Origin of the sequence: Burkholderia sp. Bp9140 (assembly GCF_003853425.1) — a bacterium.
Lineage (GTDB): Bacteria > Pseudomonadota > Gammaproteobacteria > Burkholderiales > Burkholderiaceae > Burkholderia.
On sequence record NZ_QTPQ01000028.1, the window covers coordinates 56,059 to 112,443 of the forward strand.

54 protein-coding genes (1 of these 54 only partly in view) are annotated in these 56,385 nt (G+C 68.1%); 30 read left to right on the top strand and 24 right to left on the bottom strand.

Features of this window, described 5'->3' with window-relative positions; all coding sequences use genetic code 11:
- Positions 1-521: the start of an NAD(P)/FAD-dependent oxidoreductase gene (locus tag DIE21_RS22975; RefSeq protein ID WP_124499874.1), read on the bottom strand. The gene continues 589 nt to the left of window position 1, outside the view; 521 of the gene's 1,110 nt are visible here — the first part of the coding sequence; its start codon is at positions 519-521; its stop codon lies off the left edge, out of view.
- 133 nt (positions 522-654) lie between these two features.
- The gene (locus DIE21_RS22980; RefSeq protein ID WP_124499875.1) at positions 655-1,635 is read right to left on the bottom strand and encodes an AAA family ATPase; all 981 of its coding nucleotides are present in this window, start codon (positions 1,633-1,635) and stop codon (positions 655-657) included.
- 405 nt (positions 1,636-2,040) lie between these two features.
- Between DIE21_RS22980 and DIE21_RS22985 the strand changes: the two genes are divergently transcribed.
- The 7 genes from DIE21_RS22985 (at position 2,041) to DIE21_RS23015 (ending at position 9,301) form a co-directional block, all read left to right on the top strand.
- Positions 2,041-2,529: a hypothetical protein gene (locus DIE21_RS22985; RefSeq protein ID WP_124499876.1), complete on the top strand. Its 489-nt coding sequence runs from the start codon at positions 2,041-2,043 to the stop codon at positions 2,527-2,529.
- A 5-nt stretch (positions 2,530-2,534) separates the two neighbouring features.
- Positions 2,535-3,350: an endonuclease/exonuclease/phosphatase family protein gene (locus tag DIE21_RS22990; RefSeq protein ID WP_124499877.1), complete on the top strand. Its 816-nt coding sequence runs from the start codon at positions 2,535-2,537 to the stop codon at positions 3,348-3,350.
- Between the two features lie 341 nt (positions 3,351-3,691).
- Complete coding sequence (locus tag DIE21_RS22995; RefSeq protein WP_124499878.1) at positions 3,692-4,462, top strand: ferredoxin--NADP reductase; 771 nt, start codon at positions 3,692-3,694, stop codon at positions 4,460-4,462.
- 415 nt (positions 4,463-4,877) lie between these two features.
- A complete protein-coding gene (gene rqpS / locus DIE21_RS23000) occupies positions 4,878-5,693 on the top strand; it encodes a quorum system sensor histidine kinase RqpS (protein ID WP_124499879.1) in 816 nt (271 codons plus the stop codon).
- A 7-nt stretch (positions 5,694-5,700) separates the two neighbouring features.
- Positions 5,701-6,357, top strand: a complete 657-nt coding sequence (gene rqpR / locus DIE21_RS23005; RefSeq protein WP_124499880.1) for a response regulator transcription factor RqpR — start codon at positions 5,701-5,703, stop codon at positions 6,355-6,357.
- A 214-nt stretch (positions 6,358-6,571) separates the two neighbouring features.
- A complete protein-coding gene (locus tag DIE21_RS23010; protein ID WP_124499881.1) occupies positions 6,572-7,978 on the top strand; it encodes an amino acid permease in 1,407 nt (468 codons plus the stop codon).
- Between the two features lie 297 nt (positions 7,979-8,275).
- Positions 8,276-9,301 (top strand): XdhC family protein, encoded by a 1,026-nt coding sequence (locus DIE21_RS23015; RefSeq protein WP_124499882.1) that lies wholly within the window; start codon positions 8,276-8,278, stop codon positions 9,299-9,301.
- 84 nt (positions 9,302-9,385) lie between these two features.
- On the opposite strand, the gene DIE21_RS23020 is transcribed toward DIE21_RS23015, so the two are convergent.
- The 6 genes from DIE21_RS23020 to fliE all read right to left on the bottom strand — a co-directional run bounded on the left by DIE21_RS23020 (position 9,386) and on the right by fliE (position 13,442).
- Positions 9,386-10,129, bottom strand: coding sequence for a PepSY-associated TM helix domain-containing protein (locus DIE21_RS23020; RefSeq protein WP_185640674.1), 744 nt, complete (start codon positions 10,127-10,129; stop codon positions 9,386-9,388).
- A 266-nt stretch (positions 10,130-10,395) separates the two neighbouring features.
- On the bottom strand, positions 10,396-10,716 hold the full coding sequence (locus DIE21_RS23025; RefSeq protein WP_124499883.1) for an EscU/YscU/HrcU family type III secretion system export apparatus switch protein: 321 nt from the start codon (positions 10,714-10,716) through the stop codon (positions 10,396-10,398).
- Positions 10,713-12,080, bottom strand: a complete 1,368-nt coding sequence (locus DIE21_RS23030) for a flagellar hook-length control protein FliK (RefSeq protein WP_124499884.1) — start codon at positions 12,078-12,080, stop codon at positions 10,713-10,715. Before DIE21_RS23030 ends, DIE21_RS23025 begins: the two co-directional genes overlap by 4 nt.
- A 75-nt stretch (positions 12,081-12,155) precedes the next feature.
- A complete protein-coding gene (locus tag DIE21_RS23035; protein ID WP_124499885.1) occupies positions 12,156-12,488 on the bottom strand; it encodes a flagellar protein FliT in 333 nt (110 codons plus the stop codon).
- The gene (gene fliS / locus DIE21_RS23040) at positions 12,485-12,919 is read right to left on the bottom strand and encodes a flagellar export chaperone FliS (RefSeq protein ID WP_124499886.1); all 435 of its coding nucleotides are present in this window, start codon (positions 12,917-12,919) and stop codon (positions 12,485-12,487) included. Before fliS ends, DIE21_RS23035 begins: the two co-directional genes overlap by 4 nt.
- Positions 12,920-13,097: 178 nt before the next feature.
- Entirely contained in the window at positions 13,098-13,442 is a 345-nt protein-coding gene (gene fliE, locus DIE21_RS23045; RefSeq protein ID WP_124499887.1) for a flagellar hook-basal body complex protein FliE, read from the bottom strand.
- 249 nt (positions 13,443-13,691) lie between these two features.
- Between fliE and fliF the strand changes: the two genes are divergently transcribed.
- From fliF to DIE21_RS23075, 6 genes are read left to right on the top strand one after another with little or no spacing between them, the layout of a single operon-like run.
- Positions 13,692-15,455, top strand: a complete 1,764-nt coding sequence (gene fliF, locus DIE21_RS23050) for a flagellar basal-body MS-ring/collar protein FliF (RefSeq protein ID WP_124499888.1) — start codon at positions 13,692-13,694, stop codon at positions 15,453-15,455.
- Entirely contained in the window at positions 15,445-16,440 is a 996-nt protein-coding gene (gene fliG, locus DIE21_RS23055; protein WP_124499889.1) for a flagellar motor switch protein FliG, read from the top strand. The genes fliF and fliG overlap by 11 nt, the downstream gene beginning before the upstream one ends.
- Positions 16,433-17,116: a flagellar assembly protein FliH gene (gene fliH, locus DIE21_RS23060; RefSeq protein ID WP_124499890.1), complete on the top strand. Its 684-nt coding sequence runs from the start codon at positions 16,433-16,435 to the stop codon at positions 17,114-17,116. Before fliG ends, fliH begins: the two co-directional genes overlap by 8 nt.
- Positions 17,110-18,663, top strand: a complete 1,554-nt coding sequence (fliI, locus tag DIE21_RS23065; protein WP_124499891.1) for a flagellar protein export ATPase FliI — start codon at positions 17,110-17,112, stop codon at positions 18,661-18,663. The genes fliH and fliI overlap by 7 nt, the downstream gene beginning before the upstream one ends.
- 5 nt (positions 18,664-18,668) lie before the next feature.
- The gene (gene fliJ, locus DIE21_RS23070; protein WP_124499892.1) at positions 18,669-19,127 is read left to right on the top strand and encodes a flagellar export protein FliJ; all 459 of its coding nucleotides are present in this window, start codon (positions 18,669-18,671) and stop codon (positions 19,125-19,127) included.
- 31 nt (positions 19,128-19,158) lie between these two features.
- Entirely contained in the window at positions 19,159-20,514 is a 1,356-nt protein-coding gene (locus DIE21_RS23075) for a flagellar hook-length control protein FliK (protein ID WP_124499893.1), read from the top strand.
- A 12-nt stretch (positions 20,515-20,526) separates the two neighbouring features.
- On the opposite strand, the gene DIE21_RS23080 is transcribed toward DIE21_RS23075, so the two are convergent.
- Entirely contained in the window at positions 20,527-22,167 is a 1,641-nt protein-coding gene (locus tag DIE21_RS23080) for a GMC family oxidoreductase (RefSeq protein WP_124499894.1), read from the bottom strand.
- Between the two features lie 721 nt (positions 22,168-22,888).
- Between DIE21_RS23080 and DIE21_RS23090 the strand changes: the two genes are divergently transcribed.
- Entirely contained in the window at positions 22,889-24,331 is a 1,443-nt protein-coding gene (locus tag DIE21_RS23090; RefSeq protein WP_124499895.1) for a coniferyl aldehyde dehydrogenase, read from the top strand.
- 73 nt (positions 24,332-24,404) lie between these two features.
- On the opposite strand, the gene DIE21_RS23095 is transcribed toward DIE21_RS23090, so the two are convergent.
- Positions 24,405-25,427, bottom strand: coding sequence for a serine/threonine protein kinase (locus tag DIE21_RS23095; RefSeq protein WP_409364646.1), 1,023 nt, complete (start codon positions 25,425-25,427; stop codon positions 24,405-24,407).
- 58 nt (positions 25,428-25,485) lie between these two features.
- On the bottom strand, positions 25,486-25,698 hold the full coding sequence (locus DIE21_RS23100) for a hypothetical protein (protein ID WP_011886311.1): 213 nt from the start codon (positions 25,696-25,698) through the stop codon (positions 25,486-25,488).
- Between the two features lie 777 nt (positions 25,699-26,475).
- On the opposite strand from DIE21_RS23100, the gene DIE21_RS23115 reads away from it, so the two are divergent.
- Positions 26,476-27,357 (top strand): DMT family transporter, encoded by an 882-nt coding sequence (locus DIE21_RS23115; RefSeq protein ID WP_124499898.1) that lies wholly within the window; start codon positions 26,476-26,478, stop codon positions 27,355-27,357.
- Positions 27,358-27,655: 298 nt separating this feature from the next.
- Positions 27,656-27,841, top strand: a complete 186-nt coding sequence (locus tag DIE21_RS23120) for a hypothetical protein (protein WP_014895742.1) — start codon at positions 27,656-27,658, stop codon at positions 27,839-27,841.
- 105 nt (positions 27,842-27,946) lie between these two features.
- On the opposite strand, the gene mgrA is transcribed toward DIE21_RS23120, so the two are convergent.
- Entirely contained in the window at positions 27,947-28,990 is a 1,044-nt protein-coding gene (mgrA, locus tag DIE21_RS23125) for an L-glyceraldehyde 3-phosphate reductase (RefSeq protein WP_124499899.1), read from the bottom strand.
- 184 nt (positions 28,991-29,174) lie between these two features.
- Here mgrA and DIE21_RS23130 point away from each other — a divergent pair, with 184 nt between their 5' ends.
- On the top strand, positions 29,175-29,381 hold the full coding sequence (locus DIE21_RS23130; RefSeq protein ID WP_059534988.1) for a DUF3185 family protein: 207 nt from the start codon (positions 29,175-29,177) through the stop codon (positions 29,379-29,381).
- A gap of 154 nt (positions 29,382-29,535) precedes the next feature.
- Here the strand turns inward: DIE21_RS23130 and DIE21_RS23135 are convergent, their stop codons facing one another.
- Positions 29,536-30,309 (bottom strand): phytanoyl-CoA dioxygenase family protein, encoded by a 774-nt coding sequence (locus DIE21_RS23135; RefSeq protein WP_124499900.1) that lies wholly within the window; start codon positions 30,307-30,309, stop codon positions 29,536-29,538.
- Positions 30,310-30,662: 353 nt separating this feature from the next.
- On the opposite strand from DIE21_RS23135, the gene DIE21_RS23140 reads away from it, so the two are divergent.
- Positions 30,663-31,004, top strand: coding sequence for a hypothetical protein (locus DIE21_RS23140; RefSeq protein WP_124499901.1), 342 nt, complete (start codon positions 30,663-30,665; stop codon positions 31,002-31,004).
- Between the two features lie 118 nt (positions 31,005-31,122).
- Here DIE21_RS23140 and metK read toward each other — a convergent pair whose 3' ends face one another.
- On the bottom strand, positions 31,123-32,310 hold the full coding sequence (gene metK, locus DIE21_RS23145; RefSeq protein WP_124499902.1) for a methionine adenosyltransferase: 1,188 nt from the start codon (positions 32,308-32,310) through the stop codon (positions 31,123-31,125).
- 265 nt (positions 32,311-32,575) lie between these two features.
- Between metK and lpxL the strand changes: the two genes are divergently transcribed.
- A complete protein-coding gene (gene lpxL / locus DIE21_RS23150; RefSeq protein ID WP_124499903.1) occupies positions 32,576-33,460 on the top strand; it encodes a lauroyl acyltransferase LpxL in 885 nt (294 codons plus the stop codon).
- Between the two features lie 21 nt (positions 33,461-33,481).
- On the opposite strand, the gene DIE21_RS23155 is transcribed toward lpxL, so the two are convergent.
- Both DIE21_RS23155 and DIE21_RS23160 read right to left on the bottom strand, forming a co-directional pair.
- Positions 33,482-33,787 (bottom strand): HigA family addiction module antitoxin, encoded by a 306-nt coding sequence (locus DIE21_RS23155; RefSeq protein WP_124499904.1) that lies wholly within the window; start codon positions 33,785-33,787, stop codon positions 33,482-33,484.
- 14 nt (positions 33,788-33,801) lie between these two features.
- Positions 33,802-34,080, bottom strand: coding sequence for a type II toxin-antitoxin system RelE/ParE family toxin (locus DIE21_RS23160; RefSeq protein WP_124499905.1), 279 nt, complete (start codon positions 34,078-34,080; stop codon positions 33,802-33,804).
- Between the two features lie 418 nt (positions 34,081-34,498).
- Between DIE21_RS23160 and dapF the strand changes: the two genes are divergently transcribed.
- The 8 genes from dapF to hslU all read left to right on the top strand — a co-directional run bounded on the left by dapF (position 34,499) and on the right by hslU (position 42,663).
- Positions 34,499-35,368: a diaminopimelate epimerase gene (gene dapF / locus DIE21_RS23165; protein WP_124499906.1), complete on the top strand. Its 870-nt coding sequence runs from the start codon at positions 34,499-34,501 to the stop codon at positions 35,366-35,368.
- A 37-nt stretch (positions 35,369-35,405) separates the two neighbouring features.
- Positions 35,406-36,131, top strand: a complete 726-nt coding sequence (locus DIE21_RS23170) for a DUF484 family protein (protein WP_124499907.1) — start codon at positions 35,406-35,408, stop codon at positions 36,129-36,131.
- A 14-nt stretch (positions 36,132-36,145) separates the two neighbouring features.
- A complete protein-coding gene (gene xerC / locus DIE21_RS23175) occupies positions 36,146-37,066 on the top strand; it encodes a tyrosine recombinase XerC (protein ID WP_124499908.1) in 921 nt (306 codons plus the stop codon).
- A 76-nt stretch (positions 37,067-37,142) separates the two neighbouring features.
- Positions 37,143-38,357 carry a class I SAM-dependent rRNA methyltransferase gene (locus DIE21_RS23180; RefSeq protein ID WP_124499909.1) on the top strand — a complete coding sequence of 405 codons (1,215 nt, stop codon included), beginning with the start codon at positions 37,143-37,145 and terminating at the stop codon, positions 38,355-38,357.
- A 199-nt stretch (positions 38,358-38,556) separates the two neighbouring features.
- Positions 38,557-39,630, top strand: a complete 1,074-nt coding sequence (locus tag DIE21_RS23185; protein ID WP_124499910.1) for a GTP-binding protein — start codon at positions 38,557-38,559, stop codon at positions 39,628-39,630.
- Between the two features lie 491 nt (positions 39,631-40,121).
- Positions 40,122-40,538 (top strand): RNA polymerase-binding protein DksA, encoded by a 417-nt coding sequence (dksA, locus tag DIE21_RS23195; protein ID WP_006477498.1) that lies wholly within the window; start codon positions 40,122-40,124, stop codon positions 40,536-40,538.
- Between the two features lie 234 nt (positions 40,539-40,772).
- Positions 40,773-41,309 carry an ATP-dependent protease subunit HslV gene (hslV, locus tag DIE21_RS23200; protein WP_124499911.1) on the top strand — a complete coding sequence of 179 codons (537 nt, stop codon included), beginning with the start codon at positions 40,773-40,775 and terminating at the stop codon, positions 41,307-41,309.
- A gap of 10 nt (positions 41,310-41,319) precedes the next feature.
- Positions 41,320-42,663, top strand: a complete 1,344-nt coding sequence (gene hslU / locus DIE21_RS23205; RefSeq protein ID WP_124499912.1) for an ATP-dependent protease ATPase subunit HslU — start codon at positions 41,320-41,322, stop codon at positions 42,661-42,663.
- An 81-nt stretch (positions 42,664-42,744) separates the two neighbouring features.
- Here hslU and DIE21_RS23210 read toward each other — a convergent pair whose 3' ends face one another.
- The 3 genes from DIE21_RS23210 to DIE21_RS23220 form a co-directional block, all read right to left on the bottom strand.
- Positions 42,745-43,287 carry a response regulator transcription factor gene (locus tag DIE21_RS23210; RefSeq protein ID WP_011658200.1) on the bottom strand — a complete coding sequence of 181 codons (543 nt, stop codon included), beginning with the start codon at positions 43,285-43,287 and terminating at the stop codon, positions 42,745-42,747.
- Between the two features lie 13 nt (positions 43,288-43,300).
- Complete coding sequence (locus DIE21_RS23215; protein WP_124499913.1) at positions 43,301-44,707, bottom strand: ATP-binding protein; 1,407 nt, start codon at positions 44,705-44,707, stop codon at positions 43,301-43,303.
- Between the two features lie 100 nt (positions 44,708-44,807).
- A complete protein-coding gene (locus tag DIE21_RS23220; RefSeq protein ID WP_124499914.1) occupies positions 44,808-45,032 on the bottom strand; it encodes a cysteine-rich CWC family protein in 225 nt (74 codons plus the stop codon).
- Positions 45,033-45,328: 296 nt separating this feature from the next.
- Here DIE21_RS23220 and argB point away from each other — a divergent pair, with 296 nt between their 5' ends.
- The 3 genes from argB to slmA are packed head-to-tail and all read left to right on the top strand — an operon-like array spanning position 45,329 to position 47,648.
- Positions 45,329-46,228, top strand: a complete 900-nt coding sequence (argB, locus tag DIE21_RS23230) for an acetylglutamate kinase (protein WP_124499915.1) — start codon at positions 45,329-45,331, stop codon at positions 46,226-46,228.
- Positions 46,225-47,016, top strand: coding sequence for a pyrimidine 5'-nucleotidase (locus tag DIE21_RS23235; protein ID WP_124499916.1), 792 nt, complete (start codon positions 46,225-46,227; stop codon positions 47,014-47,016). The genes argB and DIE21_RS23235 overlap by 4 nt, the downstream gene beginning before the upstream one ends.
- Positions 46,983-47,648, top strand: a complete 666-nt coding sequence (slmA, locus tag DIE21_RS23240) for a nucleoid occlusion factor SlmA (protein ID WP_124499917.1) — start codon at positions 46,983-46,985, stop codon at positions 47,646-47,648. The genes DIE21_RS23235 and slmA overlap by 34 nt, the downstream gene beginning before the upstream one ends.
- A 67-nt stretch (positions 47,649-47,715) precedes the next feature.
- Here the strand turns inward: slmA and DIE21_RS23245 are convergent, their stop codons facing one another.
- The 5 genes from DIE21_RS23245 to DIE21_RS23265 form a co-directional block, all read right to left on the bottom strand.
- Positions 47,716-48,564, bottom strand: a complete 849-nt coding sequence (locus DIE21_RS23245) for a hypothetical protein (protein ID WP_124499918.1) — start codon at positions 48,562-48,564, stop codon at positions 47,716-47,718.
- A gap of 44 nt (positions 48,565-48,608) precedes the next feature.
- The gene (locus DIE21_RS23250; protein WP_260426750.1) at positions 48,609-49,823 is read right to left on the bottom strand and encodes a TolC family protein; all 1,215 of its coding nucleotides are present in this window, start codon (positions 49,821-49,823) and stop codon (positions 48,609-48,611) included.
- 269 nt (positions 49,824-50,092) lie between these two features.
- Entirely contained in the window at positions 50,093-51,343 is a 1,251-nt protein-coding gene (locus DIE21_RS23255) for an HlyD family type I secretion periplasmic adaptor subunit (protein WP_124499920.1), read from the bottom strand.
- Entirely contained in the window at positions 51,340-53,673 is a 2,334-nt protein-coding gene (locus DIE21_RS23260) for a type I secretion system permease/ATPase (protein ID WP_124499921.1), read from the bottom strand. The genes DIE21_RS23255 and DIE21_RS23260 overlap by 4 nt, the downstream gene beginning before the upstream one ends.
- A gap of 405 nt (positions 53,674-54,078) precedes the next feature.
- Positions 54,079-56,304, bottom strand: a complete 2,226-nt coding sequence (locus DIE21_RS23265; RefSeq protein WP_124499922.1) for an Ig-like domain-containing protein — start codon at positions 56,302-56,304, stop codon at positions 54,079-54,081.
- Positions 56,305-56,385 lie beyond the last annotated feature (81 nt).

The following is a 56,385-nucleotide window of genomic DNA, read 5'->3' on the forward strand; positions in this document are numbered from 1 at the left end:
GACTCGACCGGGGATTTCAGCGCGCACATCGCACCGTCGCGCTGCGCGTCGCCGAGCAGCGCGAGCATCAGCTGGTGGCTGTCGACGATGCCGGTGCTCGGCGAGAACAGCGCCTCCGTGCATTCGAGCGCGGGCTCGAGCGTCTGCGCCTCGGTGCGCGTGAGCGGCATCAGGTCCAGCACGCCGTTTTCGGCCGCGCGCGCGGCGATCGCCTTCAACTGCTTCGCCTGCGCGGCGCTCGTCGCGACGAGCAGCTTGCCCACGCGCCGATGCGGCACGTGACGGGTTTCGCAGAATTCGTACAACAGGTCGCGCCCGCGCACGCACGACATCGCCTTCAGCGAACCGCGCGGGTAGTAGAGCCCTGCGTGAATCACCTCGCTGTTGCGCGAACTCGCGCCCGTGCCGATCGCGTCGGCCGCCTCGAGCACGATCGTTTCGCGCCCGCGCGCGGCCAGTTCACGCGCCACCGCAAGACCGACGACACCCGCGCCGATCACCACACAATCCGTCTGCTCCATGGCGTTTCGCGTCGCTCACGCGTCGAGGGGATAGATAGGAATTGTACGTCCCGGTTCTCCCGCTTGCCGAACGTACGTGCATCCGCACGAGCGTGCGCATCGCGAGGCCCGGCGGGACGCGCGCGCCGCCGGCTCAGAAGCCGATCGGCCGGCGCTTTGCCGCCCCCTCGTCGGCGCGGATGTCGGAGGGTGCGATCACGTCGCGGCCGTCGAGCCGCGCGGCGCCGAACGCATGCAGCAGCGCGCGGCGCATCGTGCGCGGCGGCGTCGCGGCCAGCACGTCGAGCGCGTCGTCGTCGAGCGTGTCGGGAAAGCGCCGCCCCCACGCGTGCGACGTGCGGATCTCGCCGTAGATCGTCTGCGCGATCCGCCGCGCGCCGGCCGCATCCGGCGGCGCGATCTCGTACACGTTCATCCGGTTCAGCAGCGGCTCCGGAATCGCCTGCGCGTCGTTCGCGGTCGCGATCCAGATCACGTTGCCCGCATCGATCGGCACTTCGGCGAATTCGTCGACGAACGCGCGCGCGGTATCGTGCTCGAGCAATGCGTACAGCGCGCCGAGCGGATCGTATTGCGCGTCGCTGCCGGCCTTGTCGATCTCGTCGACCGCGATCACCGGGTTCGCGTAGCTGCCGTTGACGAGCGCCTCGAACACCTTGCCGGGCTTCGCGTTCTTCCATTGGGACGACGCGCCCGACAGGATCCAGCCGGCCGTCAGCGAACTCATCGGCACGTAGTGGTACGCGGTGCCGAGCAGTTGCGCGAGCGCCTTCGCGAAATGCGTCTTGCCGATGCCGGGCGGCCCGAGCAGCAGGATCGGCATCAGTTCGAGCCGATCGTCGGTCTCGAGGCACAGCGCGACCTGCTTGCGCACGTCGCCGAGCGGCTCGGTGAAATTGGGCAGCGCGTCGCCGAGTTCGTCGAACGACGGCATCCGGTTCGGCTTCACGCAAAAGCGCAGATTGCCGGTCTTGAGCATCCGCTCGTAGGTGGCGCGCAGTGCGTCGCTCGCGCTCTCGTTCAGGTCGTTCAGCGCGGTCTCGACCTGCTCGAGGTCGTACACCGTGCTGAAGGACGCCACCGCCAGTTCCTGTTTCACCATCGCCGTCGTCATACCAACCTCGCTACCGCTGCCGTCACACGACCATCAGACCCTTACGATTTCAGTGTAGCGATCCCGCATCGGCGTGCAAGCAAGCAGCCGCGCGAGTCTGCTGCTAACACCCGGCGCGCGCTGCACGCGTGCGCGACGCGGCGTATCATCGATGGTTCACCCGCGCCACGCCGGCGTCGCCGGCCGCGTCCGCGCGATCGAGAACCACCTCGTCACCGAGCGCGCGAGCGTCGCGGAGTTCGCGCGCTTTTTCGCTTGAAAACGCGTGACGCGCACCTACCTTTCGTTCAGGACCGGACCGTGCTGCGAACCCGCGGCGACGCGTCCTGTCACACGACCGTCCAAATCGATCGGGCGTAAGATGTGCGTCCGTTCCCCGCTACCCCGCGTTTCCGGAGAAGTTTCATGCTGAAACACGGCCTGGCCGTCCTGCTCGCGAGCGTCGCGCTCGCGGCCCATGCGCAGAGCCCCGCACCGGCCGCCGTCGCGTGGGAGATCCAGGTGGTGCGCGACGGTCAGACGATCGACACGTTCCAGCAACGCACCACCGTGGGCCAAACCCGCACCGACACCCATCGCTATCCGTCCGCCGTGCCCGTCGGCTGCGGCAATGCCGCGCGCGTCGTGCCGACCGAGCGTTCGCGCTCGGTGACGGTCGCGCCGCTCACCGTCGACGACGCCGCGCACACGGTGTCGCTCGCGCTCGACGTGCAGGAAACCCTCGACGACGAAAACGCGACGCGCGGCGATCCATGCCTGCCCGCGTCGCCGCGACAGATCGTCGCGAGCCATCCGGGGCTGTCGGTCGGTGGCGAAGCCTGGACCGACTGGACGATCGTCGAGCAGCGCCCGCGTCTCGTCTACCGCGTGCGTGCGCACGTCGCAAAGGACTGAGCGCCATGTCCGCCGACGCCCTGTCCCTGCCGTTCGCCGAACCGCACGCCGCGCCCGACGAAATCACCGCGGTCAGCTGGAACCTGCACAAGGGCCGCTCGCCGCTCGGCTTCACCGCGTGGAACGCGATGCGCAACTGGATGCAGTCGACGCACGCCGACGTGTATTTTCTGCAGGAAGCGATGGCGCGCCGCATGCCGCGCCCGATGCTCGCCCCCGGCTTCGGCGCGCCGATGGACGACGCGGTCGACGACGTGTGGCACTGCCAGGCCACCGAGATCGCGCAGGCGCTCGACTGGCAGATCGCGCTCGGGCCGAACGTGTTCAAGCCGTCGTGGCGGCACGGCAACGCGATCCTGTCGCCGCATCCGCTCGATCTCGGCGGCCGCTGGGACATCTCCGCGCACCGCTTCGAGCGGCGCGGGCTGCTCGTCGCGCGCGCGACGCTCGCCGGCGCGCGGCCCGTCACGCTGCTGTGCGCGCACCTCGCGCTCACGCGCGCGGCGCGGCTGCGCCAGATGCACTGGATTGCGCACTGGATCGTGCGCAACGCGGGCGACGGCCCGCTCGTGCTCGCCGGCGACTTCAACGACTGGCGCAACGATTCCGTCGCGCTGTTCGACGAGATCGGGTTGTCCGAGGTCGCGACGCTGCTCGGCCAGTCGGGCCGCACGTTCCCCGCGTTCTCCCCGGCGCTCGCGCTCGACAAGATGTTCGTGCGCGGGCTGACGCCGCTCGAATGGCAGGCGCCGTCCGGCGAAACCGCGTGGCTGTCCGATCACCTGCCGTATATCGCGCGGCTGCGCCTCGATCCGCCGTGACGCGAGCGCGGTCACGCCGCAGGCGCGCGGCCGGCGGCGCCTGCGGCGACCGCTCGATGCGCTTCGCGGCGCCGCGCGCGCCGGTCCCGGCGCGATGCGCGCGGCCCATCGTTGAAAGCTTGTTGAAATGATTCGTTGCGCCAAATCCGCGCAGCCGCGCGGGTCAAGCCCGCATCGGCCCCAAGCAGGGTAAAATAACGAGTTCCTCAAACGTCTGTCATCGAGAAGGCGCGTGTCCGACGCGCCGGCCGGCCGATCCGCGATCGGGCCGACGCACTCGGTTTTTTGCCCGTTTTTGGGCCCGTTACACGCGTTCGCCACGCGCGTCCGTTTTCAAAGCCATGAGCAAATACGACACCGCCACCGTCCAATCCGTCCATCACTGGACCGACACGCTTTTCAGCTTCACCTGCACCCGTGAGCCGAGCCTGCGCTTCAACAACGGCGAATTCACGATGGTCGGCCTCGAGGTCGAGGGCAAGCCGCTCGCGCGCGCCTACTCGATCGTCAGCCCGAACTACGAAGAGCACCTCGAATTCTTCAGCATCAAGGTCCAGAACGGCCCGCTGACGTCGCGCCTGCAGCACCTGAAGGTGGGCGACCCCGTGCTGATCGGCAAGAAGCCGACCGGCACGCTCGTCGCCGACAACCTGCTGCCCGGCAAGACGCTGTGGATGCTGTCGACCGGCACGGGCCTCGCGCCGTTCATGTCGATCATCCGCGATCCGGACATCTACGAACGCTTCGACAAGGTCATCCTGACGCACACGTGCCGCCTGAAGGGCGAACTGGCGTACATGGACTACATCAAGCACGACCTGCCGGGCCACGAGTACCTCGGCGACATCATCAAGGAAAAGCTCGTCTACTACCCGACGGTCACGCGCGAAGCGTTCGACAACGAGGGCCGGATCACCGACCTGATCGCGACGGGCAAGCTGTTCACGGATCTCGGCGTGCCGGCGTTCTCGCCGGAAAACGACCGCGTGATGCTGTGCGGCAGCACCGCGATGCTGAAGGACACGACCGACCTGCTGAAGCAGGCCGGCCTGGTCGAAGGCAAGAACAGCGCTCCGGGTCACTACGTGATCGAGCGCGCGTTCGTGGACTGATCGATCTGCGAATTTGTGCCGTATCAAGAACCGGAGCAAAAGCTCCGGTTTTTTTTCGTCCCCTCTTGGCGAATTCGTAACAAATTGAGACCATACCATCTCAAATAGTTACATTTGGATACGGGCCGGCCGGGTGCTTTCGTGTCGGTGTTTTTCCTACAATGGCTTCGTCCCGATTATTCACATTTACCCTTAAATGTCCGCCTGACATGACTTTTTCAGAATTTTTGAGATATTATTCGGCCCGCGTGGTTGCCCCTCGGATGGCCATTGAAGGGTCGGACTCAAACGTTACAAGTTGTAACTTTTGTTACCTCGGCATGGGGCGATTCTCTGGCGGCGGCCGTCATCGAAACGGCAGCCAATCCACGCAGCCAGCCGGTGCCTGAACCGCTTTCTGACAGCAGGGAGAGTCATGGATACGTCGCTCAACGCGCCTCCGGGCGCCCGCGCCCCGTTCCCGTCGCAGCCGCACGTGCACGGTTGCGGCGCAGCCACGCCCATGGCCGAAGCCCTGCCCAACGGCGACGCATCCGCGACCCGGATCGCGGCGCTGTCCACCCAACTGATGGCCGCCGACGAAGCGGCCCGCCGCCATCTGGCCGGCGAGCTGCATGACGGGCTCGGCGCCGAACTCACCGCCGCGCGTTTCGCGCTCGCAAACGTTCAAACATGGCTGCCGGCCGATGCGCCGGACGGTTGCCTGCGCGCGCTCGAACTGGCGCAGCGGGCGCTCGACGCCGCGACCGACGCGAACCGCCGGCTGATCGACGAGCGCGACACGCCGGCGCTCGACGGCGGCGTCATCGGCGCCTTGTCGGCATGGGTCGACAGCCACGCGGCCCGCACCGGCCTGCGCACGAGCTTCGTCTGCGCGGCCGACGCTCGGCTCACGCAACTCGCCGGCGCCAGCGCGCTCGCGATCTTCCGCGTCGCGCAGGAAGCGCTGTCGAACGTCGCGAAGCATGCGCGTGCGACGTCCGTCGACATGCACATCGACACGGACCGCTCGCATCTGTCCCTGATCGTCACCGACGATGGGACCGGTTTCTCGCGCAACCGGCGCGCCGGCTACGGCCTCGCCGGGATGCGCGCACGCTGCGAGGCGTTCGGCGGCAGCTTCGACGCGAGCGCGCCGGAATCGCGCCGCGGCACGCGCGTCACCGCGCGCTTCGCGTGGGACTCGCTGTTCGCGGTGCCGGCCGCCGCGCGCCGCGCATCGCTTTCGTGAGGTCGCCATGAGCCTGAACATCCTGCTCGTGGACGATCACGCGATCGTCCGGCAAGGGATCCGCCACCTGCTGATCGACCGCGGCGTCGCGCGCGAAGTGACCGAAGCCGAGACCGGCAGCGATGCGATCGCCGCCGTCGACCGCCGGACCTTCGACGTGATCCTGCTCGACATCTCGCTGCCGGACACGAACGGCATCGAGCTGCTCAAGCGCATCAAGCGCAAGCTGCCGGGCACGCCGGTGCTGATGTTCTCGATGTACCGCGAGGACCAGTACGCGGTGCGCGCGCTGAAGGCCGGCGCGGCCGGCTACCTGTCGAAGACGGTGAATGCCGCGCAGATGATCGGCGCGATCCAGCAGGTCGCGGCCGGCCGCAAGTACGTGAGCCCGGCGATGGCCGAGGCGCTCGCCGAATACGTGTCGTTCGAGAACGAACCGCTGCCGCACGAGAAGCTGTCCGATCGCGAATACCAGACGCTCTGCATGCTCGCATCGGGCAAGCGCCTCACCGACATCGCGAACACGCTGTCGCTGTCGGTGAAGACGGTCAGCGTGTACCGGTCGCGGCTGCTCGAGAAGATGCGGCTGTCGAACAACGCGGAACTGACGTTCTACGTGATGAGCAACCGGCTCGTCGACATGGCACCCGCGTCGGGCGCCTGATCCATCGCATTCGCCGGAATCGTGCGATTCACCGCGCCGGCCACCTCCGGGCCGGCCCCGGCCCGCGCGCGTTGCGTGCAAGCGCTTGTTTTATCGGACGATTCCGGAGCGCGCCGCTGCGCCGCAGCGGGTCTTGCGCGCCAAATCGGCTAAAATTCCGGGTTTTCACTCACTCGGCGCCGCCGCGCTCGCGCGCGCTGGAGACTCATCCGCAATGTCCCTCTTCCGCAAGAAAAACGTCGATCGCATGATCGCCGGTGCGCACGGCGCCGGGCTCAAGAAAGCGCTCGGCGCAATCGACCTCACCTTCCTCGGCATCGGCGCGATCATCGGCACCGGGATCTTCGTGCTGACCGGCACGGGCGCCGTGCAGGCCGGCCCCGCGCTGATGCTGTCGTTCGTGATCGCCGCGATCGCGTGCGGTCTCGCGGCGCTGTCGTACGCCGAGTTCGCGTCGACGATTCCGGTCGCGGGCTCGATCTACACGTATTCGTACGCGACGCTCGGCGAGCTCGTCGCCTGGATCATCGGCTGGGACCTGATGCTCGAATACGGCCTCGCGGCGTCGGCCGTGTCGGTCGGCTGGTCGGGCTACCTGCAGTCGCTGCTGCAGGGCTTCGGGCTCTCGCTGCCGACCGTGCTGACCGCCGCGCCCGGCGCGATCCCGGGCGTCGTCACGTGGTTCAACCTGCCGGCGTTCCTCGTGATGGTGGTGATCACGACGCTGTTGTCGATCGGCATCCGCGAGTCGACCCGCATCAACAACATCATGGTGTTCATCAAGGTGTCGGTGGTGCTGCTCGTGATCGCGGTCGGCCTGTTCCACGTGACGCCCGCAAACTGGAAGCCGTTCATGCCGCACGGCTGGAACGGCGTGTTCGGCGCGGCGGCCGTGATGTTCTTCGCGTTCATCGGCTTCGACGCGGTGTCGTCGGCGGCCGAGGAAGTGAAGAATCCGAAGCGTGACCTGCCGATCGGCATCATCGCGTCGCTCGCGGTATGCGCGGTGCTGTACGTGACGGTCGCGGCGGTCGCCACCGGCATCGTGCCGGCGGCCCAGTACGCGAACGTGTCGCACCCGATCTCGTATGCGCTGCAGATCGCCGGCGAGAAGTGGGTCGCGGGCTTCATCGATCTCGGCGCGGTGCTCGGCATGCTCACCGTGATCCTCGTGATGAGCTACGGCCAGACGCGGATCATCTTCGCGATGTCGCGCGACGGGCTGCTGCCGGCGACGCTGTCGCGCGTGCATCCGCGCTACGCGACGCCGTTCCTGACGACCTGGCTCGTCGGCCTGTTCTTCGGGCTGATCGCCGCGCTCGTGCCGCTCAACGTGCTCGCCGAGCTGATCAACATCGGCACGCTCGCCGCGTTCTCGATGGTGTCGATCGCGGTGCTGGTGCTGCGCCGCACGCACCCGGAGCTGCCGCGCGCGTTCCGCTGCCCGGGCGTGCCGGTGGTGCCGATCCTCGCGGTCGGCGCGTGCCTGTTCCTGATGCTGAACCTGCAGCCCGTCACGTGGGCCGCATTCGGCATCTGGCTCGTGATCGGCCTCGTGATCTACTTCCTGTATTCGCGCCACCACTCGAAGCTCGCCCGCGGCGGCCACGACGCGCATTGACCCGCGCCGCCGCGTGCGCACGCCGCACGCCGTGTGCGGCGTTGCGATGCCGCACACGGCCATGACCGGCCCCGTGCGGCGCGCCCTCGCCCCCTGTCGAACCAGCCGCCGCCCGGCACCCGCCGCCGCGCCGCTCCCGCGCGCGGCCGCTGCCCGATCGTCGCGACGTCTTGCCCGATCCTCCGGATTTGCGCGGATGATGCGCACGCTGCCTGCATGCGCGCGCCGCGCGGTTCATAATCCCGCCATCGAACGATGGGTCCGGACCGGCAGACCGCCCGGCAACAGGAAAAGATGATGGAAAGCGTCGATCTCGATGTACTGAAATCCAGCGCGCGCTGGCTCGACGAAGGGCGCCGCGTGCTGCTCGTGACGGTCGTGAAGACGTGGGGCTCGTCGCCCCGCCCCGAGGGCGCGATGCTCGCGGTGCGCGAGGACGGGCTCGTGGTCGGCTCCGTGTCCGGCGGGTGCATCGAGGACGACCTGATCGCCCGCGTGCATGCGAGCGGCATCGCGGCCGACGCGCGCCCGGAAGCCGCCAAGTACGGCGTGACGGCCGAGGAAGCGCACCGCTTCGGGCTGCCCTGCGGCGGCACGATCCAGCTCGTGCTGGAACCGCTCACGCGCGACAGCGGGATCGCCGCGTTGTGCGCCGAGGTGGAAGCCGGCCGCCTCGTTACGCGCACGATGACGCTCGCGACCGGCCGCGCGTCGCTGTCGCCCGCGCAGGCGACCGACGGGCTCGCGTTCGACGGCGAACGGCTCGTGACGATCCACGGGCCGCGCTACCGGATGCTCGTGATCGGCGCGGGACAGTTGTCGCGCTATCTGTGCCAGATCGCGGTCGGGCTCGACTACCAGGTGACGGTCTGCGATCCGCGCGAGGAGTACACGGATGCGTGGGACGTGCCGGGCACGCGCGTCGTGCACACGATGCCCGACGACACGGTGCTCGACATGAAGCTCGACGCACGTTCGGCCGTGATCGCGCTCACGCACGACCCGAAGCTCGACGATCTCGCGCTGATGGAGGCGCTGAAGACGCCCGCGTTCTACGTAGGCGCGCTCGGCTCGCGGCGCAACAACGCAGCGCGGCGCGAGCGGCTGCTCGAATTCGACCTGAACGACGCGGAACTGGCGCGGCTGCACGGGCCGGCCGGCATCTACATCGGCAGCCGCACGCCGCCGGAAATCGCGATCTCGATCCTCGCCGAGGTCACGGCCGCGAAGAACAACGTGTCGCTGCCGACGCTCCTGCAGGTCGAGGGCGCGAAGGCCGCCCGCGAGATCGCGGCAAACAACGGCGCGACCTGCGGCCTCTGAGGCCCACCGGCACCGGCGCAGGGCCGTTGCGCCGGATGCACGCACCACCCGCCGGCAGCAAGCCGGCGCGCTTCGGCGGTGGCGTCAGGCGAGGCCCGCGGCGAGCGCCGCGGCGACCGAGCCGGCCACCAGCACGACGCCGACCGTGCGGCGCTTGTTCAGCTCCGTCCACAGCAGCACGCCCGTCAGCGACAACAGGATCAGCGAACCCGCGATCGTGTCCATCAACAGCACCCAGCCGAGATTCATGCCGACGCCGCGATGCAGGTTGTTCAGCGTCGTCAGGAACGTGTTACCGGTGCGTTTCACCGACACGTAGCCGTTGCCGACCCAGTATTCGGCCTGCAGGTTCTGGTGCGGCCCGAACAGGCCCATCTGCCAGTGCTCGGGCTGCATCACGCGCTTGTCGCCCCAGGCGACCGGCTGCGCGGGCTCCTTGCGCACGCGCCCCGGCCGGCCGTCGAAGTGCAGCTCGCGCTGCAGCCACTTCGTCATCGCGGCGGGCGACTTCGGCGCCGGGTCCGGCAACGCGATCTGCATCTGCTCGACCTGCGGTTCGCCGGTCGAGATCTTCAGCGGCGGCGCGCGGTGGTTGAGCAGCACACCCGTCACGCCGAACAGCAGCCCGAGCACCGCGCCCCATAACCCGACCCAGCCGTGCACCTTGCGCAGCCATTTGATGAAGGTCGCGCGGCGCGAACGCTGACGGCGCGCCGCCAGTTCGGCATCGCTCAGGGGACGTGCGGCCGGATGCAGCACGGTGACACCCGCGGGACCCGCGGGGGGCATGCCCGCCTGCGGCGGGGCGATCGTTTCGGGCGCGTTCACGCGAGAATGTCCATTCGTTCAAAGCAACGGGCGGCGCACGGAAAACGTGCGCCGCCCGGGATAGCATGAAAATGAGAATGGATATCATTACATAAATGACGCGGCCGCTCAATCCGCGTGCGCACGGCAGGCGAGCGCGAAACTCCCGCGATAGCCGATAAAGCGCGCGGATTGCGCACCGATCCCGGTCAATAGAAGAAAAATGCCGACGAAATGATGACGAAAGACAGGGACAGCATTTCGCAAGAAACCGGGCCGCCGTGTACTCAGCGGCGCAGCGGCGGCAGCGGAAAGCGCGGCGCGGCGCCGCCCGGCTCGGGCTCGGTGCGATCGAGTGCGTACAGCCACGCGAGCAGATCCGCGACGGCCTGGTAAAGCTGCGGCGGAATCCGGTCGTCGAGGTCGACCTGCATCAGCAGCGACACCATCTCCGGCGCGGTATGCACGTACAGCCCCGCGTCGCGCGCACGGGCGACGATCATCTCGGCGAGCAGGCCATATCCCTTCGCGACCACGCGCGGCGCGGCATCGCCGCCTTTCGGATCGTAGACGAGCGCGGCCGCGCGCTTGCGGGACGTCATGCTCATCGCGGCGCCTCGTCGTCGGCGCCCGGCGTGCCGCCGGCCGCGCTGCGCGCATACGCGGCAGCGGCGGCCTGCGCGACGAGCGGGTCGAAGCCGTCCGGTTCGTCGCCGACCGCGCGGATCGACAGCCCGCCGAGTTGCAGACCGGATCCCTCGAACCGCTGCCGCAGCGCGGCCTCGTTCCGCGTGAGCCGGTCGGCGCCGGCCGAATTCGCGCGCAGCCGCGCGACGAGCTGCTTGCCGTTCAATACCAGTTCCGCGTCGACCGTCCCGAGCGACGGCAGCGTCAGCGTCAGGCGCGTGCGCCATGCGATCCCGTCACCGGCGTCGCCGCCGCCGCGCGACCCGGGGCCGCCCGGATCGTCGGGTTCGATCGTCCAGTCGAGCCGCGCGCCGGGCCATGCCTCGCCCGTCCAGCGGAACTGGTCGGTCGCGAGTGCATCGAGCTGCTGCCGGACGATCGGCACGGCGGCCGGATGCACGGGCGCCGATGCCTGCGCCTGCGGATCGGCCGACGCGGCGGCCAGTTCGGCGCGCGCGGACGTCCAGCGCGTGTCGGGGTGGCCGCCGAGCGGGTCGGCCATTCCGGCCGTCCCCGGCGCAGTGCCTTGCCGGGCGGCCGCCTGCGCGCTCGGTGCCAGCTCGTGCGGGGCCGCACCGCCCGGCACCGGTGCGCCTGGCTGCGCGGCGGGTCGCGGCGCGGCCGCCGGCAACGGCAGACGCTGCGCGAGCAATTCGTCGAGCAGATCGGGCGCATCGTGCTGCGCGGCATCCGGGGCCGGCTGCACCGGCGCGGTCGTGAGGCGCGCCTGCGGTTCGCGCATCAGCGCGGCGAGCGGCCGCTGGCCGGCCAGCCACTGCGCGAGATGGGATTCGTAAAAGAGCCCGCTTTCGCTCACGGCCTGCGCGAGCGCCGCGCGCAGCGCCGCGACGGGCGGCGCGTCCGCCGCAGCACGCGCGGCCGCGACGTCGGACGCGGGCGATGCAGCAGGCGATGCAGCGGAAGAAGCGGCCGCGGACGCAGCCGGGCCGGCTGCCGGCCGCCCGTCCGGCGGCACGGCCGCCGCGCTCAGCAGCACGGAAGGATCGGCCAGCAGCGGCGTGCGCCCGGCGATCACGGGTGTCGCGACGCCGCCCGTGCGCGAGATCGCGTCGAGCACGAGCGCGACGTCGGACAGCGCGGTCTGCGCGGACGCCGGCGGCGCGGCCGGCGGTGCGCCCGCCGAGGACGGCGCTGACGCGCCGGCGCCCGGCGTGCCGACCTGCGCGGTCGCGCCGCCGCCGGCGGACGCCGGCACGGTGCCGGTCAGCAGGCTGTCGAGGCGGCTCGCCAGCAGGGCGGCCGCAACGGAGTCGATACCGGTCATGATCGGAGCCTGCTCACCTCAGCCACATCGTTGCGAAGCCGGAGACGCGGCAACCGCGGCCCCGGCAAACGGGCACTATCCGCGAGCGCGGTAGAGATCGGTCAATACCCTGGTCGAGCGCCGCGCCTCGAACAGCGCGGACAGCCGCGCGACTTCCGGGCTCGCGAGATCGCGGATCGCGGCGTCGTCGGCGAGGATGCGGCGGATCAGCGCCAGCTTGCGGCCGAGGTCCGATTCGTCGAGCGCGACGCCCGGATCGGCCTCCTTCAGCCCGTCGACGAGCCGCAGGAATTCGGCCTGCAACTCCGGCAGCGCGCTCCAGTCGGCACCGCGCGCCGCGCTCAGCATGCGGCCCGACACGGCCGCGAGCGCCTCGTAGCGAGCGAAGTATTCGGCCTTGAGATTCATCGTGCCGCGTCCACCGCCTGTTGCGCGGCCATCCGTGCGACTTCGGGGGCGATGCCCGTCCACGCTTCCTCGAGCGTCGCGAGCAGTCCGTCGACCTCGACCAGCATCGCGTCGCTCGCGTGCACGTTGGCTTCGAGCAGGCGCCGGACGATATACGCGTACAGCGCGTCGAGGCGCCCGGCGATCTCGCCGCCCGCGTCGCGGTTCAGCGCCGCCTGCAGGCCGCTCTCGACGATCCCGATCGCCTTGCCGATCGCTTCGCCGCGTGCGGGCACGTTGCCCTGCTGCAGATGCATGCGTGCGAGCGCGATGGCCTGCCGCGCGCCCTGGTACAGCATCGCGATCAGCCGGTGGGGGGAGGCGCCCATCACCCCCGTCTCGACGCCGACACGCGCGTACGCACTGGCTCCAGCGTGTCCTGGGGAAAACATGCGCTTCTCCTTGTGATGCGTTGGCTATGCGGAAGCCGCCGCCCTGCATTGCACGACGCGGCCTTGTACCGCAGTTATCGGAAGGGAATTGAAAAGCTTTAGGCGCGCGGGCCGCCGGCCCGGCCGGCCGCTCCGGGGGTGGGCGGCCCCGGATGCCCGTCGCCGGGTGGCCGTCGCATCACACCGACATCTGCATGATGTCGTTGTACGCGCTCACCAGCTTGTTGCGGACCTGGAGCCCGAACTGGAAGCCGATGTTGGCCTTCTGCATGTCGACCATCACGTCGTTCAGCGACACGTTCGCCGCGCCGACCTCGAACGCGTGCGCCTCGCCGAGCGCGTGCTGCTGGTCGCCGCTGATCTTGTCGAGCGACGCCTTCATCGCGCTCGCGAACGTGCCGGCCGTCGCGGCGCCCGAGCCGGCGAGCGCCGCCGTCGGGCTCGCGACGCCGCCGCCCGCCTGCGCGGCCATCGCCTGCATCTGTTGCAACACCGAACCGATTCCGCTGACGTTGGCAGCCATGCTGTCCCCAGACATAAGAGAAGAAACCCGGACCGACCGGGCGTTTCCGCCGGCGCCGCACCACGCGCACCATGCCGGATCGCGAAAAAGGATAGCAGCGCGGCGCGCGCCAAAGCCGCGAAAGTACGGGGGAAACCCCGCTCTTTTCGGTCGATCGGAGTCGCGCCCGGGTCCCGATAATCGCATCGTGTCATTGTCCGTCCGCTCGTCCGAGCGGCTCAGTCGTCCCGCTCCGGAGAAATTCCACGCATGGATTCGCAGGCCAACTCGCTGATCAACCCCGACGCCCGCACGGGCCTCGCCAGCCCGGTGCCAGGCGCCACCGTGGCCGCCGCGTTGCCGGGAGCAGGCGGCGCCGGCGCGGACTTCGGGTTCGGCGGCTTCGCGGAACGCATCCCCGGCATCTCGCGGATGAAGGGCAACCCGAAGCTGCCGTTCGTGATCGCCGTCGCCCTCGCGATCGCCGCGCTCACCGCGCTCGTGCTGTGGAGCCGCGCGCCCGACTATCGCGTGCTGTACAGCAACCTGTCGGACCGCGACGGCGGCGCGATCATCGCCGCGCTCCAGCAGGCAAACGTTCCCTACAAGTTCGCCGACGCCGGCGGCGCGATCCTCGTGCCGTCGAACCAGGTGCATGAAACGCGCCTGAAGCTCGCCGCGATGGGCCTGCCCAAGGGCGGCTCGGTCGGCTTCGAGCTGATGGACAACCAGAAATTCGGCATCAGCCAGTTCGCCGAGCAGGTGAACTACCAGCGCGCGCTCGAAGGCGAGCTGCAGCGCACGATCGAATCGATCAACGCGGTGCGCGGCGCGCGCGTGCATCTCGCGATCCCGAAGCCGTCGGTATTCGTGCGCGACAAGGAAGCGCCGAGCGCGTCGGTGTTCGTCGACCTCTACCCGGGCCGCGTGCTCGACGAGGGCCAGGTGCAGGCCATCACGCGGATGGTGTCGTCCGGCGTGCCCGACATGCCCGCGAAGAACGTGACGATCGTCGACCAGGACGGCAACCTGCTGACGCAGTCCGCTTCGGCCTCCGGCCTCGACGCGAGCCAGCTGAAATACGTGCAGCAGGTCGAGCGCAACACGCAGAAGCGCATCGACGCGATCCTCGCGCCGATCTTCGGCACCGGCAACGCGCGCTCGCAGGTCAGTGCGGACATCGATTTCTCGAAGCTCGAACAGACCTCGGAAAGCTACGGCCCGAACGCCACGCCGCAGCAGGCCGCGATCCGCAGCCAGCAGACCAGCAGCGCGACCGAACTCGCGCAGGGCGGCGCATCGGGCGTGCCGGGCGCGCTGTCGAACACGCCGCCGCAGCCGGCGTCCGCGCCGATCGTCGCCGGCAACGGCCAGAACGGGCCGCAGTCGACGCCCGTCAGCGACCGCAAGGACCAGACGACCAACTACGAACTCGACAAGACGATCCGCCACGTCGAGCAGCCGATGGGCAACGTGAAGCGGCTGTCGGTCGCCGTCGTCGTCAACTACCAGCCGGTCGCCGACGCGAAGGGCAAAGTGACGATGCAGCCGCTGCCGCCCGCCAAGCTCGCGCAGATCGAGCAGCTCGTGAAGGACGCGATGGGCTACGACGAGAAGCGCGGCGACTCGGTCAACGTCGTGAACAGCGCGTTCTCGACCGTCAGCGACCCGTACGCCGACCTGCCGTGGTGGCGCCAGCCGGACATGATCGCGATGGCGAAGGAAGCCGCGAAGTGGCTCGGCATCGCGGCGGCCGCGGCGGCGCTCTATTTCATGTTCGTGCGCCCGGCGATGCGCCGCGCGTTCCCGCCGCCCGAGCCGGTCGCACCGGCGCTCGCGGCGCCGGAGGATGCCGTCGCGCTCGACGGCCTGCCCGCGCCGGACAAGGCCGACGAGCCCGATCCGCTGCTGCTCGGCTTCGAGAACGAAAAGAACCGCTACGAACGCAACCTCGACTACGCGCGCACGATCGCCCGCCAGGATCCGAAGATCGTCGCCACCGTCGTGAAGAACTGGGTGTCCGATGAACGCTGAAGGCCTGACCAAGAGCGCGCTGCTGCTGATGTCGATCGGCGAGGAAGAGGCCGCTGAAGTATTCAAGTTCCTCGCGCCGCGCGAGGTGCAGAAGATCGGCGCTGCGATGGCCGCGCTGAAGAACGTCACGCGCGAGCAGGTCGAGGACGTGCTGCAGGAGTTCGCGAAGGAAGCCGAGCAGCACACCGCGCTGTCGCTCGATTCGAGCGAGTACATCCGCTCGGTGCTGACCAAGGCGCTCGGCGAGGACAAGGCCGGCGTGCTGATCGACCGGATCCTGCAGGGCAGCGACACGAGCGGCATCGAGGGCCTGAAGTGGATGGACTCGGGCGCCGTCGCCGAACTGATCAAGAACGAGCATCCGCAGATCATCGCGACGATCCTCGTGCACCTCGACCGCGACCAGGCATCCGAAATCGCGTCGTGCTTCACCGAGCGGCTGCGCAACGACGTGCTGCTGCGGATCGCGACGCTCGACGGCATCCAGCCGGCCGCGCTGCGCGAGCTCGACGACGTGCTGACCGGCCTGCTGTCCGGCAGCGACAACCTGAAGCGCAGCCCGATGGGCGGCATCCGCACCGCGGCCGAGATCCTCAACTTCATGACGAGCAATCATGAGGAAGGCGTGCTCGAAAGCGTGCGCCAGTACGACGCCGACCTCGCGCAGAAGATCGTCGACCAGATGTTCGTGTTCGAGAACCTGCTCGACCTCGAGGATCGCGCGATCCAGATGGTGCTGAAGGAAGTCGAGTCGGAAACGCTGATCATCGCGCTGAAGGGCGCGCCGCCCGCGCTGCGCCAGAAGTTCCTCGCGAACATGTCGCAACGCGCGGCCGAGCTGCTCGCCGAGGATCTCGACGCGCGCGGGCCGGTGCGCGTGTCCGAGGTCGAGACGCAGCAGCGCCGCATCCTGCAGATCGTGCGCAACCTCGCCGAAAGCGGCCAGATCGTGATCGGCGGCAAGGCGGAAGACGCATATGTCTGATTCCCCGCGCGAGCGCGTCGGCACCCTCACCGCGTACCAGCGGTGGGAGATGGCGTCGTTCGATCCGCCGCCGCCCCCGCCGCCGCCCGACGACGCGGCAGCGGCCGCCGCCGCACTCGCCGAGGAACTGCAGCGCGTGCGCGACGCCGCGCATGCCGAAGGCCATGCGGCCGGCCACGTCGAAGGCCAGGCGCTGGGTTACCAGGCCGGGTTCGACCAGGGCCGCGAGCAGGGCTTCGAGGCCGGCCGGGCCGAAGCCCGCGAACAGGCCGCGCAGCTCGCGGCGCTCGCCGCATCGTTCCGCGAAGCCGTGTCGGGCGTCGAGCACGATCTCGCGTCCGATCTCGCGCAGCTCGCGCTCGACATCGCGCAGCAGGTCGTGCGCCAGCACGTGAAGCACGATCCCGCCGCGCTCGTCGCGGCCGTGCGCGACGTGCTCGCCGCCGAACCCGCGTTGTCCGGCGCGCCGCATCTGGCGGTGAATCCGGCTGACCTGCCCGTCGTCGAAGCCTATCTGCAGGACGATCTCGATACGCTCGGCTGGAACGTGCGCACGGACGCGTCGATCGAGCGCGGCGGCTGCCGCGCGCACGCCGCGACGGGCGAGGTCGATGCGACGCTGCCCACCCGCTGGCAGCGCGTCGCCGCCGCGATCGGCAAGGTGAGCGCATGGTGACGCCCACGCTCGAATCGATCCTGTACGACGGAATGACGCCGCTCGAGCGCGAACTCGCGCTCGCGTCGTTCGGCCCCGACCACGCGCATGACACAGCGCATGACCCCGCGCACGGCGCCGATCCGCACGCGGCACACGCTTCAGACGACGCGCCGCGTGCACCGCACAATCCGCATCTCGCGCACTGGCGCACGCACCTGAACGGTCTCTCGACACGCAGCCACCACGCGCTGCCGCTGCGCCCGTGCGGGCGTCTCACGCGCGCCGCGGGCCTCGTGCTCGAGGCGATCGGGCTGCGCCTGTCGGTCGGCGCGGAATGCACGATCGAACTGCCGCCCGGCAGCACGCTGCCGCACGCGCAAGCGGAAGTCGTCGGGTTCTCCGGCGACCGCCTGTTCCTGATGCCGACCACCGACGTCGCAGGCGTGCTGCCCGGCGCGCGCGTGTGGCCGCTGGAGGCCGCGCCCGTCGCCGATCCGCTCGCCGGCGCGAAGCGGCTGCCGGTCGGCTGGGAAATGCTCGGGCGCGTCGTCGATGCGTCGGGCCGCCCGCTCGACGGTCTGGGCCCGCTCGCGTCGAAACTCGACGCACCGCTGTCGGCGCCGTCGATCAACCCGCTCGATCGCGAGCCGATCCACCACGTGCTCGACGTCGGCGTGCGCGCGATCAACGCGCTGCTCACCGTCGGCCGTGGGCAACGGATGGGCCTGTTCGCCGGCTCCGGCGTCGGCAAGTCGGTGCTGCTCGGCACGATGGCGCGCTACACGAGCGCGGAAGTGATCGTGATCGGGCTGATCGGCGAACGCGGCCGCGAAGTGAAGGAATTCATCGAACAGATCCTCGGCGAGGACGGGCTCGCGCGCTCGGTCGTCGTCGCGGCGCCGGCGGACGTCTCGCCGCTGCTGCGGATGCAGGGCGCGGCCTACGCGACGTCGCTCGCCGAGTATTTCCGCGACCAGGGCAAGCACGTGCTGCTGCTGATGGATTCGCTGACGCGCTACGCGATGGCGCAGCGCGAGATCGCGCTCGCGATCGGCGAGCCGCCCGCGACCAAGGGCTATCCGCCGTCGGTGTTCGCGAAGCTGCCGGCGCTCGTCGAGCGCACCGGCAACGGGCCCGAAGGCGGCGGCTCGATCACCGCGTTCTACACGGTGCTGACCGAAGGCGACGACCAGCAGGACCCGATCGCCGACTCGGCGCGCGCGATCCTCGACGGCCACATCGTGCTGTCGCGCGCGCTCGCCGAGGCCGGCCACTATCCGGCGATCGACATCGAGGCGTCGATCAGCCGCGCGATGACCGCGCTGATCGACGAACCGCATCTCGACCGCGTGCGGCAGTTCAAGCAGATGCTGTCGCGCTACCAGCGCAATCGCGACCTGATCGCGGTCGGCGCCTATGCACCGGGCCGCGACGCGCAGCTCGACCGCGCCATCGCGCTCTATCCGCGCATCGAATCGTTCCTGCAGCAGGGCTTTCGCGAATGCGCGCCGTTCGTGTCGAGCCTCACTGCGCTCGATGCGCTGTTCGACGTACACGGAGGCTGATCCCGATGGCACCCGGCTTTCCCCTTCAACTGCTGCTCGACCGCGCGCAGGAAGATCTCGACACCGCCGCGAAGCAGCTCGGCACCGCGCAGCGCGACCGCAGCGCGGCCGCCGAACAGCTCGATGCGCTGCTGCGCTATCGCGACGAATACCATGCGCGCTTCGCGCAATCCGCGCAGCACGGGATGCCGGCCGGCAACTGGCGCAATTTCCAGGCGTTCATCGATACGCTCGACGCGGCGATCGCGCAACAGCGCAATGTGCTTGCCGCGGCCGAACTCCGTATCGACGAGGCGCGCCCGAACTGGCAACAGAAGAAACGCACCGTCGGCTCATACGAAATCCTGCAGGCGCGCGGCGTCGCGCAGGAAGCGCAGCGTGCCGTGAAGCGCGAACAGCGCGACGCGGACGAACACGCCGCGAAGATCCTGCGCATGCGGGCCGACGCGGCCCGCTCGGCGTAATCGCTCACCGCTTTCGAACGAGAGAACCGTCATGTCTCCCCTGCCCCTGCTCGGCGCGCTGCTCGACACCGCCGGCACCGCACTCAAGGCCGTCCGCGGCGCGGGTTCGTCCGCCGCCGCGACGTCCGCCGGCAACGATGCCGCAACCAGCCCGGCCGCCGTGCCGTTCGCGCAGACGCTGAAGCAAAGCGTCGACACGCGGCACGACGCGGCGAACGCCGGCAAGCCGGACGCCGCGACGAAACAGGCGTCGTCGACGCCGGCCGCCGGCGCGAAACCCGCCGACCGCGACGACGACCAGTCGGCCGACGATGCGATCGCGACGCCCAATCCCGACGCCGCCGCGCTCGCCGCGGCCGCCGCCGTGCAGGCACAGCTGCAGGCGCGCGCGAACGGCACGATGCCGGCCGACGCCGCTACCGCCGCCACGGCCACGCAAACGACGGCCGTGTCCGGCCAGCCGGACGCCGCGGCCGCGCTGACGAATCATGCAGGCAAGAATGCGGCCGCCGAGCCGGCCGTGCCCGCATCGGGCCGCGACGCGCTGCAGGCCGCGCTGGCGAAGCTGACCGGCGGCGCGGGTGCGATCGCGATGCCTGCGGCGAGCACGGCAACGGCAACGGCAGCGCCGGCATCGACGACATCCGCATCGGCCGCCGCCGCACCGCTGACGCCGACAGTCCCGACCTTCGACCGCACGCTCGCCGACGCGAAAGGCGCGCTCGCGACGCAGCAGACGCCCACGCAAGCCACCGCACCGGCGCTGCAGGCCGGCGCAACCGGCCAGCCCGCCGCGCACGCACTCGCGGCCGCCGAGGAAACCGCCGGCCCGACTGCCGACGCAACGGCCGCAGCCGCCGCGACGGCTGCGGCAGCTGCACAAGCAAACATCCCGGCATCGCCCGCCGCAAGCTCGATCGCCGCGGCCAACCCGCATGTGCTGGCCCCGCATGTCGGGACCGCCGACTGGACCGACGCGTTGAGCCAGAAGGTCGTGTTCCTGTCGAACGCGCACCAGCAGAGCGCCGAGCTGACGCTGAACCCGCCGGACCTCGGCCCGCTGCAGGTCGTGCTGCGTGTCGCGGACAACCACGCGCATGCGCTGTTCGTATCGCAGCACGCACAGGTGCGCGATGCGGTGGAAGCCGCGCTGCCGAAGCTGCGCGAAGCGATGGAAGCGGGCGGGCTCGGCCTGGGCAGCGCGACCGTCAGCGACGGCGGCTTCGCTTCGCAGCAGCAGAACCCGCAACAGCGCTTCGCCGGCGGCCAATCGTCGCCGCGCGCACGCGCCGGATCGTCAGCCGTCGACGCACCGGTCGACGCTGCGCAATCCGCAGCCGCCGCCGCGACCGTGAGCCGCGCGGGCCTCGTCGATACGTTCGCCTGAGCATCGCGCCGCTCAGCGGCCGTGCACCGTCGCGGCCGCCTCGCCGCGCGGCACGCCGCCCCGGTGCGTCGCGACGATGAAGTCCGCCGCGCGTTCGCCGATCATCACCGACGGCGCATTCGTGTTCCCGCCGATCAGCGTCGGCATCACCGACGCATCCACCACCCGCAGCCCTTCGACACCGCGCACGCGCAGTTGCGGATCCACGACCGCGCGCGCATCGGAACCCATCCGGCAGGTGCCCACCGGGTGATAGATCGTGTCGGCGTGCGCGACGATCGTCGCGCGCAGCTCGGCTTCGCTCTGGTCCGCCCGCGTGTACAGCTCGCGCCCGCCCTGCGACGCAAGCGGCGCCTGCGACAGGATCCGGCGCATTGCCTGCGCGCCGCGCACGAGCAGGTCGAGATCGCGCGTGTCGCTGAAGAAGCGCGGATCGATCAGCGGCGCGTCGCGCGCATCGCCGCTCGCGAGGGCGACCGTGCCGCGGCTGAACGGGCGCAGCGCGCACACGTGCAGCGAATAGCCGAAGCCCCAGTGCATCTTGCGGTTGTGGTCGTCGACGAGCGCCGTGCAGAAATGCAGCTGCAGGTCCGGTCGGTCGAGCGACGGATCGCTCTTGATGAAGCCGCCGGCCTCCGCGACGTTGCTCGTCATCATCCCCGTGCGGCTCGAGAAATAGCGCGCGAGCGCCGGCGTCATCTTCGCGATCCCGCGCAGGCAGACGCCGACCAGCTCCGACGAATTCACGCGCGTGTTGATGATGAAGTCGATATGGTCGATCAGGTTGGCGCCGACGTCCGGCGCGTCCTGCACGACCGCGATGCCGTGCCGGCGCAGCTGCTCCGCCGGACCGATCCCCGAGCACATCAGCAGTTGCGGCGAATTGAACGCGCCGGCCGACAGGATCACTTCCGCACGCGCGCCGAGCGTCTCGACGCGTCCGTCGCGCGACACCACGACGCCGACCGCGCGCTTGCCGTCGAAGCCCACGCGCAGCACCGTCGCATCGGTGATCACGTGCAGGTTCGGCCGGTCGCGGCCGTAGATGTACGCACGCGCGACGCTACAGCGCGAGCCGTCGCGATGCGTGACCTGATAGAAGCCGACGCCTTCCTGCGTCGCGCCGTTGAAATCGTCGTTGAGCGGATAGCCGGCCGCATGTGCGGCCTGGATGAATCGTTCGGAGAACGGATTACGAAAGCGCAGATCGGAAACCGTCAGCGGACCGTCCGCGCCGTGCCAGGCGTCGGCGCCGCGCGCGTTGCCTTCCGCGCGGCGGAAATACGGCAGCACGTCCTGCCAGCCCCAGCCCGTCGCGCCGAGTTGTGCCCACTCGTCGTAGTCGCCCGGGTGGCCGCGCGTGTAGATCATCGCGTTGATCGCGCTCGAGCCGCCCATCCCGCGCCCGCGCGGCTGGTAGCCGCGACGGCCGCCGAGGCCCGGCTGCGGCACCGTCTCGTAACCGTAGTTCGTGCCGAGCTTGAACGGTACGAGCGCGGCGATCCCCACCGGCATGTTGACGAGCAGGTTGCGCTCCGTGTGCGAACCGGCCTCGATCAGCGCGATCGTCGCGTCGGGGCATGCATCGGCGAGGCGGCTGGCGAGGCTCGACCCGCCCGACCCTCCGCCGACGATGATGTAGTCGTATTGCATGTCACGTCTCCTTCGTGTCATGAACGGCGCCCGGCGCGGCCCGGCTCCCGCTTGTAATGTTCGGGCATTGTAGGAATGGCCGTCACGCACGCGGCAAGCCGATTCAAGAGCGATTCCTCTAAACGCCCGCGTGAACTAAATTTAAGATGTATCGATTGATGCGACGCGATGCACAGGCCGCCAGAAGCCGCGCTGTCGCGACACTGGGGAGACGACGATGCAGCGCGACGTTCTGCGGGCCGCGGGCCGACCGGGTTGTCCGGGCGCACCGCGCGCGGCCCGCATTTCATTTCAAACGGATGCCTGGACAGTAACGGCCGGCACCGTGCGCGCGGCCGGTCGAAATCGAACGACGCCGCGTGTCGCCGCCCGTTTGGACGGCGCGTCGCGTGAGCGGCACGACCTGCCGGTACGTGTGTCGCCGCGCGCCTCGCGCGGCCCCGCTTCGGTGCGCCCGCAAGCACCCGCGGCGCGCCGTCGCGCACCGGCCGGACATCGCATCGGGCCGGACGCGCGGACCGTGCAACCCCGTTTTCCGACGCGGGCACCGTCGCGCGGATGCGACGCTTGCCGCACGCTGCACCCTGTTTTCGACCGCGCATCGCATCCGGCCCCGCGCCGCGCGACGCGCGCCATCCCGACCCGCCCCGCCACGCTCGCCGAGCGGGTACGTGCGGCCTGACTGCTGGCCGACGTGCCACGCCCAACTGGAGGAGACGACATGAAGAACGACCTGCCCGAACTGGCCCCGCAAGCGCTGCCGTCGGTCGATACGCTGACGACGCTGCTGCGCGACCAGCGCGCGGCCTACCTGCGCGCGCCGTATCCGGAGTGGGACGCCCGTGCGCGGCACCTGCGCGCGCTGCGCACGATGCTGATCGATCATGCGGATGCGCTCGCCGATGCGATCAGCGCCGACTTCGGGCATCGCGCGAAGCAGGAAGTGCTGCTGTCGGAAATCTGGATGGCGAAGGAAGAGATCGACGACGCACTCAAGCACGGCAAGCGCTGGATGAAGCCGATCCGCAAGCCGATGAACAAGTGGCTGCGGCCGGCGCGCGCGAAGGTGCTGCCGCAGCCGCTCGGCGTGGTCGGCATCGTCGTGCCGTGGAACTATCCGATCCTGCTCGCGGCCGGGCCGCTGATCTGCGCGCTCGCGGCCGGCAACCGCGCGATCATCAAGATGTCCGAACTGACACCGCGCACGTCGGCGCTGTTCGAGCAGCTGATCGCGAAGACCTTCTCGCGCGATCACGTCGCGGTCGTGAACGGCGATGCCGAGATCGGCGCCGCGTTCAGCGCGCTGCCGTTCGATCACCTGCTGTTCACCGGTTCGACGCATGTCGGCCGCCACGTGATGCGCGCCGCGGCCGACAACCTCACGCCCGTCACGCTCGAACTCGGCGGCAAGTCGCCGGCGATCGTCGGTCCGAATGCGCGCTTCGATGCGGCCGTCGACGCAATCATCAGCGGCAAGACGCTGAATGCGGGTCAGACCTGCATCGCGCCCGACTACGTGCTGCTGCCGCGCGGGATGGAAGCCGCGTTCATCGAACGCGCGCGGGCGCGCTTCGCGAGGCTGTATCCGGACCTGTCGACCAACGGCGACTACACGACGATCGTGTCGCCGCGCCATTACGCCCGGCTGCAACAGCTTGCGACCGACGCGCAGGCGGCCGGCGCGCAACTGCATCCGCTGTCGGACGCACGGTCCGATCCCGCGTCGCGCCGCTTCGTGCCGTGCGCGCTCACGCACGTGCCCGCCGCGTCGCAGCTGATGCAGGAGGAAATCTTCGGGCCGCTGCTGCCGCTCGTGCCGTACGAGCGGCTCGACGAAGCGATCGCGTATGTGAACGCGCGTCCGCGACCGCTCGCGCTGTACCTGTTCGACGAGGATGGCGGCACGATCGACCGCGTGATGCGCGAAACGATCTCGGGTGGCGTGACGGTCAACGACGCGCTGATGCACATCGCGTGCGGCAGCTTGCCATTCGGCGGCGTCGGCGCGAGCGGGATGGGTGCGTATCACGGCTACGACGGCTTCGTGACGTTCTCGAAGATGAAGCCCGTGCTCACGCAGGCGCGCCTGAACACCCGCGGGCTGATCGCGCCGCCTTACGGCAAGCGCTTCGCCGCGGTGATCAAAATGATGCTGAAGTTCTGAGCGATGGGGGCCGCGCGCAACGCGCGGCGGCCCGCCCCGAACATGCCGCGCGGCGACGCTGCCGCGCGCGCCGTCACACGGGCCAGAGCGGCCCCTCCTGCATCGCGCCGATCTGCTCGCGCAGTTCGAGCACGCGTGCTTCCCAGTAGCGATGCGTGTTGAACCACGGGAACGCGGCCGGAAACGCCGGATCGTCCCAGCGGCGCGCAAGCCAGGCCGCGTAGTGGATCAAGCGCAGCGTGCGCAGCGCTTCGACCAGATGCAGTTCGCGCGGCTCGAATTCGCAGAAATCCTCGTAACCGGCGAGCAGGTCCGCGAGCGCGCGCGACGCGCCGTCGCGATCGCCCGGCAGCAGCAGCCACAGGTCCTGGACCGCGGGCGCCATCCGGCTGTCGTCGAAGTCGACGAAATGCGGGCCCGCGTCGGTCCACAGCACGTTGCTCGGATGGCAGTCGCCGTGCGTGCGCAGCAGGCGGATGTCGCCCGCACGCTCGAACGCGGCCTCGACGCCTTCGAGCGCGAGCGCGACCACCGTCTCGTAGGCGGGCCGTACATCGTCGGGAAGAAAATCGTGCGCGAGCAGGTAATCGCGCGGCTCGTAGCCGAACGTGCGGATGTCGAGCACCGGACGCGCGACATAGGGCTGCGTCGCACCGACCGCGTGAATCCGGCCGATGAAACGGCCGAGCCATTCGAGCGTGTCGCTGCGGTCGAGATCGGGCGCGCGGCCGCCGCGCCGCTCGAAGATCGAGAAGCGGAAGCCGTCGAACGCGTGCAGCGTGCGGCCGTCGAACGCGCGCGCGGGCACCGCCGGAATCTCGCGCGCGGCGAGTTCGGCGACGAACGCATGCTCTTCCAGGATCGCGTCGTCCGACCAGCGTGCGGGCCGGTAGAACTTCGCGACGACGGGCGGGCCGTCTTCGATGCCGACCTGGTAGACGCGGTTTTCGTAGCTGTTGAGGGCGAGCAGGCGCCCGTCGGTGCGCAGCCCGGCCGGTATCAGCACACTGTCGAGCGCGTCGAGCACGCACTCGGGCGTGAGGCCGGCGAACGGCGGGCCGGCGGGAGCAGCAGGGGCGGAAGTGACGTCTTTCATGCCCCGCATTGTGCCGTCAGCCGCGCCGAAACACGAGCGTCCGGTGCGGCGCGCGTGCTCAGTGGATCGCGGCGCCGGCCGGCAGCACGGATTCGCCGGTGTCGATCAGGTCCTCGAGAAAGAACGGCTCGGTGTTGAGTTCCTTCGACTCGCCCGGCACGCCCGCGTACCAGGTCACCATGGCCATGTCGCCCAGAACGCGCTGGACGATGCCGCGCGCGCCCTTCGGCACCGCGATATGGGTAGTACAGACAATCGACCCGACATGCATGATGGTTCCCCACTCTTGAAACTTGAAACCCGGCCCGCTGGCGAGCCGGCAAATGCACGATCCGCGCCGCCCTCGCCGGGGTGTTGCGCGTGATCCCATTGTTCACGGTTTATCGAAGCGCGAAAAGAAGAAGAAGCGGGTGAAGTGCCGCGAATTCGTCGAATGTCTCCAATCAACCACTGCATCGCGCGTGCGCTTGCACGGGCGGATACCCCCATCATACCCTGTCGAATGTGACTGCCTGCCGAATCCGGCCGGCCATGCGACATGCACGCGAATCGCGCAATGCACGTATCGTCCGGCCTTTGCCCCGGCCATCCGGCGATTTCGCGTGAGCGCACCCGACGGAACCGCGCCCTCGGTCGCCGCATGGCGGCGCCGGCGTCGAACGCAATCGCGCCGCCCGACGGTCGGGCGCGCGGCGTCGGCTTGCCACCGGTTGCGCGGGATGGCCGCCTTGCGTTACCTTTGACGTTCATCCGCGTTCAAGCGCCTTTCGACACGATGCATCCGCTCACGTCCGCTCTCGCAAAATCCCGGCCGCAGTTCGACTCGCGGCCGCAGGCGTGCGCGCATCCGTCGGTCCTTCCTCCCCCTGTCGCACCGCCGCTCGTCGGCGCCGCGCCGCCCCCGCCGGCGGCTCGCGTCGGCTGACCCGCCAACTTGCGTTTTCCGTTTTCCATTCGCCCGTTTGCGGCCGTTCGTGCGTGATCACGCACGGCGCGTTGCCGCGCGCGCGACATGGAACGTTTCGATCCGTTCGACAGGTGGATTCACATGGTTTCGTTCAAACGCGCGCTCGCCGCGCATGGCGTGACGTCGCTCTTCGTGCTGCTGTGGAGCAGCGGCGCGATCTTCGCCGAACTCGGTCTGCGTCACGCATCCGCGTTCGTCTTTCTCACCGCGCGCTTCGCGCTCGCGTCACTCGTGCTGCTCGTCCTGGCCACCCTGCGCGGCCGCTGGCTGCCGCCGCGCGGCGAACGGCGCATGGCCGCGCTGACCGGCCTGCTGATGATGGGCGGCTATTCGATCTTCTACCTGCTCGCGCTCGATCGCGGGATCGCACCGGGCGTGCTCGCGACGATCCTCGGCGTGCAGCCGATCCTCACGCTCGCGATCGTCGAGCGGCGCTGGCAGCCGATGCGCGTCGCGGGGCTCGGGCTGTCGCTGGCCGGTCTCGCGCTCGTCGTGTGCCGCGGCGTGGGCGGCGCCGGCCTGCCGCTCATGGGCGTCGCGTGCGCGCTCACGGCGCTCGTCGCGCTGACCGCCGGCTCGCTGCTGCAAAAGCGCGTGCGCGCCGCACCCGCCGACGTGCTGCCGCTGCAGAACGCGATCGGCCTCGTGCTGTGCGTGGCGATCCTGCCGTTCCGGCCGGTCTCGCTCGATGTCGGCTGGGCGTTCGTCGTGTCGCTGCTGTGGCTCGGCATCGTGATCTCGGTCATCGCGCAGCTGCTGTTCTACCGGTTGATGCAGCGCGGTGATCTCGTCAACGTGACGAGCCTGTTCTATCTCGTGCCCGTCGTCACCACGCTGATGGACGCAGTCTGGCTCGGCAACCGGCCCGAGCCGCTCGCGCTCGCCGGCATGGGGGCGATCGTCGCGGGGCTTGCGCTCGTGTTCCGCACGCCGGCCGTTCGCACGCAACCCGATCGCGCATAAGGAGGGGCCGCCGCGCCCGCGGGTGCGGCGGCCGCATCGAACACGTACGACGTTTCCGCGCGAATCGAAAGGAACGGGAAAGAATTGCGCAAGGCATTCGTCCGGTTCGCGGGAAAAATGCGGAATCGCGGGGGTTTTTCCGCATACTTTTAATGGTTCGGATAGCGAAAAACGCGACGGGGTTGCCTATACTCGAACCATCCGCCCCGCTCGCAATCGGGTCGGTCCAATACGAGAAATGCCCGGCATGGGGCGGGAAGCGGCGCGGGTGCCTGGTCCCGCGACTATGGAGACACGCATGACGACCTATTTCACGATCGGCGACTTCATCCTGTTGATTCCGATGGCGCTGGCCGGAGCGCTATTTCTCGGCGCGGTGCCGTGCGCAACCGAATTCCGCCACAACCTGCTGCGCGTGCTCGGCGTCATCCTCGGTGTCGGCGTCGCGGTCCTGCTCGTCGAAGGCCTGCCTGCGCTGCTCTAGCGACGCATCTGCGCGCCCGTCGCGCCGCTGTGACGCGACGGCTTGCTTGCGCTCCGATACCGGATGCGATCGTTCGCATCCCGTATCGACTGTCCTTGCCGCCGGTCAGATCGCCTGATCGGTGGACGGCTTTTCCCACAGATTGATCCCGCCTTCGGTCGCGTAGCGATCGATCTCCGCGAGTTCGTCGGCCGAGAATGCGAGGTTCTTCAGCGCGCCGACGTTCTCACGCACCTGCTCCGCGCGGCTCGCGCCAATCAGCGCGGACGTCACGCGGCCATGGCGCAACACCCACGCGAGCGCCATCTGCGCGAGGCTCTGCCCGCGCCGCTGCGCGATGCCGTTGAGCTTGTGCACGTGCTCGAGGTTGTCCGCGCTCAGGTGATCCTGCTTCAGCGACCCGCCGCCCGGCTTGTTCACGCGCGCATCGGCCGGCACCCCGTTCAGGTACTTCGACGTCAGCAGCCCCTGCGCGAGCGGCGTGAACGCGATGCTGCCCGTACCGATGTCGTCGAGCGTACCGAGCAGATCCTCCTCGATCCAGCGGTTCAGCATGTTGTACGACGGCTGGTGGATCAGCAGCGGCACCTTGTATTGCGCGAGCAGTTCGGCCATCTCGCGCGTCTTCGCGGCCGAATACGACGAGATGCCGATGTACAGCGCCTTGCCCTGCTGCACGGCCGATGCGAGCGCGCCGGCCGTTTCCTCGAGCGGCGTGTGCGCGTCGAAGCGATGCGAATAGAAGATGTCGACGTAGTCGAGGCCCATCCGCTGCAGGCTCTGGTCGAGGCTCGCGAGCACGTACTTGCGCGACCCGCCGCCGCTGCCGTACGGCCCCGGCCACATGTCCCAGCCGGCCTTCGTCGAGATCAGCAACTCGTCGCGATACGGCCGGAAATCCTCCTTCAGCAGCCGGCCGAAATTGGTTTCGGCGCTGCCGTACGGCGGCCCGTAGTTGTTCGCGAGGTCGAAGTGATTGATGCCGAGGTCGAACGCGGTGCGCAGGATCTCGCGCTGCGTCGCGAGCGGCGTCGAGTCGCCGAAGTTGTGCCACAGGCCGAGCGACAGGGCGGGCAGTTGGAGCCCGGATTTGCCGCAGGTGCGGTATTGCATGTCGGCATAACGTTCGGAAGCTGCTTCGTAGGCCATGGATCGGTTCCGTCAGGACGTCGGGGAAGGGACGCGCGCCGCACGCGAACATCGCGCGCCGGCGGCGAAGGAAACATACGACGGTTATGGTAGCGAACGTGGCACGAGCACGCACGGCCATGGACGCGGCCGCGCGCGTCGCCTACACTGCGGCGTCTCGAATCACCGTTACAGCGAGGTTGGTATGTCCCGGGTCATCTCGGTTGCACTGCTCGTCGGCGGCGTCGTGCTGCTGTATTTCGGCGGCCAGTCGTTCCATTCGATCAACGACAACGTGTCGCGCTTCTTCACCGGTTCGCCCGCCACGAAGACGATCCTGCTGATCGCCGGCGGTGCCGTCGCCTCGCTGATCGGCCTGATCGGCCTCGCGATGCCGGGCAACAAGCGCTGATCGCGCAGCGACTCGACTCGCGACGGCCCGCCGCGCGCGAACGGGCCGCGCAAAATGCAACGGGCGGCCCAGGCCGCCCGTTTCTTCATCCGCCGGTGCGGCCGCCGTGCCGCATCGGGCAACGGATACGGCTGCATCGCCGTCGGAACCGCGGTTAGAACTGCACTTCCGGCTTCGTCGCCGAACGCGTGCCCGGCACCGGCCGGTTGCTCACGCCGTGATACGTGTAGACGAGCGAGAACTTCACCTGGTCGGAGCGGTTCTGCCCCGCCGAATGCAGCGTGTTGCAGTGGAAGAACACGACGTCGCCCGTCTGGAGCGGCGGACAGATTGCCGCGTCGATCATCTTGCGGTTCTCCGGCAGGTCGCTGCGGAAGAACTTCGCGTCGTCGAACGCTTCCGGCCCGAATTCGGCCGTGTGCGACCCCGGCACCAGCCAGAGCGCGCCGTTTTCATTCGTTTCCGGCCCGAGCGCGAGCCACACCGACACCATGTCCGGACGCTCGAACGCCCAGTAGCGGAAGTCGCGATGCCAGCCCGTCAGGCTCCCGTACGCGGGGTGCTTCGTCATCATGCAGTTGTGATGCGCGCGCGACAGCACCGGCTGCTCGCCGAAATACTCGCGCATCCACGCGCCGATTTCGGGCGCGATCGCGCGCTCGGCGAACGCCGGATCGCGCGTGTAGGCATCCAGCAGCCGCCGCACCGTATGCCCGCCGGGCGCATGCTTGGACTCGGGTGCACCGGGGTAGCGCAGGTCCGCCTCGAACTCGATCGGCTCCGCCGCTTCCTGCAACTGGCGCTCTGCGATGCGTTTGATCGCCGCGCACTGCGCGTCGCTGACGAGGCCGCGCGCGACTACAAAACCGCGTTCGCGCAATTCCGCGACTTGCGCGCGGATCGATTCCGACTGCAATGGAGACGACATGGGATGCCAGACGTTTATTGTGTGAATGTGACGATTGTAAATCGGCGCCGGATGCCGCGAACAGCGCCATTGTCGTACGCAGGGGCATGCCAATCGCCGATTTGATCCGGATCAAGGGAACTGTGCGGCGCGGCACGAGCCTCAGCGACAGGCGGTATGCGGCAACACGCTTGCGGCACAAGGGTTTATCGCGACTTTTGCCGGTCATGAAACCGCTGTAGCCTGTCGCGGCCTGTCAATTCTGGCGGGCGCGGCGCGCGACGAGTTTCGGTAAGATCCGTTGCGCCATCCGAGGCCGTTCATACCAGTGCGCTCTTCAAGGGCGCCATCCATACAAGCGAAGCATCGTTCACATGCCATTCCGTCTGACTTCCCGTCTCAGCCGCGCTGCGAAGCGCGTCGTGCCGTCCGCTCCCGCCCGCCCGCTGCGCCATCATCGTGCCCGCACGCAGGCGCTCGCCGAGCACACGCACGCGCACAGCCGGCTGGACGGCATCCGCGCGTGGTTCCACGCGTTCTTCTCGATGATGAGCGCGCAGGCGTTCGCACGCCGCGCCGGCCTGCGCTCGCTGCTGCAGAAGCCGTCGTCGCTGCGCGCGCTCGCGCTGCGCCGCACGCTCGGCCCGCAGCGCCGCATCAACCGCCCGCGCCGCCTCGCGGCCAGCAACGGGTGGTTCGGTTTCAGCGCGCGCTGACACCGCGCCGGCGGGCAGTACCCGCCACGATCGTCGCGGTCGCCGTCATCTCGCCGGCGCTCGGCACGCGTAAAAAAACCCCGGCATGCCGGGGTTTTTCGTTTCAGGCGGACGACGTTTACGCGACGCGTGCCGCCGGCTCCACGCCTGCCGCTTCGGCCAGCACGAGTGCCTTGTCGGTTGCTTCCCACGAGAATTCCGGCTCTTCGCGGCCGAAGTGGCCGTACGCTGCCGTCTTCTCGTAGATCGGGCGCAGCAGGTCGAGCATCTTGATGATGCCCTTCGGACGCAGGTCGAAATGCTCGCGCACGAGCTTCGTGATCACGGCATCCGACACGCGGCCCGTGCCGAACGTGTTGACCATCACCGAGGTCGGCTCGGCGACGCCGATCGCGTACGACACCTGGATCAGCGCGCGCGATGCGAGGCCTGCCGCGACGATGTTCTTCGCGACGTAGCGGCCGGCATACGCTGCCGAACGGTCGACCTTCGACGGATCCTTGCCCGAGAACGCGCCGCCGCCGTGCGGTGCGGCACCGCCGTACGTGTCGACGATGATCTTGCGGCCCGTCAGGCCGCAGTCGCCCTGCGGGCCGCCGATCACGAACCGGCCGGTCGGGTTCACCAGGAACTTGATGTCGCCCTTGATCAGGTCGGCCGGCAGCGTCGGCTTGATGATTTCCTCGATCACGGCTTCGCGCAGCGCCGGCAGTTCGATGTCCGGTGCGTGCTGCGTCGACAGCACGACGGTGTCGATCGAATCCGGGCGGCCGTCGACGTAGCGGACCGTCACCTGCGACTTCGCGTCCGGACGCAGCCACTGCAGGCGGCCGTCGCGGCGCAGGCTGGCCTGGCGCTCCACCAGACGGTGCGACAGATAGATCGGCAGCGGCATCAGTTCCGGCGTTTCGTCGCACGCGTAACCGAACATCAGGCCCTGGTCGCCCGCGCCTTGATCGAGGTTGTCGTCATGTGCGCGGTCGACGCCTTGCGCGATGTCCGGCGACTGCTTGTCGTACGCGACGAGCACCGCGCAACCCTTGTAGTCGATGCCGTAGTCGGTGTTGTCGTAGCCGATGCGCTTGATCGTGTCGCGCGCGATCTGGATGTAATCGATGTTGGCCGTCGTGGTGATTTCACCAGCCAGCACGACGAGACCCGTGTTGCACAGCGTTTCGGCCGCTACGCGGGAATATTTGTCCTGCTCGAGGATGGCGTCGAGAATCGCGTCCGAGATTTGGTCCGCGACCTTGTCCGGATGGCCTTCGGAGACGGATTCGGACGTGAAGAGATAATCGTTTGCCACTTTTTCAGGCTCCTGTGTGGTTACGGTTGGTTTCACGTAGCCAGCTTCGTTGGGCCTGAAGCGGCGACGCTTTAGCGGATTACCAGGACCGGGCAGCGCGCTTCGCGCCAGCCGGCTTCGCCCCGCAAGTTGTCAGTTAACTCGGCGAAGCCCGTATTATAGCGGCTTTCGTGAATTGTCACAGAGCGCCACACGTGCTGCATCGTCCGCTGTCCTACCCCCCTGTTCGCAACGTGCCGGCCAGCCGGCCCCACGGAGATTCCGCATGCTAGGCCGCCTCGGCACGCACCTCGCCATCGGCTTGCTGAAGCTGCTCGCCCTGCTGCCGTACGGCTTGACCGCACGGTTCGGCGACGGCCTCGGCTGGCTGCTGTACCAGATTCCCAGCCGGCGAAAGCGCATCGTACATACCAATCTGAAACTCTGCTTCCCCGACTGGAGCGACGAACGGCGCGAGGAAGTGGCGGGCCGGCATTTCCGCCATGCGATCCGCAGCTACGTCGAGCGCAGCGTCCAGTGGTTCGGCTCCGAGCGCAAGCTCGCGAAGCTGATCCAGGTCGACAGCGCGGTCGATCTCACCGATCCCGATCTGCCCCCGACATTGTTCCTCGGCCTGCATTTCGTCGGGATCGAAGCCGGCTCGATCTGGCTGAACCGTTCGCTGCAGCGTCGCTGCGGATCGCTGTACCAGCCGTTCTCGAATGACGTGCTCGAGGAAGAGGCGAAGAAGGCGCGCGGGCGTTTCGACGCCGAGATGGTCGGCCGTGCGGACAGCGCGCGCGTCGTGCTGCGCTGGCTGCGCGACCGCAAGCCGGTGATGCTCGGCGCGGACATGGACTACGGCCTGCGCAATTCGACGTTCGTCCCCTTCTTCGGCGTGCCCGCGTGCACGCTGACGGCCGTCGGCCGGCTCGCGAAGACGGGCCGCGCCCAGGTCGTGCCGTTCATCGGCGAGGTGCTGCCGAACTACAAGGGCTACCGGCTGAAGGTGTTCAAGCCGTGGAATCACTACCCGACCGGCGACGACGATCTCGACGCGCGGCGGATGAACGAATTCCTCGAGGAGCAGATTCCGCTGATGCCGGAGCAGTATTACTGGGTCCACAAGCGCTTCAAGACGCGCCCGCCCGGCGAGCCGAGCCTCTACTGAGCCGAACCCGCGGGCGCGCCGTCACGCGCGCGCCCGCTGCACCCTCGCCACCTTCGGCACGCCTTTCGCACGCGCCTGCCAGAGATCGTAGGCCGACTGCTGCGCGAGCCACAGATCCGCCTTCCCGCCGTTTTCCTCGCCCAGCCATGCCTCGAGACGGAGTGCCATTTCAGGCGAGATGCCGGCGTGGCCGTGCAGGATGCGCGACAGCGCCGCGCGCGTGACGCCGAGCTGCGCGGCGGCCTCGGTGACGGTCAGGCCGAGCGCCGGCAAGACATCGTCGCGCAGCGCCTCGCCCGGATGGGGCGGATTGAAGATGCGAGTCATGGCGTTGAATGACCTCAGTGATAGTCTTGATAGTTGACCAGAACGACATCAGGGCCCTCGAACCTGAACGTCAGGCGCCAGTTGATGCTCACGCTCACCGAGCAGTAACCCTCCAGCCCGCCGGCGAGGCCATGCAAGCGCCAGCCCGGTACGTTCATGTCGAGCGGCTGGCTCGCCATGTCGAGACGGGCAAGCTGGCGCCGCAGCCTCGGCGCATGATCCGGCCGGATGCCGGCCCTGCTCCCGTTCGTGAAAAACGCTTCCAGCCCCTTGTGCTGCCATGACTTGATCATGGGCCTCCCACACTCGAGTGCGATGTCGATGGCATGGCCCGCATGGCGTATAGCCAGACTATACGAATCGCCTGATTGATTTGTCAATTTGACCGGTACGAAAACACGCACGCGGCTCATCCCGTGCGCCGGCAACGGCGGGACGCGTGCCACCGGATTCACCTGTCCTGGCAACGCTCGCCCTATCGCACCACCTCAATCTGCCCACTCACGGTCCGCGCAACCAGTCAGCCGATCGGCCGACCTCGTTCCGCTCCGACACTCAAACGACGTCCGGCCCCCGCCCGCGCAGGACGCCCCTGTCGGCTGCATGTATCATTTGCGGTTGAGATCTGCACGACGAACGAGGCCGCCCGGGATGGCGGCACGCCGCGTCCGTCGTGCCGACCGCCTTGTTCGCCATGGAATTCCGGACCCAGTGAAACTCTCGTTCACCAAGATGCACGGCGCGGGCAACGACTTCGTCGTGCTCGACGGCTATTCGCGCGCGTTGCCGCCGCTCACCGACGCGCAAGTGCGCGCGCTCGCCAACCGACACTTCGGCATCGGCGCCGACCAGTTGCTGCTCGTCGAGAAACCGACCGTCGACGGCGCGGATTTCAAGTACCGGATCTTCAATTGCGACGGCGGCGAGGTCGAACACTGCGGCAACGGCGCGCGCTGCTTCGTGAAGTTCGTCAGCGACCGCGGCCTGACCGACAAGCGCAGCGTGCGCGTGCAGGTGATGAAGGGCCTGATCACGCTGACGATGCAGGACAACGGCGAAGTCGTCGTCGACATGGGCGCGCCCGTGTTCGCGCCGGCGCAGGTGCCGTTCAATGCAGCGGGGCTCGACGGCCGGAGCGAGGGCAACGACACGCTGTGGCCGCTCGACGTCGGCGGCGCGACGCGCTGGATCTCGACGGTGTCGATGGGCAACCCGCACGCGGTGCAGGTCGTCGACGACACCGAAGCGTATCCCGTGCTGGTGGAAGGCCCGCTGATCGAGCGCCACGCCCGCTTCCCGCAGCGCGTGAACGCCGGCTTCATGCAGATCGTGTCGCGCAACGAGGTGAAGCTGCGCGTGTACGAGCGCGGCGCGGGCGAGACGCTCGCGTGCGGCACCGGCGCGTGCGCGGCGGTGGCGGCCGGCATCCGGCGCGGCCTGCTCGATTCGCCCGTGACCGTGCACACGCACGGCGGCACGCTGACGATCGGCTGGGGCGGCGCGCGCGACGAAGCCGCCGCGCTGATGATGGCCGGGCCCGCCGCGACCGTGTTCGAAGGCGAGATCGACCTGAACGTCTGACCCTGCAACGTCCTTGATAACTGAACGCGCCAGCCACATGAACGATCGCGAAGTCGCCGACTACCTGCTCGCCAATCCCGAATTCTTCGCGCAGCACGCGGAACTGCTCGCGACGATCCGCCTCGCGAACCCGCACGGCAAGGCCGCGATCTCGCTGCAGGAGCGGCAGATGGAGATGCTGCGCGACAAGAACAAGCATCTCGAGCGCCGGCTCGCCGAACTCGTGCGCTACGGCCACGAGAACGACAGCCTGTCCGCGAAGTTCAGCCGCTGGACCGCGCGCGTGATCGCGGAACGCGACCCGTACGCGCTGCCGCGCACGATCGCCGAAGGCATCGCCGACGTGTTCGACGTGCCGCAAACGGCGCTGCGCGTGTGGGATGTCGCCGACACCTACGCGCAGGCCGATTTCGCGCGCCAGGTCGGCGAGGAAGTGCGCCTGTTCACGAACGGGCTGTCGACGCCGTACTGCGGCGCGAACACCGGCTTCGAAGCCGCCCAGTGGCTCGCGCCCGCGCTCGCGGCACCGGCCGCGACTGCAGCGGAAGGCGCCGAAGCCGCGCCGGCCGGCGACGGCGCGGCCACGTCGGTCGCGCTGCTCGCGCTGCGCGCGCCGCTCGCCGGCACCGATGCGCCCGCTTTCGGCCTGCTCGTGCTCGGCTCGCCCGATCCGCGCCGCTTCCACGACGGGATGGCGACCGACTTCCTCGCGCAGATCGCGACGCTCGCGAGCGCCGCGCTCACGCGCCTGCTGCCGCACTGAACGCTCCGCCCGCAATGACCGACGATCCGATCGCCGCCTACCTGTCGAACCTGAAGCACGTCAGGCAGTTGTCGGAACACACGCTGCGTGCGTACACGCACGAACTCGACGAACTGAAGAAGCTCGCCGCCGGCCGCCCGCTCGACGCGCTGACGGCCGCCGACATGCGCGGCGCGGTCGCGCGCGCGCATGCGGGCGGACTGTCCGCGCGCTCGATCTCGCACCGCCTGTCCGCATGGCGCGCGTTCTACCGCTGGCTCGCGCAGCGCATCGAGATGCCCGCGAACCCGGTCGCCGCGGTGCGCGCGCCGAAGCGCCCCAAAACCCTGCCGAAGGCGCTGTCGGTCGACGACGCATCGGCGCTGATGGACGCGCCGCTCGCCGGCACGACCGAGGGCATCCGCGATCACGCGATCCTCGAACTGTTCTATTCGTCAGGGCTGCGCCTCGCCGAACTGGTCGGGCTCGACGTCATGTACACGCAGGCCGACGGCTACCGCTCGGCCGGCTGGCTCGACCTCGCCGAAGCCGAAGTCACCGTGCGCGGCAAGGGCAACAAGGAACGCAAGGTGCCGGTCGGCCGCAAGGCGATCGACGCGCTGAACGCGTGGCTCGCGGTGCGCGGCGAATTCGTGAAGCACGATCCGCATCCGCTGTTCGTGTCCGTGCGCGGCAACCGGATGGCGCCGGGCGTCGTGCGCGACCGCGTGAAGCGCGCGGCGCTCGCCGCGGGCATCCCCGCCAATGTCCACCCGCACGTGCTGCGCCATTCGTTCGCGACGCACGTGCTGCAGTCGAGCGGCGACCTGCGCGCGGTGCAGGAACTGCTCGGCCACGCGAGCGTCGCCGCGACGCAGGTCTACACGTCGCTCGACTTCCAGCATCTCGCGAAGATTTACGACAGCGCGCATCCGCGCGCGAAGAAGCGCGACTGACGCGCGTCCCGTATGACCCGCCGCGCGCGGCGACCGGCAACGGCCGGCGCCGTCCGCGGCCCTTTTCGATCCGATCATGCAAACCATCACGCTCAAACCGTCCAAGGAAAAGTCGCTGCTGCGCCGGCATCCGTGGGTCTATGCCAATGCGATCGACCGCGTCGACGGCAAGCCCGCGCCGGGCGCGACCGTGGTCGTGCGCGCGCACGACGGCCGCTTCCTCGCGCGCGGCGCCTACAGCCCGCAGTCGCAGATTCGCGTGCGCGTCTGGAGCTTCGACGAGAACGAGCCGATCGATCATGCATTCTTCAAGCGCCGCGTGCAGCGCGCGGTCGCGCACCGCACGACGATGGTGTCGGGCACGGGCGCGGTGCGGCTCGTGTTCGGCGAAGCCGACGGGCTGCCGGGGCTGATCGTCGACTACTACATCGCGGACACCGCCGAACCGGGCGCCGCGCCGCGCGGCCAGCTCGTGTGCCAGTTCATGGCCGCGGGCGTCGAAGCGTGGAAGGACGCGATCGTCGCGGCGCTCAGCGGCGCGAGCGGCTGCCCGAACGTGTACGAACGCTCGGACGTGTCGATCCGCGACAAGGAAGGACTCGAGCAGACCACCGGCGTGCTCGCCGGCGACGCACCGCCCGCGACGCTGATCGCGAACGAAAACGGCGTGCGGTATCACGTCGACGTGCCGAACGGCCACAAGACGGGCTTCTACGTCGACCAGCGCGACAACCGCGCGCTCGTCGCGCAATACGCGGACGGCCGCGACGTGCTCAATTGCTTCTGCTACACCGGCGGCTTCTCGCTCGCGGCGCTCAAGGGCGGTGCGAAGCGCGTCGTGTCGATCGACTCGTCGGGCGATGCGCTCGCGCTCGCGCAGCAGAACGTCGTGGCGAACGGCTTCGACGCCGAGCGCGCGACCTGGCTCGACGCCGACGCGTTCAAGACGCTGCGCCGCCTCGTCGACGAAGGCGAGCGTTTCGACCTGATCGTGCTCGATCCGCCGAAGTTCGCACCGACCCGCGACAGCGTCGATCGCGCAGCGCGCGCGTACAAGGACATCAACCTGAGCGGCTTCAAGCTGCTGCGTCCGGGCGGCCTGCTGTTCACGTACTCGTGCTCGGGTGCGATCGACATGGACCTGTTCCAGAAGATCGTCGCGGGCGCGGCGGCCGACGCGAAGGTCGACGCACGCATCCTGAAGCGGCTCGGCGCGGGCGTCGATCACCCGCTGCTCGCCGCATTCCCGGAAGGCGAATATCTGAAGGGCCTGCTGTTGCAAATCGTCTGATCGCCCCGATCTACGCGCACACCCGCGTCCGCCGGCCCTGCCCCGGTGGCGGGCCCGCGCTCGAGCCCGTCGTCCGGACGACGGGCGAGGGCTTGACAGGTATGTTTCAATGGATGGTTGTGCGCCCCGGCTCGCGAGTCGACGGCGCGACGCACACATCCTGGTTTTGACCCCGATTCACGAACCACAGGCGACCGACATGGCCACTCCCGTCACCATCCTTACCGGCTTCCTCGGCAGCGGCAAGACGACGCTGCTCAAGCGCATCCTGAACGAACAGCACGGCATGAAGATCGCCGTGATCGAGAACGAATTCGGCGAAGAGAACATCGACAACGAAATCCTCGTTCAGGACACGAACGAGCAGATCATCCAGATGAGCAACGGCTGCATCTGCTGCACGATCCGCGGCGACCTCGCACGCGCGCTCGGCGATCTGGCCGCGAAGAAGCGCGAAGGCAAGCTCGACTTCGACCGCATCGTGATCGAAACCACCGGCCTCGCGAACCCGGGCCCCGTCGCGCAGACCTTCTTCATCGACAGCGAGATCGCCGACGATTTCCTGCTCGACGCGGTCATCACGCTGGTCGACGCGAAGCACGCGGACGCGCAGCTCGACGAGCACGAAGTGGTGCAGCGCCAGGTCGGCTTCGCCGACCGCCTGTTCATCACGAAGTCGGACCTGGTCGACGACCAGACGGTGGCCGACCTCAAGCACCGCCTGATGCACATGAACCCGAAGGCGACGATCAAGGTCGTCAACTTCGGCGAAGCCGACATCAAGGAAATCTTCGACCTGCGCGGCTTCAACCTGAACGCGAAGCTCGAGATCGACCCGGACTTCCTCGCCGAGGACGATCACGCGCACCATCACCACGATCACGACCATGATCACGATCACGCGCATTGCGACCACGATCACGGTCAATGCGCGCACGATCACGACCACGGCCATCACCACCACGCGCACCACGACGACAAGATCAAGTCGTTCGTGTACCGCAACGACCGCCCGTTCGACCCGAACAAGCTGGAGGACTTCCTCGGCGGCATCCTGCAGATCTACGGCGAACGGATGCTGCGCTACAAGGGCGTGCTGTACATGAAGGGCGTCGACCGCAAGGTCGTGTTCCAGGGCGTGCACCAGATGATGGGCAGCGACCTCGCCGCGAAGTGGCTGCCGGTCGAGAAGAAGACCAACAAGATGGTGTTCATCGGCGTCGACCTGCCGCAGGACCTGATCACCGACGGCCTCGACGCCTGCCTCGCCTGAGCGTCCAGGCCGGCGCCACGCGCCTTCCGGGCGGCCGCCTTCGCGGGCGGCCGCGGCCGTCACGCGGCGCCTTTTCCGGGAAGGGTTTCGCCGTCATCGCTTTTTCGCGATTTGCGCGTTATATTTTCTAGATATTGGCGCAGCCGACGGGGATCGACCCGATACGGCGCCCGCTTGCGATTCAGTTACAATACGTGCCCGCTGGAGTACGGCAATAACAGGCCCGGTTCTTGCTGAACCATTACCCGGGCATCGCAACCGCGCCGGATCGCCCATCCGCCACCCGGCCGCGGCCGATGTGATCTGCCGCGCAGCACCGGTTCGCCGCGCGCGCAAATCCGCGCCAGGCCTATCCTGGTATTTGAGAACCGGTTTTCCAGAGGCTTTCGGCCCCGCGGCGGCAAATCGCAAATGATTGCAAGCGCAGTTGCGGGTAATCCCAAAGTGCAGGCAATATCTGCTGATTTGCCGCACATTGAAGAAGCAAGCAGATGACGAAGAAACTCTTGACCGAAGCCGAAATCCTGAAGATGAGCGACAAGGATTACATGAATGAGGATCAGCTCGCCTTCTTCAAAAATCGGCTCGAACAGTTGCAGGCGGACATCCTCAAGAATGCAGGCCAGACGACCGAGAACCTGCGCGAGACGGTGATCGTGCCCGACCCCGCCGATCGCGCGACGATCGAGGAAGAGCACGCGCTCGAGCTGCGTACGCGCGATCGCGAACGCAAGCTCCTCAAGAAGGTTCAGCAGTCGCTCGCCCGCATCGACTCCGGCGATTACGGCTGGTGCGAGGAAACCGGCGAACCGATCGGCATCCCGCGCCTGCTCGCGCGCCCGACGGCCACGCTGTCGCTCGAGGCGCAAGAGCGCCGCGAGCTGCGCCAGAAGCTGTTCGGCGACTGATCGAGCGGCGTTCCGCTCCGACACGCTGCTTCCCGAAAGCGCGCGGCCTGCCGCGCGCTTTTTGTTTTCCGGCACCGGTTCCCATCCGGACCGATTTGCCTCCCGCCTCTTGATATCCCGGCGCCCGCCCTAAAATGAAACGGACGCGCGCCGGGCCGCTCCCCGGTGCACTGCGATGCAAGCGGCGGCGCCACGCGCCGCCCGACTCTTCCCCGTTTTTCTCAAGGAACGCAGATGGAGCAATTTCACGGCACGACCATCGTTTCGGTCCGGCGCGGCGACAAGGTCGCGCTCGGCGGCGACGGCCAGGTAACCCTCGGCAACATCGTCATGAAGGGTGGCGCGCGGAAAGTGCGGCGGATCTACAACAACCAGGTACTGGTCGGATTCGCGGGCGGCACCGCCGATGCGTTCTCGCTGCTCGATCGTTTCGAGGCGAAGCTCGAAAAGCACCAGGGCAACCTGACCCGCGCGGCCGTCGAGCTCGCGAAGGACTGGCGCACCGACCGGATGCTGCGCCGCCTCGAGGCGATGCTGATCACGGCCGATGCGACCACCACGCTCGTGATCACCGGCAACGGCGACGTGCTCGATCCGGAAGGCGGCATCTGCGCGATCGGTTCGGGTGGCGCGTACGCACAGGCCGCGGCCCGCGCGCTCGCGGAGAACACCGCGCTGTCGCCGCGCGAGATCGTCGAGAAGTCGCTCGAGATCGCCGGCGACATGTGCATCTACACGAACCACAACCGCATCATCGAAACGATCGAGTAAGGACCGCACCATGAGCACCATGACCCCTGCCGAGATCGTCTCGGAACTCGACAAGCACATCATCGGCCAGGCCAAGGCGAAGAAGGCCGTCGCGGTCGCGCTGCGCAACCGCTGGCGCCGCCAGCAGGTCGCCGACCCGCTGCGCCAGGAAATCACGCCGAAAAACATCCTGATGATCGGGCCGACGGGCGTCGGCAAGACCGAAATCGCGCGCCGCCTCGCGAAGCTCGCCGACGCGCCGTTCATCAAGATCGAAGCGACCAAGTTCACCGAAGTCGGCTACGTCGGCCGTGACGTCGACAGCATCGTGCGCGACCTGATCGAGATCTCGGTCAAGCAGACGCGTGAATCCGAGATGCGCAAGGTGCGCAGCAAGGCGACCGACCAGGCGGAAGACCGCATCCTCGACATCCTGCTGCCGCAACCGCGCGCGGTCGGCTTCGGCGGCAACGCCGATCACGCGAACGACGACAACAACGCGACGCGCCAGACCTTCCGCAAGCGCCTGCGCGAAGGCCAGCTCGACGACAAGGAAGTCGAGCTCGACATCGAGCAGCCGTCGGCCGGCATGGACATCATGGCACCGCCGGGGATGGAAGAGATGACCGAGCAGATCCGCTCGATGTTCTCGAACCTCGGCAGCGGCAAGAAGCAGCGCCGCAAGGTGAAGATCAAGGAGGCGCTGAAGCTGCTGACCGACGAGGAAGCGGCGAAGATGCTCAACGACGAGGAAGTGAAGACGAAGGCCGTGCAGAACGTCGAGCAGAACGGCATCGTGTTCCTCGACGAGATCGACAAGATCACGTCGCGCAACAACGAAGGCAGCGGCGGCGAAGTGTCGCGCCAGGGCGTGCAACGCGACCTGCTGCCGCTCGTCGAAGGCACGACGGTCAACACGAAGTACGGGATGGTGAAGACCGATCACATCCTGTTCATCGCGAGCGGCGCGTTCCACCTCGCGAAGCCGAGCGACCTGATTCCCGAACTGCAGGGCCGCTTTCCGATCCGCGTCGAGCTCGACTCGCTGTCGGTGAAGGATTTCGAGGCAATCCTCGTCGCGACCGATGCGAGCCTCGTCAAGCAGTACCAGGCGCTGCTCGCAACGGAAGACGTGCAGCTCGAGTTCGCGGAAGACGGCATCCGCCGCCTCGCCGAGATCGCGTATGCGGTCAACGAGAAGACCGAGAACATCGGCGCGCGCCGGCTGTACACGGTGATCGAGAAGCTGCTCGAGGAAGTGTCGTTCTCGGCCGGCAACCACGCCGGCGAGCGCGTGATGATCGATGCACAGTATGTCGACCGTGCGCTCGGCGAGGTGTCGCAGGACGAAGACCTGTCGCGCTACGTGCTGTAACGCGCGGCGTCGAATGCGAAACGGGCGGCCCGGCGGGCCGCCCGTTTTCGTTGGTGCGGCCGGCCGACGGCGCCGCGCCGCTTACTGGCGCACCGGCTTCTTCGCGAGCTTGCGCTGCAGCGTGCGGCGGTGCATGTTCAGCGCGCGCGCGGTTGCCGAGATGTTGTTGTTGTTCTCGGCGAGCACGCGCTGGATGTGCTCCCATTCGAGCCGGTCGACCGACAGCACGACCGGATTCTCGAGCGCCTCGTCGGCCTGCACTTCGCTGGCGTTGGTCTGCAGCGCGGCCAGGATCGACTCGATGTTCGCGGGCTTCGCGAGATAGTTGTCGGCGCCTTCCTTCACGGCCTGCACGGCGGTCGCGATGCTCGCGTAGCCGGTCAGCACGAGGATCCGCGCGTCGGGCTGCAGGTCGCACAGCGGCGCGATCAGGCTCAGGCCCGAATCCTCGCCGAGATGCAGGTCGACGGTGATGAACTGGAACTTGCCGCCGGCCGCGAGCCGCAGCGCCGCCTCCTTGTCGTGCGCCTGCTGGACCGCGTAGCCGCGGCGCTCGAGGCCGCGCGCGAGCGTGCCCGCGAACACCTCGTTGTCGTCGATCACCAGGAAATTGTTCTCGCTCATGTGGTTTCTCCGTCTACGTGTTGGTTGAGGCGGCCGGCGCCGCGATGCGCGCCACCGGCAGGCGCAGCACCGCGCGCGTGCCGCGGCCCGGCGCGCCGGCTGGACGGCTGTCCGGCGTGGCTGCCGCTCGTTCGGTCGTGCGCTGGCCCGCCGCAGCCGCGGCGTGACCGTTCGCGCCGCCACCGGCGCGCCCGTTGCCGCCCGCCGCGCGTGGCGTGACATCGGACAGCTCGATCTCACCGCCGAGGCGCACGGCCGCACTGAAAGCAAGGTACAGGCCGACCCCGTGCCCGCCCTGCGTGCTGTCGACCGGCATCGCGCCGAGCGATTCGCGCAACGCGGCCGGAATGCCCGGGCCGTCGTCGCATACTTCGAATTCGATCCGGTCGGCCGTCCGCTCGTTGTGTGCGAGCTTCGCGGCCAGCGTCACGCGATGCGGGCTCGCCCGCGCGGCGTTGTCGAGCAGGATCGTCAGGATCTGGCCGGCCGCGACCGTGTCGTCGAGCGCGACGCCCGACGGGCGCGCGCCGAGCAGTTCGAACTGCACGTGCGGATGCCGCAGGCGCCAGTGCTCGACGAACGTGTCGAGCCAGTCGTCCACCGGCTGGCGGCTCGCCGGTGCGCTCGCGCGGCTGCGCAAGCGCGCGAGCGCCGACGTGCAGAGCGTCATCTGTTCTTCCAGCACCTTCAGGTCGGCCTCGTAGCGCGCCAGCCCCGGATCGGCGCGTGCCGCGTCGCGCAACTCTTCCGCGAGCATCGCGATGGTCGACAGCGGCGTGCCCATCTCGTGCGCGACGGTGGCGGCCTGCACGCCGAGCGCGACCGCCCGCTCGTCGCGCAGCAGGTGCGCCTGCGCTTCGCCGAGCGCTGAATCGCGCTGGCGCAGCGCGTTCGACATGCGCGCGACGAACCACGCGATCAGCCCGACGCTGACCATGAAGTTCGCCCACATCCCGGTGCGGTAGTAGTCGAACAGGTTCGCCGGGTTATCCATGTTGAGCGGCACCGAATCGAAGCCGAGCGCCGCGTAGCACGCGACCGCGAACGCCGCGAGCCAGATCATCAGGTGCCACGGCAGCACGGCCGCCGCGATCGCGAGCGACGGCAGGTACAGCGACACGAACGGGTTGGTCGTACCGCCCGACAGGAACAGCAGCGCCGACAGCGCGCCGAGGTCGACCCACAGCTGGCCGAGCAGCTCGAAACTGGTTTCGGGCCGCGCACGCAGCACGCGCACCCAGGTCAGCGCGTTGAAAACGATTTCGAGCGCGATGACCATCAGCATCGCCGGCAACGGCAGATGCACGCCGAAATAGGTCTGCACGACGCCGATCGTCACAAGCTGGCCGATGATCGCGAGATTGCGCAGCCAGAACAGGTGACTCAGGTTGACGCGCCCGGTGGTGGTGATTCGTTGCATCCGAGCAGTTTACCCGTTTAGCGCCCGGCGCCTCTACCGGGGGCCGGATCGGTACCGCCGTGCGAGCCGGCGTCGCGTCGGGTTGCACGCGCCCGCACCATCAGCCGGCCGCACCGGCCATGCGCTGCGCGATCTCGTCGGCGAGGCACTCCGGGCAGCGGCAGCGCGTACCGGCGGCCGGCGGCACGCTGCCGGGCAGGGTCGGCATCGACGCGCACCAGCACTCGAACGGCTGCGTGCGGGCGCCGCAGTCGAAGCTCCGCCCGCAGCGCGGACAGCGCGCGCGGTGCGGGGTCGAACGGGCGTCGGCGGCGGAATCGGTCATGGCTCAATCGCGGAAGCGGGCATGAAGGTGCCCCACGCGACAAGCATAGCGCGATGGACGGATTTTGCATGTCGGCCATCCGGCCGATGCGTCCCGCAAATACCCGTCCGGACGCGCGCGCGCCCCACCCCGCCCGCGCCGCCGCCGCGGGGCGCCGCGCCATGGCCGGCGGGCCGCCGCGCGAGGCGCCCGCCCCGTGCGATCCGCCGTCCGGCCAGCCCAAAAACCCGATGCTGCGCTGCGCCACTCCTGTACAATTCGGCCTGTTTCAACCGTTCCCAGCCAGAGCCGCCGCCATGTCCGAGCCCATCGACCTCTCGCAGATCGCCCCCACGCTGAAAGCAGAAATCCTCGCCGAAGCGCTGCCGTACATCCGCCGCTACCACGGCAAGACCGTGGTGATCAAATACGGCGGCAACGCGATGACGGAAGAGCGGCTCAAGCAAGGCTTCGCGCGCGACGTGATCCTGCTGAAACTGGTCGGCATCAATCCGGTGATCGTCCACGGCGGCGGTCCGCAGATCGATCACGCGCTGAAGAAGATCGGCAAGGCCGGCACTTTCATCCAGGGCATGCGCGTCACCGACGAAGAGACGATGGAAGTCGTCGAATGGGTGCTCGGCGGCGAAGTGCAGCAGGACATCGTGATGCTGATCAACCACTTCGGCGGCCATGCGGTGGGCCTGACGGGCAAGGACGGCGGCCTCATCCACGCGCGCAAGCTGCTGATGCCGGACCGTGACAACCCGGGCCAGTACATCGACATCGGCCAGGTCGGCGAAGTCGAGGCGATCAACCCGGCAGTCGTGAAGGCGCTGCAGGACGACGCGTTCATCCCGGTGATCTCGCCGATCGGCTTCGGCGAGGATGGTCTCTCGTACAACATCAACGCTGACCTCGTCGCCGGCAAGCTCGCCACGGTGCTGAACGCCGAGAAGCTGCTGATGATGACCAACATCCCCGGCGTGATGGACAAGGACGGCAACCTGCTGACCGACCTGTCCGCACGCGAGATCGACGCGCTGTTCGAGGACGGCACGATCTCGGGCGGCATGCTGCCGAAGATCGCGTCGGCGCTCGACGCGGCGAAGAGCGGCGTGAAGTCGGTGCACATCGTCGACGGCCGGATCGAGCACTCGGTGCTGCTGGAGATCCTGACCGAGCAGCCGTTCGGCACGATGATCCGCTCGCATTGAGCGCGCGCCGCCCGCCCACCCGCCTCGACCTGCCGGCGTCGCTGCGACGCCGGCGCATCTCCCGCAGCCGGCCGCGCGCCGGCGCGCCGGTCTGGCTGTTCGATCTCGACAACACGCTGCATCACGCCTCGCACGCGATCTTTCCGGAGATCAACCGCGCGATGACGCAGTACATCATCGACGCGCTCCACGTCGGGCGCGCCGAAGCCGACCGCCTGCGCACCGGCTACACGCAGCGCTACGGCGCGGCGCTCCTCGGCCTCGCGCGCCATCACCCGATCGATCCGCACGACTTCCTGCGGGTGGTCCACACGTTCTCCGACCTGCCCGCGATGCTGCGCGCCGAGCGTGGTCTAGCGCACATCATCGCCGCGCTGCCGGGCCGCAAGTTCGTGCTGACCAACGCGCCCGAGAACTATGCGCGCGCGGTATTGCGCGAGCTGCGCATCGAGCGGCTGTTCGAGCGCGTGATCGCGATCGAGCACATGCGCGACCGCCGCACGTGGCGCGCGAAGCCCGACCACACGATGCTGCGCCGGACTTTGCGCGCCGCGCATGCGCGGCTGGCCGACGCGATCCTCGTCGAAGACACGCGCAGCCACCTGAAGCACTACAAGCGCCTCGGCATCGGCACCGTGTGGATCACCGGCCACCTGCCCGGCCATCTGCCGAACATCGGCCGCCCGCATTATGTCGACCAGCGCATTCGTTCGTTAAAATCGCTCCGACTGGGCACACGATCGGGGCGACAGAAATGCAGCCGACTTACCCGCAGGACCAAGCCGTAACGGAAGACCAGGCCACACCGTCGCGCCCGCGCCCGAAGCCGGGCGAGCGGCGCGTGATGATCCTGCAGACGCTCGCCGCGATGCTCGAGGCGCCGAAACCCGAGAAAATCACGACCGCCGCGCTCGCGGCCCGGCTCGACGTGTCGGAAGCCGCCCTCTACCGGCATTTCGCCAGCAAGGCGAAGATGTACGAAGGGCTGATCGAGTTCATCGAGCAGGCGCTGTTCGGACTGGTCAACCAGATCGTCGCAAAGGAGCCGAACGGCGTGCTGCAAGCGCGCACGATCGCGCTGACGATGCTCAATTTCGCCGCGAAGAACCCGGGGATGACGCGCGTGCTGACCGGCGAGGCGCTGGTTGGTGAGGACGAGCGGCTCACTGAACGCGTCAACCAGCTGCTCGACCGCATCGAGGCGACCGTCAAGCAGTGCCTGCGGGTCGCACGCACGGAGGCGAATGCGCCGCAGGACGGCGCGATGCCGTTCGCGCTGCCGGCCGACTACGATCCCGCCGCCCGCGCGAGCCTGCTCGTCAGCTACGTGATCGGCCGGTGGCACCGCTTCGCGAAGGGCGGGTTCCAGAAGCCGCCCGGCGAGCAGGCCGATGCGCACTTGCGGCTGATCCTGCAGTAACGCGTGACACGGATTCCGGCACGGCACTGAAGCGCCTGGGCCAGCAGTGCCTTTCATCTCCTCTTGATCACCACTCCGTCACGCGCCGGTGGTCGGTCAGGCGAACCGACGTCTCCGCAGCCTTGCTTTCTACCGCCGTCGGTAGCGGCTTGCGCGCTTCCCAGTGCTTCAACTCGACCTGCAACGCGCGCAGTGCGTCGCCACATGGCCAGTCGGCGCCGCACCGGTCCGGTGCGCCCGATACGGGCGAATCGGCCGGCTTTGCTGGTCGAGGTTTCGCCGGCATGCGATGCGCCACGGCTTTCGCGGATAGCGGCCGCACTACCTCCAGTTCACGGGTGTGCACGTTCTCCATATCGGGGCGCCGAGGCGGCATCGGCCGCGGTGCGGGTACCGCAGGCCCGCCCGCCCCGCGGACCGGATGCGGCTGGGTGTCCGCCTGACGGACCACCGGCGCAAGCGGTGGCGCCAAAGCCGGCGTTGCGTCCGAAGCCGGCGCTGGAGGCGGCGCCGGGATTGCGTCGGGGGTGGCCGCAACGATCGACGCAGACGCCCGCTTACCCGTGGGCATGCTTCCCCAGAGTGGGCCCGGCTCCGCACCGCGGCCTGCCATCATCGCGCCGAGCAGCGCCATCAACACCGCACCGAACACTGCGCCGCCGATCGCGGCCGATACGAGGCGACCGCGGCCGCGCGGCGGCGGCTTGCGGCTCCATGCCAGGTTGTCGTGCCCGTAATCGGCCGCGCACGCACCGGCAGCGACAGCCAGACAGCGGTTCGACAGGTAGACCGTCCCCGGCGACGAGCGCGCGAAGCGAGCGGTGACGCCGTGCCGGACGCCATAGGGGGCGGGGAGGTAGGAAGCCGCCCTCGGCGGCGGCAATGCAAACCAGTTGTCGATCGATTCTGGATTCATGGATTCCCTCGTTGCTCGGCCGGCAGCGGACGGCGCGCGATGCGTCATCCCTCACGCAACCATTGCACGAGCATGCCCGCCGAAGCGTAGCCGCGCAGCGTCGCGGCATAGCCATCGAATCGGTACGCCACCTCGTTGACGCGATTGTTGTAGTCGTCGTTCTCGGCAATCAGCACGTCCAGCAGCGAGCGGCGCCCGAGGTGATACCACTGGTCGAAGAACGCGCTGCGCACACGCGCGGACTCTACCGACAGATCGCGATACTGATCCGCCCGCTCGCCGAACGCGTGCGCATCGTCTTCCGCGCTGCGCACCTGATATTCGAGATCCAGGCGCATCTGTTCGGCCTGACTCCAGCTCGCCGACGCACGGAACGTCGCCGCGTCCGTCGCCGCCGTCGCCGCGCCACCGGTAAACGCATTCCATGTCACCGTCAGCATCGTCTGCCACGGCATGCGGCGCCCGACGGCATCGTGGCCGGTATTCGTGCTGACGACCCAGTTCAGTTGCGGCCTGGACGCCGCCCGCACCGCATCGCGGTTCAGCTCGGCTGCACTCGCCTCGGCGCGCGCCTGTCGGATGCGCGGATTCTCATCGAGCGCGGACATCAGCCGGTCGAGATTGCCGGGATGCAACGGCCAGTGCGAATCCGTCGGCATCGGCACCGGCCGCTCGCCCACCAGCTTGCGAAGATTCAGCTCGACCGTTCGGCATTTCGCCAGCGCCGCATCGCGACTCGCCTCGGCCTGCAGCAAACGGGCCCTCGCCTGGGTGAGCTCGCTGCCGCGACCGCGATCGACCGCGACGATTTCATCGAGCATCCGCACGAGGTGCGTCATCCGGTCGACGAAGCGCTGACTCAACGTGGCGATGTTGCGCTGTTTCGCGAGCTCGACGAGGGTGGCCGTGACCTGATAGGCGGAATCTTCCATCTGCGCGACGTAGCGTTCCTGCCCTGCACTCGCGAGTTCCCGCCGGCTGCCGATCGATTTCTCGGTGCGCCCCCAGTCGAACAGCGTCGTTGTCAGGTTCACGCTCAGCGCGTTGCCAGGATCGTATGCGCTGCCGGCGTTCGAGCCGAACCGCGCGGTGCGCGTCTGGCCGTTCAACTGCAATTGCGGCCAGCGTGCCCCCTTTGCCTGATCGACATCCGACTGCGCGGCCTGGTATTCCGCGTACAAGCGCCGCACCTGCGGGCTGACGTCGACGGCCGCTTCCGCCGCGGCATACAGCAATTGCCGCAGTTCGCGCTCTGTCATCGAGGCCCCGCGGGCAGGCACCGACGCGGAATCATCGTGCGTGGGCGCGGATGCGTGCGCATGCCCATCGGCCGCGGCGGAAGCTGCGTCCACCGCCGTCGATGCCGACGCTGCGGCAACACGTGGCGACACGGTATTGGCGGCGTGCGCTGCCCCAGCCGGTTGCCACATCGACAAGACAAGCAGGACCGCCGATGCCGCAACACGAAGCACTGCGCGAGATTCACGCGCATCGACGCATGCGCCGACCATTCGAAATTCGCTCATGCTCAACGCTCCCTGAAGGCCTCGCGGGCCTTGAAGATCGGCTTGAGCAGGTAATCGAGCACCGTCTTCTCGCCGGTGCGGATATCGACCGTTGCCTGCATGCCCGGCAATACCGGCAGACGCTTGCCCGCCGCGACGAGCGCGTCCGAATCCGTCTCGACCATCAGCCTGTAGTAGTTCGCGTCGGGACGCCCCATCGCGGCCTTCTGATCGTCCTTCAACGTATCGGGACCGAGGCTGACGACGTGCCCGTGCAACCCGCCGTAGATCGCGAAGTCGTACGCGCTCAGCTTCACGAGCACCGGCAACCCCGGCCGCAGGAACGCGACGTCGGACGGCTTGATCCGCGCTTCGACCATTACCCGGCCGTCGAGGGGCGCAATCTCCATGATGTGTTCGCCCGACTGCACGACGCCGCCCACCGTGCGGATGCGGATGTTCTTCACCACGCCGCGCATCGGCGCGACGACGTCGGTGCGCGCCAGCACGTCCGCGCGCCCGGCCAGCACCTCGTTGGTTTGCGCGAGTTCCTGTTCGAGGCGTGACAGCTCGGTACTGGATTCCGCGGTGAAACGGCTACGGCGCTCGGCGATCTGCGCGGCGATGTCCGTCGCCTGGCGCCGCATGCGCAGAATCTCGACTTCCGAGACCAGCCCCTTCGCCGCGAGCGGCTCCGACATCGCGATCTCGCGCCGGACCAGCGCCTGGCTCTTCTCCAACGCGGCGACCTGCTCGTCCAGCGCACGGCGGCGGGCACGGTAGGTTGCGGTGGCCTGCGCGACGAGGCCGGATTCGCGCTTCACGTCTGCCGGAAAGTCCAGCGGCGCGCCATAGGCTTCGGCCCGCGCACGCGCCACGCTCGCCTTCAGCTCCAGCGCCTTGGTCAACGCTTCGCGATAGCTCGATTGCGCGCGCGCCGGATCGATCTTCGCGAGCAGCTGCCCCTTTTCGACCACGTCGCCCTCGCGCACCGTCACGCTCTGGACGATGCCGCCCTCGAGGCTCTGGATCCATTGTTCGCGGCTCGGCGATACGACCGTCGCATCGCTGCGCGTGACCTCCTCGACGCGTGCGAAGTGCGTCCATACGAGCCCCGCGCCGAGCACGACGGCAACCAGATAGAGAACCAGCTGTGCGCCCGCAGACGAGCGGACGAGCAACGCCTCGCGAATGTCGCTCATGTACGCGGCATCGCCCGCCCGCAGGCGCGGCGCCGGCTTGCGGCCGAGAATCGATCGTATGCGCCGCATCATGATGCCTCCGCAGCCAACGATGCCACGGCCCCTGCCGGTTCCGCGGGCGACGCGCCGGCTTGCGCGCCACGCTGGACCACGCGGATTTTCGGTTCACGGTTTCGCTGCGGCTCGGGCGGCGCATGATGCACGCCCGTCTCGGGCTGCCCCGACAGTGCCGCCAGCACGCGCGCCTTTTCTCCATCCATCACGATCTTGCCCTGATCGACGATCACGATCCGGTCGACGAGCGCCAGCAGCGACGTGCGATGCGTGACCACGACCAGCGTCTGTCCGGCGCTCGCCTGCTTCAAATGCTCGATGAACTGCGACTCCGTCTGCGAGTCCATCGCGCTCGTCGGTTCGTCGAGCAGCAACGTTCGCGGCCGCGCGATCAGGCTGCGGGCCAGTGCGACAAGCTGGCGCTGCCCGCCCGACAGATCACGACCGTTTTCGCCAACCTGAAGATTCACGCCGAGCGGATGCCGGGCGATCAGCGCATCGAGCCCCGTCAGCTCGAGCACGCGCAGCAGCTCCGTGGCCGGCACGTCGGGACGGCCGATCGTCACGTTCTCGCGCAGCGAACCGTAGAACAGCCGGCTGTCCTGGCCGACATAGCCGAAGGTGCGCCGCCAGTCGGCCGGCGCGATCTGCGCGGCGTCGAGCCCGTCGGCGAGCAACTTGCCCTCCGTCGGCTGATACAGCCGCGCGATCAAACGCAGCAGCGTCGATTTCCCGCTGCCGACCCGGCCGAGTATCGCGACACGCTCGCCGGGCCGAATCTCCACCGACACCTGGTCCAGCGCGGGCGCATTTTGCTGCAGGCCGGCCGACGGATACTCGAACGACACGCCGTCGAGCTTCACATGGCCGCTGAGCGGCGGCTGCGCCAGATAATCCTGGCCCGGCTCGTGCTCGACCGGCATCGCCATCAATTGGTTCAGCGAATGCATCGCCGTCTTCGCCTGCTGAAAACGCAGCGCGAGCCCCATGACCTGACCGAGCGGCGCCGTCACCCGGCCGGCCAGCATCACGGAGCCGATCAACGCGCCCTGGGTGAGCTTGCCTTCGCCGATCAGGTACACGCCGACGATCACGATCGCAACGGTCTGCATCTGCTGCAGGAACGACACGCAACTGGTCGCCATGCTGGTGAGCTGGCGCGACTGCATCGAAGCTGCCGCCGTCTTCGCGCTGTACGTATCCCACCGGTGACGCATCGCGCCTTCGCCGCCGACGGCCTTCAGCGTCTCGAGCCCGTCGACCGACTCGATCAGCACGCCCTGCTTGAGCGACGCCTCGCGCAGGTTCTCACGCATCGCACGCGCGAGCGGCCATTGCACGATCGCGCCGAGACCGACGATCAGCGGAATCATCAGGAGCGGAATCCAGCCGAGCGGGCCGCCGACCGCGAATACCACGCCAACGAACAAAAAGACGAACGGCAGATCGGACACGACCGACAGCGTCGCCGACGTCGCGAAGTCCCGCACCGATTCGAACTCGCGCAACCGGTGCGCGAAGGAGCCGGCCGACGCTGGCCGGTGCTCCATCCGGATCGCCAGCGCCTGCCGAAACAGCAGGCTGCCGAGCACCAGATCGGCCTTCTTGCCCGCGGTATCGAGCACATGCGCACGCACGTGCCGCGACACCGCCTCCATCAGCATCGCGAGCGCGACGCCGATCGCGAGCGACCAGAGCGTCACGTAGGCCTGGTTCGGCACGACGCGATCGTAGACGTTCATCGTGAAGAACACGCTGGCGAGGCCGAGCACGTTGATGAGGAACGCGCCGACCGCCGCGCTCGCGTAATAGCTGCGATAGCGCCACAGCGTTCGCAGCAGCCAGTGCCCGGCCGGTTCGGTCGGCAGGTCGTCTGGACGCGCATCGACCTTCGCGGCCGGCTTCACGAGCAGCGCGTAGCCGGAGTAGGTGTCGCCCAGTTCCGTGTCGGTGCATTCGACCGGCGCTTCGCCAAGTTCGGGCAGCATGACGCGATAGCGGACCGGAGTTTCCTGCTCCATCGAATCATCGTCGATGCGCCAGCCGAGCAGCACGCATGCGCTGCCGTTCCGGCGCAACAGCACGGCAGGCAGCAGGTGCTCGGGCAACTGCGTCAGCGGACGCTCCACCAGCTTCGTCGCCAGACCCGCCTGCGTCAGCGCCTCGATCGCAAGCAACGGCGTCAGCGGTCCGTGTTTGGCGAGACCAGAAATTAGGACTGCGTGACTTCTTCCGAAACCGTAGTGCGCACAAAGCCATGCGACTGAATCGAGCAGGCTGTCGCGGGTGAGCTTGTCCGGCAGACTCGGCGCGTTACCGGCGCCGGTATCGGATGGTTGGACATTCATATCGAAATCGTTATCTGGCCACTGGAATTCACGGAACCCTGGCGCACTCCAGGACGCGGCTGCTTCACGCGAGCGACAGGGTAGGCGCATACATCGATGCGGCGGAGTCTCCCGTCGCATGACCGGACGGGATGGCTATCGCAGCACGCCGATGGGACTGCGACAGGAACGCAACAACTTTACGAAATGTGCCCGGATGCAAAAATGGGACGAGTCCCAAAAGGGATCCAGATCCATTGGGACAAGTTCGAATGGGGGGTGGGTATTGAATGTGCAGACATGCGCAGCCCGCAATTCGCTGCAGGTTGCGCATGGAGAAACTATGAAGAAACCGGGCCGCTGGCACCGGTTCGGCGGGACGGAACCGCATCTTGGTCCGGCGCGATTCCGACCCGCGCCTGCGGATCAGGTCAGTTGGGTCGACACGGCCGACTGCACGAGCAGTTCGACGTGCAGCGCCGCGTTCTCGTACAGCGTATAGGCCTGGCCGTTGATCGCAACCAGCCCCTTGTTCGTCCACTCACCACCCTGAGCAAGGCCACTCATGCCCGACAACTCGACCCGATCGCCGGCGTTCCCGTTCACCATCAACTGCGTGTGACCATCGTTTCGGAACACGTTCTCGTGCCCGAGTTCCAGCACGTCACGCATCGACAGCTTCAGCGTGTTGTTACCCGTGCCGGTGATATCGATGATCTCGATCGACGTGATCTTGTCGTGGCCGCCGACGTTCAGCAGCTTCGACAGATCAAGCGTCTGGCCAAGGCCGGTCAGCTTCAACGTATCCGTACCCGCCCCGCCATGTACGCCGGCACCGGCACCGTCGAAATATCTGACGTCGGCCACACTGAAGATGTCATTGCCAGCGCCACCGTGATATGCGCCCGACAGCTCGACGATGATCTGATTTTCATGCACCGGCTCAATCCCGGTCTGCCATATGCCGCTATCGCCGCCGTCCTTGTCAAGCGTCAGATTGGACAAGTAGATCGAGTTGTAGCCTTTAAAGCGATCCGATGACTTGTCACTCGTAACAATAAATGAATCGATTTCCGTGCCCTCCGGCGCAATGAAGGTGTGGGTTGTCCATGAGTATCCCAACAATTTTTGGGTACCGATGACTTTTCCGTTCTTGTCCAAGTAGGTAACGGCAGCATTCAGCTGCAGCCCCTCACCCATACCCGGTTGGATGTTCTTAAAATCGAAATCGATTCGATGAGCGTTGCCCGCCTTCAAGCTGAACTTGATACCGCCTGCGAACGACAACTCACCATTATTCGTGCCGCCCGAATAGCTGTCCCCCGCCTGCATCTGGCCTTTGGAGTTCATGGTTGCGGTCACATCGAGTCCGTCATAGTTCAGCATGGCACCGACGTATCGCAAGGAACCGTTCCCGTTGAAATCGTAGGAGCGGGCTTTCCATTCGGCCCACCGCCACTCCGACGAATTCCCGGCGAGATCGATCACCGCGGCGGATACTCTGGTTTCACCGTTCCAATCGGCACCTAGTGCCGCCCGCACGGAACTCGGGATCTGAACGTCGATCTTGCCGGACGCAATTTCCTGTTGTGTCAGCGTGTGATCGATCGTGTAGTTTCCGACGATGACCCGAACCACTTCGCCTGCGGCGACACCCGTTTTGGAAATGCCGACGTGCACGATACCGGTCGTCACGTCGAACGTGAGACTGTCCGGCGCGTTTGGCGCCGTCGTGTCGAGCATCACGTCGTAAGCGTTCGACTCGCCTGCCACGCCATCGCTGTTGACCACCCTTGTCTGGATCGTCCAGTTGCTCGCATGCGTATTGGGATCAGTCGCCACCCACGTGCCGTCCGACTTCATCTGCGCATCGAACCAGGTGCGACCGCCGTCCGTCGACACCTGTACCTTCTCGCCGGCTGCCAGTGCCGCGGTCAGATGGCCGGTCAACAAACGGCCCGCCGTTCCGTCGTTCGTCAGTCGGTCGAAATTGAAGTTGCCGCTGTCGTGTCCCATGTCGTCGAGCACGGCCTTCGCCAGCGGCACGGGCGGCACCTCCGGCCCCACTGTCACGTCGAAGCCGTCCGAGCGCGCGCTCGTATTGCCCGCCGGGTCCGTCGCCGTCACAGTCAGCGCATGCGTACCGTTCGACAGCGGCGACGTCACCTGGAAGGTCCACGTTCCGTCGATATTCGTTTTCGTCGTACCCAGCAGCGTCGTACCGTCGTAGATCGCGACCGTCGAATACGCTTCCGCCTGCCCCGACAGCGTCGGCTGCGCGCCCTCCGTGGCCGCTTCGATCTTCGGCTGCGACGGCGGCGTCACGTCCACCTGAATGCCGTAAGACGTCGACGGTATGCTCAAGCCGACTTCGTTGCTCGCCCGCGCCGTCAGACGATACTCGCCGTCGCGCAGCGGCTGCGTGAGCGCGAAGCTCCATGCCCCGTTTGCACCGACCACCACCGTTCCGACCTCGACCCCGTCCACCAGAAGATGAATCGTCGAGCCAGGGTCACCGCGACCACTCACCGTCGGGCGCGGGTCGTTGGTCAGTCCGCCATTTTCAATCACGCCGGTGTGCGGCGGTACGTTGTCGGTGACCGTGTCGATCGTCGGACGCGACGGTCGTGTCGTTGCCTTCTGCTCTGCCATTTTTACTTTCCTGTATCAGTCCAAGATGTCCCGGAGTCATTCGGACATTTTCAATCTTCGCTCCACGGCAACCGCCACCGG

Coding starts and splice junctions, on each gene's coding strand:
- DIE21_RS22980 (WP_124499875.1), bottom strand. CDS start 1,635: ATGACGACGGCGATGGTGAAACAGGAACTGGCGGTGGCGTCCTTCAGC.
- DIE21_RS22985 (WP_124499876.1), top strand. CDS start 2,041: ATGCTGAAACACGGCCTGGCCGTCCTGCTCGCGAGCGTCGCGCTCGCG.
- DIE21_RS22990 (WP_124499877.1), top strand. CDS start 2,535: ATGTCCGCCGACGCCCTGTCCCTGCCGTTCGCCGAACCGCACGCCGCG.
- DIE21_RS22995 (WP_124499878.1), top strand. CDS start 3,692: ATGAGCAAATACGACACCGCCACCGTCCAATCCGTCCATCACTGGACC.
- rqpS (WP_124499879.1), top strand. CDS start 4,878: ATGGATACGTCGCTCAACGCGCCTCCGGGCGCCCGCGCCCCGTTCCCG.
- rqpR (WP_124499880.1), top strand. CDS start 5,701: ATGAGCCTGAACATCCTGCTCGTGGACGATCACGCGATCGTCCGGCAA.
- DIE21_RS23010 (WP_124499881.1), top strand. CDS start 6,572: ATGTCCCTCTTCCGCAAGAAAAACGTCGATCGCATGATCGCCGGTGCG.
- DIE21_RS23015 (WP_124499882.1), top strand. CDS start 8,276: ATGGAAAGCGTCGATCTCGATGTACTGAAATCCAGCGCGCGCTGGCTC.
- DIE21_RS23025 (WP_124499883.1), bottom strand. CDS start 10,716: ATGAGCATGACGTCCCGCAAGCGCGCGGCCGCGCTCGTCTACGATCCG.
- DIE21_RS23030 (WP_124499884.1), bottom strand. CDS start 12,080: ATGACCGGTATCGACTCCGTTGCGGCCGCCCTGCTGGCGAGCCGCCTC.
- DIE21_RS23035 (WP_124499885.1), bottom strand. CDS start 12,488: ATGAATCTCAAGGCCGAATACTTCGCTCGCTACGAGGCGCTCGCGGCC.
- fliS (WP_124499886.1), bottom strand. CDS start 12,919: ATGTTTTCCCCAGGACACGCTGGAGCCAGTGCGTACGCGCGTGTCGGC.
- fliE (WP_124499887.1), bottom strand. CDS start 13,442: ATGGCTGCCAACGTCAGCGGAATCGGTTCGGTGTTGCAACAGATGCAG.
- fliF (WP_124499888.1), top strand. CDS start 13,692: ATGGATTCGCAGGCCAACTCGCTGATCAACCCCGACGCCCGCACGGGC.
- fliG (WP_124499889.1), top strand. CDS start 15,445: ATGAACGCTGAAGGCCTGACCAAGAGCGCGCTGCTGCTGATGTCGATC.
- fliH (WP_124499890.1), top strand. CDS start 16,433: ATGTCTGATTCCCCGCGCGAGCGCGTCGGCACCCTCACCGCGTACCAG.
- fliI (WP_124499891.1), top strand. CDS start 17,110: ATGGTGACGCCCACGCTCGAATCGATCCTGTACGACGGAATGACGCCG.
- fliJ (WP_124499892.1), top strand. CDS start 18,669: ATGGCACCCGGCTTTCCCCTTCAACTGCTGCTCGACCGCGCGCAGGAA.
- DIE21_RS23075 (WP_124499893.1), top strand. CDS start 19,159: ATGTCTCCCCTGCCCCTGCTCGGCGCGCTGCTCGACACCGCCGGCACC.
- DIE21_RS23080 (WP_124499894.1), bottom strand. CDS start 22,167: ATGCAATACGACTACATCATCGTCGGCGGAGGGTCGGGCGGGTCGAGC.
- DIE21_RS23090 (WP_124499895.1), top strand. CDS start 22,889: ATGAAGAACGACCTGCCCGAACTGGCCCCGCAAGCGCTGCCGTCGGTC.
- DIE21_RS23095 (WP_409364646.1), bottom strand. CDS start 25,427: ATGAAAGACGTCACTTCCGCCCCTGCTGCTCCCGCCGGCCCGCCGTTC.
- DIE21_RS23100 (WP_011886311.1), bottom strand. CDS start 25,698: ATGCATGTCGGGTCGATTGTCTGTACTACCCATATCGCGGTGCCGAAG.
- DIE21_RS23115 (WP_124499898.1), top strand. CDS start 26,476: ATGGTTTCGTTCAAACGCGCGCTCGCCGCGCATGGCGTGACGTCGCTC.
- DIE21_RS23120 (WP_014895742.1), top strand. CDS start 27,656: ATGACGACCTATTTCACGATCGGCGACTTCATCCTGTTGATTCCGATG.
- mgrA (WP_124499899.1), bottom strand. CDS start 28,990: ATGGCCTACGAAGCAGCTTCCGAACGTTATGCCGACATGCAATACCGC.
- DIE21_RS23130 (WP_059534988.1), top strand. CDS start 29,175: ATGTCCCGGGTCATCTCGGTTGCACTGCTCGTCGGCGGCGTCGTGCTG.
- DIE21_RS23135 (WP_124499900.1), bottom strand. CDS start 30,309: ATGTCGTCTCCATTGCAGTCGGAATCGATCCGCGCGCAAGTCGCGGAA.
- DIE21_RS23140 (WP_124499901.1), top strand. CDS start 30,663: ATGCCATTCCGTCTGACTTCCCGTCTCAGCCGCGCTGCGAAGCGCGTC.
- lpxL (WP_124499903.1), top strand. CDS start 32,576: ATGCTAGGCCGCCTCGGCACGCACCTCGCCATCGGCTTGCTGAAGCTG.
- DIE21_RS23155 (WP_124499904.1), bottom strand. CDS start 33,787: ATGACTCGCATCTTCAATCCGCCCCATCCGGGCGAGGCGCTGCGCGAC.
- DIE21_RS23160 (WP_124499905.1), bottom strand. CDS start 34,080: ATGATCAAGTCATGGCAGCACAAGGGGCTGGAAGCGTTTTTCACGAAC.
- DIE21_RS23170 (WP_124499907.1), top strand. CDS start 35,406: ATGAACGATCGCGAAGTCGCCGACTACCTGCTCGCCAATCCCGAATTC.
- xerC (WP_124499908.1), top strand. CDS start 36,146: ATGACCGACGATCCGATCGCCGCCTACCTGTCGAACCTGAAGCACGTC.
- DIE21_RS23180 (WP_124499909.1), top strand. CDS start 37,143: ATGCAAACCATCACGCTCAAACCGTCCAAGGAAAAGTCGCTGCTGCGC.
- DIE21_RS23185 (WP_124499910.1), top strand. CDS start 38,557: ATGGCCACTCCCGTCACCATCCTTACCGGCTTCCTCGGCAGCGGCAAG.
- dksA (WP_006477498.1), top strand. CDS start 40,122: ATGACGAAGAAACTCTTGACCGAAGCCGAAATCCTGAAGATGAGCGAC.
- hslV (WP_124499911.1), top strand. CDS start 40,773: ATGGAGCAATTTCACGGCACGACCATCGTTTCGGTCCGGCGCGGCGAC.
- hslU (WP_124499912.1), top strand. CDS start 41,320: ATGAGCACCATGACCCCTGCCGAGATCGTCTCGGAACTCGACAAGCAC.
- DIE21_RS23210 (WP_011658200.1), bottom strand. CDS start 43,287: ATGAGCGAGAACAATTTCCTGGTGATCGACGACAACGAGGTGTTCGCG.
- DIE21_RS23215 (WP_124499913.1), bottom strand. CDS start 44,707: ATGCAACGAATCACCACCACCGGGCGCGTCAACCTGAGTCACCTGTTC.
- DIE21_RS23220 (WP_124499914.1), bottom strand. CDS start 45,032: ATGACCGATTCCGCCGCCGACGCCCGTTCGACCCCGCACCGCGCGCGC.
- argB (WP_124499915.1), top strand. CDS start 45,329: ATGTCCGAGCCCATCGACCTCTCGCAGATCGCCCCCACGCTGAAAGCA.
- slmA (WP_124499917.1), top strand. CDS start 46,983: ATGCAGCCGACTTACCCGCAGGACCAAGCCGTAACGGAAGACCAGGCC.
- DIE21_RS23245 (WP_124499918.1), bottom strand. CDS start 48,564: ATGAATCCAGAATCGATCGACAACTGGTTTGCATTGCCGCCGCCGAGG.
- DIE21_RS23250 (WP_260426750.1), bottom strand. CDS start 49,823: ATGACAGAGCGCGAACTGCGGCAATTGCTGTATGCCGCGGCGGAAGCG.
- DIE21_RS23255 (WP_124499920.1), bottom strand. CDS start 51,343: ATGATGCGGCGCATACGATCGATTCTCGGCCGCAAGCCGGCGCCGCGC.
- DIE21_RS23260 (WP_124499921.1), bottom strand. CDS start 53,673: ATGAATGTCCAACCATCCGATACCGGCGCCGGTAACGCGCCGAGTCTG.
- DIE21_RS23265 (WP_124499922.1), bottom strand. CDS start 56,304: ATGGCAGAGCAGAAGGCAACGACACGACCGTCGCGTCCGACGATCGAC.